At 73.8% G+C, this 57,360-nt stretch carries 49 protein-coding genes and 2 pseudogenes (1 of these 51 only partly in view); 21 read left to right on the top strand and 30 right to left on the bottom strand.

Annotated features, from left to right (window positions below):
- Positions 1 to 159: 159 nt before the first annotated feature.
- Positions 160 to 2,382 carry an alpha-N-acetylglucosaminidase gene (locus tag IE108_RS27280; protein WP_064726048.1) on the bottom strand — a complete coding sequence of 741 codons (2,223 nt, stop codon included), beginning with the start codon at positions 2,380 to 2,382 and terminating at the stop codon, positions 160 to 162.
- Between the two features lie 79 nt (positions 2,383 to 2,461).
- A complete protein-coding gene (locus IE108_RS27285) occupies positions 2,462 to 2,806 on the bottom strand; it encodes an STAS domain-containing protein (RefSeq protein ID WP_064726047.1) in 345 nt (114 codons plus the stop codon).
- Positions 2,807 to 3,070: 264 nt separating this feature from the next.
- Here IE108_RS27285 and IE108_RS27290 point away from each other — a divergent pair, with 264 nt between their 5' ends.
- Positions 3,071 to 3,217, top strand: a complete 147-nt coding sequence (locus IE108_RS27290) for a hypothetical protein (RefSeq protein ID WP_189397777.1) — start codon at positions 3,071 to 3,073, stop codon at positions 3,215 to 3,217.
- 26 nt (positions 3,218 to 3,243) lie between these two features.
- Here the strand turns inward: IE108_RS27290 and IE108_RS27295 are convergent, their stop codons facing one another.
- From IE108_RS27295 to IE108_RS27310, 4 genes and pseudogenes are all read right to left on the bottom strand, one after another.
- Positions 3,244 to 3,693 (bottom strand): DoxX family protein, encoded by a 450-nt coding sequence (locus IE108_RS27295; protein ID WP_064726046.1) that lies wholly within the window; start codon positions 3,691 to 3,693, stop codon positions 3,244 to 3,246.
- Between the two features lie 141 nt (positions 3,694 to 3,834).
- Positions 3,835 to 4,689 (bottom strand): annotated as a pseudogene (locus IE108_RS27300) (glycoside hydrolase family 16 protein); the annotation flags it as partial.
- Positions 4,690 to 4,793: 104 nt separating this feature from the next.
- Positions 4,794 to 5,987 carry a glycoside hydrolase family 64 protein gene (locus IE108_RS27305; RefSeq protein ID WP_064726044.1) on the bottom strand — a complete coding sequence of 398 codons (1,194 nt, stop codon included), beginning with the start codon at positions 5,985 to 5,987 and terminating at the stop codon, positions 4,794 to 4,796.
- 245 nt (positions 5,988 to 6,232) lie between these two features.
- A complete protein-coding gene (locus IE108_RS27310; protein ID WP_064726043.1) occupies positions 6,233 to 6,703 on the bottom strand; it encodes a hypothetical protein in 471 nt (156 codons plus the stop codon).
- Positions 6,704 to 7,063: 360 nt separating this feature from the next.
- On the opposite strand from IE108_RS27310, the gene IE108_RS27315 reads away from it, so the two are divergent.
- The 4 genes from IE108_RS27315 (at position 7,064) to IE108_RS27330 (ending at position 11,088) form a co-directional block, all read left to right on the top strand.
- Positions 7,064 to 7,939, top strand: coding sequence for a Sco1979 family transcriptional regulator (locus IE108_RS27315; protein ID WP_064726042.1), 876 nt, complete (start codon positions 7,064 to 7,066; stop codon positions 7,937 to 7,939).
- Positions 7,940 to 8,188 (top strand): DUF397 domain-containing protein, encoded by a 249-nt coding sequence (locus IE108_RS27320; protein ID WP_079163392.1) that lies wholly within the window; start codon positions 7,940 to 7,942, stop codon positions 8,186 to 8,188.
- A gap of 68 nt (positions 8,189 to 8,256) precedes the next feature.
- Entirely contained in the window at positions 8,257 to 9,072 is an 816-nt protein-coding gene (locus tag IE108_RS27325; RefSeq protein ID WP_064726041.1) for an SAM-dependent methyltransferase, read from the top strand.
- Positions 9,073 to 9,198: 126 nt separating this feature from the next.
- Positions 9,199 to 11,088: a glycoside hydrolase family 9 protein gene (locus IE108_RS27330; RefSeq protein ID WP_064726040.1), complete on the top strand. Its 1,890-nt coding sequence runs from the start codon at positions 9,199 to 9,201 to the stop codon at positions 11,086 to 11,088.
- 15 nt (positions 11,089 to 11,103) lie between these two features.
- Here the strand turns inward: IE108_RS27330 and IE108_RS27335 are convergent, their stop codons facing one another.
- Positions 11,104 to 11,676 (bottom strand): TetR/AcrR family transcriptional regulator, encoded by a 573-nt coding sequence (locus tag IE108_RS27335; RefSeq protein WP_064726039.1) that lies wholly within the window; start codon positions 11,674 to 11,676, stop codon positions 11,104 to 11,106.
- Between the two features lie 76 nt (positions 11,677 to 11,752).
- Entirely contained in the window at positions 11,753 to 12,133 is a 381-nt protein-coding gene (locus tag IE108_RS27340) for a MerR family transcriptional regulator (RefSeq protein WP_064726038.1), read from the bottom strand.
- Between the two features lie 116 nt (positions 12,134 to 12,249).
- On the opposite strand from IE108_RS27340, the gene IE108_RS27345 reads away from it, so the two are divergent.
- The 4 genes from IE108_RS27345 (at position 12,250) to IE108_RS27360 (ending at position 16,418) form a co-directional block, all read left to right on the top strand.
- Entirely contained in the window at positions 12,250 to 13,323 is a 1,074-nt protein-coding gene (locus IE108_RS27345) for an alkene reductase (RefSeq protein WP_064726037.1), read from the top strand.
- A 123-nt stretch (positions 13,324 to 13,446) separates the two neighbouring features.
- Complete coding sequence (locus IE108_RS27350; protein WP_064726036.1) at positions 13,447 to 14,139, top strand: hypothetical protein; 693 nt, start codon at positions 13,447 to 13,449, stop codon at positions 14,137 to 14,139.
- Positions 14,140 to 14,354: 215 nt separating this feature from the next.
- Positions 14,355 to 15,023, top strand: a complete 669-nt coding sequence (locus IE108_RS27355) for a sigma-70 family RNA polymerase sigma factor (protein WP_064726035.1) — start codon at positions 14,355 to 14,357, stop codon at positions 15,021 to 15,023.
- A 69-nt stretch (positions 15,024 to 15,092) separates the two neighbouring features.
- A complete protein-coding gene (locus tag IE108_RS27360) occupies positions 15,093 to 16,418 on the top strand; it encodes a phosphatase PAP2 family protein (RefSeq protein ID WP_064726034.1) in 1,326 nt (441 codons plus the stop codon).
- Positions 16,419 to 16,507: 89 nt separating this feature from the next.
- Here IE108_RS27360 and IE108_RS27365 read toward each other — a convergent pair whose 3' ends face one another.
- Entirely contained in the window at positions 16,508 to 18,028 is a 1,521-nt protein-coding gene (locus IE108_RS27365; RefSeq protein WP_064726033.1) for a catalase, read from the bottom strand.
- Between the two features lie 299 nt (positions 18,029 to 18,327).
- Positions 18,328 to 18,803: pseudogene (locus tag IE108_RS27370) on the bottom strand (type 2 periplasmic-binding domain-containing protein); the annotation flags it as partial.
- Positions 18,804 to 18,988: 185 nt separating this feature from the next.
- On the opposite strand from IE108_RS27370, the gene rox reads away from it, so the two are divergent.
- Together rox and mgrA are read left to right on the top strand one after the other, a co-directional pair.
- The gene (rox, locus tag IE108_RS27375) at positions 18,989 to 20,416 is read left to right on the top strand and encodes a rifampin monooxygenase (protein ID WP_064726032.1); all 1,428 of its coding nucleotides are present in this window, start codon (positions 18,989 to 18,991) and stop codon (positions 20,414 to 20,416) included.
- Positions 20,417 to 20,460: 44 nt separating this feature from the next.
- Positions 20,461 to 21,507 (top strand): L-glyceraldehyde 3-phosphate reductase, encoded by a 1,047-nt coding sequence (gene mgrA, locus IE108_RS27380; protein WP_064726031.1) that lies wholly within the window; start codon positions 20,461 to 20,463, stop codon positions 21,505 to 21,507.
- 39 nt (positions 21,508 to 21,546) lie between these two features.
- Here mgrA and IE108_RS27385 read toward each other — a convergent pair whose 3' ends face one another.
- Both IE108_RS27385 and IE108_RS27390 read right to left on the bottom strand, forming a co-directional pair.
- Positions 21,547 to 22,728: an anhydro-N-acetylmuramic acid kinase gene (locus IE108_RS27385; RefSeq protein ID WP_064726030.1), complete on the bottom strand. Its 1,182-nt coding sequence runs from the start codon at positions 22,726 to 22,728 to the stop codon at positions 21,547 to 21,549.
- 73 nt (positions 22,729 to 22,801) lie between these two features.
- A complete protein-coding gene (locus IE108_RS27390; protein ID WP_064726029.1) occupies positions 22,802 to 24,373 on the bottom strand; it encodes a sodium:solute symporter in 1,572 nt (523 codons plus the stop codon).
- Positions 24,374 to 24,547: 174 nt separating this feature from the next.
- Here IE108_RS27390 and IE108_RS27395 point away from each other — a divergent pair, with 174 nt between their 5' ends.
- Positions 24,548 to 25,483: a MurR/RpiR family transcriptional regulator gene (locus IE108_RS27395; RefSeq protein WP_064726028.1), complete on the top strand. Its 936-nt coding sequence runs from the start codon at positions 24,548 to 24,550 to the stop codon at positions 25,481 to 25,483.
- Between the two features lie 12 nt (positions 25,484 to 25,495).
- Here IE108_RS27395 and IE108_RS27400 read toward each other — a convergent pair whose 3' ends face one another.
- The 7 genes from IE108_RS27400 to IE108_RS27430 all read right to left on the bottom strand — a co-directional run bounded on the left by IE108_RS27400 (position 25,496) and on the right by IE108_RS27430 (position 36,812).
- Positions 25,496 to 27,340 carry a Na+/H+ antiporter NhaA gene (locus IE108_RS27400; protein WP_064726027.1) on the bottom strand — a complete coding sequence of 615 codons (1,845 nt, stop codon included), beginning with the start codon at positions 27,338 to 27,340 and terminating at the stop codon, positions 25,496 to 25,498.
- A 22-nt stretch (positions 27,341 to 27,362) separates the two neighbouring features.
- A complete protein-coding gene (locus tag IE108_RS27405; protein ID WP_064726026.1) occupies positions 27,363 to 28,568 on the bottom strand; it encodes an alanine--tRNA ligase-related protein in 1,206 nt (401 codons plus the stop codon).
- Between the two features lie 272 nt (positions 28,569 to 28,840).
- Entirely contained in the window at positions 28,841 to 29,455 is a 615-nt protein-coding gene (locus IE108_RS27410) for a dihydrofolate reductase family protein (RefSeq protein ID WP_064726025.1), read from the bottom strand.
- Between the two features lie 30 nt (positions 29,456 to 29,485).
- Entirely contained in the window at positions 29,486 to 31,438 is a 1,953-nt protein-coding gene (locus IE108_RS27415) for a hypothetical protein (protein WP_308433810.1), read from the bottom strand.
- Between the two features lie 187 nt (positions 31,439 to 31,625).
- Positions 31,626 to 34,763: a discoidin domain-containing protein gene (locus tag IE108_RS27420; protein WP_064726023.1), complete on the bottom strand. Its 3,138-nt coding sequence runs from the start codon at positions 34,761 to 34,763 to the stop codon at positions 31,626 to 31,628.
- A gap of 84 nt (positions 34,764 to 34,847) precedes the next feature.
- The gene (locus IE108_RS27425) at positions 34,848 to 35,744 is read right to left on the bottom strand and encodes a GNAT family N-acetyltransferase (RefSeq protein WP_064726022.1); all 897 of its coding nucleotides are present in this window, start codon (positions 35,742 to 35,744) and stop codon (positions 34,848 to 34,850) included.
- A 195-nt stretch (positions 35,745 to 35,939) separates the two neighbouring features.
- Entirely contained in the window at positions 35,940 to 36,812 is an 873-nt protein-coding gene (locus tag IE108_RS27430; RefSeq protein WP_064726021.1) for an alpha/beta fold hydrolase, read from the bottom strand.
- A 93-nt stretch (positions 36,813 to 36,905) separates the two neighbouring features.
- Between IE108_RS27430 and IE108_RS27435 the strand changes: the two genes are divergently transcribed.
- Positions 36,906 to 37,424 carry a CGNR zinc finger domain-containing protein gene (locus IE108_RS27435; protein WP_226485647.1) on the top strand — a complete coding sequence of 173 codons (519 nt, stop codon included), beginning with the start codon at positions 36,906 to 36,908 and terminating at the stop codon, positions 37,422 to 37,424.
- 24 nt (positions 37,425 to 37,448) lie between these two features.
- Here IE108_RS27435 and IE108_RS27440 read toward each other — a convergent pair whose 3' ends face one another.
- The 4 genes from IE108_RS27440 to IE108_RS27455 form a co-directional block, all read right to left on the bottom strand.
- The gene (locus tag IE108_RS27440; protein WP_079163391.1) at positions 37,449 to 37,844 is read right to left on the bottom strand and encodes an EGFR-like transmembrane domain-containing protein; all 396 of its coding nucleotides are present in this window, start codon (positions 37,842 to 37,844) and stop codon (positions 37,449 to 37,451) included.
- A gap of 62 nt (positions 37,845 to 37,906) precedes the next feature.
- Positions 37,907 to 38,308: a hypothetical protein gene (locus IE108_RS27445; protein ID WP_159394587.1), complete on the bottom strand. Its 402-nt coding sequence runs from the start codon at positions 38,306 to 38,308 to the stop codon at positions 37,907 to 37,909.
- A 32-nt stretch (positions 38,309 to 38,340) separates the two neighbouring features.
- The gene (locus IE108_RS27450; RefSeq protein ID WP_064731598.1) at positions 38,341 to 39,165 is read right to left on the bottom strand and encodes a DUF4397 domain-containing protein; all 825 of its coding nucleotides are present in this window, start codon (positions 39,163 to 39,165) and stop codon (positions 38,341 to 38,343) included.
- 78 nt (positions 39,166 to 39,243) lie between these two features.
- Entirely contained in the window at positions 39,244 to 39,888 is a 645-nt protein-coding gene (locus IE108_RS27455) for a sigma-70 family RNA polymerase sigma factor (RefSeq protein ID WP_064726017.1), read from the bottom strand.
- Between the two features lie 161 nt (positions 39,889 to 40,049).
- On the opposite strand from IE108_RS27455, the gene IE108_RS27460 reads away from it, so the two are divergent.
- The 6 genes from IE108_RS27460 to IE108_RS27485 all read left to right on the top strand — a co-directional run bounded on the left by IE108_RS27460 (position 40,050) and on the right by IE108_RS27485 (position 46,857).
- Positions 40,050 to 41,045, top strand: coding sequence for a MerR family transcriptional regulator (locus IE108_RS27460; protein WP_064726016.1), 996 nt, complete (start codon positions 40,050 to 40,052; stop codon positions 41,043 to 41,045).
- A gap of 115 nt (positions 41,046 to 41,160) precedes the next feature.
- Positions 41,161 to 42,408: an NAD(P)/FAD-dependent oxidoreductase gene (locus IE108_RS27465; RefSeq protein ID WP_064726015.1), complete on the top strand. Its 1,248-nt coding sequence runs from the start codon at positions 41,161 to 41,163 to the stop codon at positions 42,406 to 42,408.
- Positions 42,409 to 42,570: 162 nt separating this feature from the next.
- Entirely contained in the window at positions 42,571 to 43,281 is a 711-nt protein-coding gene (locus IE108_RS27470; RefSeq protein ID WP_064726014.1) for an SDR family NAD(P)-dependent oxidoreductase, read from the top strand.
- Entirely contained in the window at positions 43,278 to 44,525 is a 1,248-nt protein-coding gene (locus tag IE108_RS27475; RefSeq protein WP_064726013.1) for a lycopene cyclase family protein, read from the top strand. Before IE108_RS27470 ends, IE108_RS27475 begins: the two co-directional genes overlap by 4 nt.
- The gene (locus IE108_RS27480) at positions 44,522 to 45,256 is read left to right on the top strand and encodes a methyltransferase domain-containing protein (RefSeq protein ID WP_064726012.1); all 735 of its coding nucleotides are present in this window, start codon (positions 44,522 to 44,524) and stop codon (positions 45,254 to 45,256) included. The genes IE108_RS27475 and IE108_RS27480 overlap by 4 nt, the downstream gene beginning before the upstream one ends.
- A gap of 47 nt (positions 45,257 to 45,303) precedes the next feature.
- The gene (locus IE108_RS27485) at positions 45,304 to 46,857 is read left to right on the top strand and encodes an FAD-dependent oxidoreductase (protein ID WP_064731596.1); all 1,554 of its coding nucleotides are present in this window, start codon (positions 45,304 to 45,306) and stop codon (positions 46,855 to 46,857) included.
- On the opposite strand, the gene IE108_RS27490 is transcribed toward IE108_RS27485, so the two are convergent.
- The 5 genes from IE108_RS27490 to IE108_RS27510 form a co-directional block, all read right to left on the bottom strand.
- The gene (locus tag IE108_RS27490; RefSeq protein WP_064726011.1) at positions 46,806 to 47,813 is read right to left on the bottom strand and encodes a DUF5914 domain-containing protein; all 1,008 of its coding nucleotides are present in this window, start codon (positions 47,811 to 47,813) and stop codon (positions 46,806 to 46,808) included. The two genes, IE108_RS27485 and IE108_RS27490, sit on opposite strands and share 52 nt — an antisense overlap.
- Positions 47,810 to 48,805, bottom strand: a complete 996-nt coding sequence (locus tag IE108_RS27495; protein WP_064726010.1) for a phytoene/squalene synthase family protein — start codon at positions 48,803 to 48,805, stop codon at positions 47,810 to 47,812. The genes IE108_RS27490 and IE108_RS27495 overlap by 4 nt, the downstream gene beginning before the upstream one ends.
- Positions 48,792 to 50,369 carry a phytoene desaturase family protein gene (gene crtI / locus IE108_RS27500; protein WP_229852425.1) on the bottom strand — a complete coding sequence of 526 codons (1,578 nt, stop codon included), beginning with the start codon at positions 50,367 to 50,369 and terminating at the stop codon, positions 48,792 to 48,794. Before crtI ends, IE108_RS27495 begins: the two co-directional genes overlap by 14 nt.
- The gene (locus IE108_RS27505; RefSeq protein WP_064731597.1) at positions 50,366 to 51,511 is read right to left on the bottom strand and encodes a polyprenyl synthetase family protein; all 1,146 of its coding nucleotides are present in this window, start codon (positions 51,509 to 51,511) and stop codon (positions 50,366 to 50,368) included. Before IE108_RS27505 ends, crtI begins: the two co-directional genes overlap by 4 nt.
- Before the next feature lie 88 nt (positions 51,512 to 51,599).
- A complete protein-coding gene (locus tag IE108_RS27510) occupies positions 51,600 to 53,096 on the bottom strand; it encodes a cryptochrome/photolyase family protein (RefSeq protein ID WP_064731595.1) in 1,497 nt (498 codons plus the stop codon).
- Positions 53,097 to 53,278: 182 nt separating this feature from the next.
- Here IE108_RS27510 and IE108_RS27515 point away from each other — a divergent pair, with 182 nt between their 5' ends.
- Positions 53,279 to 53,845, top strand: a complete 567-nt coding sequence (locus IE108_RS27515) for a DUF4383 domain-containing protein (protein ID WP_064726009.1) — start codon at positions 53,279 to 53,281, stop codon at positions 53,843 to 53,845.
- Positions 53,846 to 53,896: 51 nt separating this feature from the next.
- On the opposite strand, the gene IE108_RS27520 is transcribed toward IE108_RS27515, so the two are convergent.
- Positions 53,897 to 55,132: a glycoside hydrolase family 26 protein gene (locus IE108_RS27520; protein ID WP_064726008.1), complete on the bottom strand. Its 1,236-nt coding sequence runs from the start codon at positions 55,130 to 55,132 to the stop codon at positions 53,897 to 53,899.
- Positions 55,114 to 56,385, bottom strand: a complete 1,272-nt coding sequence (locus IE108_RS27525; RefSeq protein WP_229852427.1) for a glycoside hydrolase family 26 protein — start codon at positions 56,383 to 56,385, stop codon at positions 55,114 to 55,116. Before IE108_RS27525 ends, IE108_RS27520 begins: the two co-directional genes overlap by 19 nt.
- 267 nt (positions 56,386 to 56,652) lie before the next feature.
- On the opposite strand from IE108_RS27525, the gene IE108_RS27530 reads away from it, so the two are divergent.
- Positions 56,653 to 57,360, top strand: partial view of an extracellular solute-binding protein gene (locus IE108_RS27530; protein WP_064726007.1) — the 5' portion only. 573 nt of this gene lie beyond the right edge of the window; only the first 708 of its 1,281 coding nucleotides appear in the window; its start codon is at positions 56,653 to 56,655; the stop codon falls past the right edge of the window.

The following is a 57,360-nucleotide window of genomic DNA, read 5'->3' on the forward strand; positions in this document are numbered from 1 at the left end:
GCGGTGGTCGTCGTCAGGGCCAGGACCAGACCGCTCAGCACGGCCACGACGGCACCCGCACGTCTGGCCGAGCGTCTGCCGTCCGGTTCCGTGAGCACGGTGAAGCGCATGCGCGGTCCTTCCCTCGAAGCTCGGTGCGGGACTGTTCGTGCCGTACGGTCAGCCGGTGGCGCCGGGCAGGGCGTCGAGGACCGCGGTGGCCGCGGTCACCGGATCGCCCGAGGGACGGACGGGGTAGGGGTCGCGCTCCTGGTTCCAGGCGTTCTCCAGCGTGAACCAGTCGATGGCGGCGGGCGGCCGGCCGGTGGCCAGCGCCGTGTCGAGCGAGTCGAGGTACGTCGCCCACCGCACCGCGTAGAAGTCGCGGACGAGCCCGGACCACTCACGGTTGGCGTAGTCCCGCAGCCCTCCGGTGTCGCTGCCGGAGCGGTGGCCCCAGGTGGTGAGGATCGAGCGGGCGTCGAACTCGGCCGCGGCCCGCTCGGCGGGCGTCCGGCCCCATGACGTGGCGTCCTCCAGCCAGGGGCCGAGCAGGAACCTGGTGTCGGTGGCCAGCAGCCGGTCCAGCAGCGCCAGGTCGGTGTTCCACTCCGCGGCCAGCGCACGGAAACGGGGTAGGTCGGCGCTGTCGTAGGCGGCCTTGATCCGCGGCAGGAGGGACCGGCTGCGGTTCGCCAGCGCCTGACGGGCGACGTCCACCAGGTCGAAGCGGTAGGCGTCGGTCGCCCGCAGTTCCGGCGCCACCTTCAGCAACTCGGCCAGCGCCAGGCGCACGGTGTCCGGGTCGTAGCGCATCGCCCCGGGGCTCCAGCTGGCCGCCGAGGTGGCCGTCAGCCGGGGCCGGGCGGTGAACAGGCTGTCCTGCGACTCGCTCCAGGTGCCGGAGGGCGTGCTGTAGGGGCCGGTGCGCAGCAGCTCCCAGGCGCGGGCCGCGTGCGGATCGGGGCCGCCGTAGCGGCGGGAGGCGTAGGCGGCGAACCAGGCCCTCTGGTCCAGCGGACCCGTCCGCCAGGCCAGCTCGGTGAACAGCTCGTAGGCGGCCGGGTTGCCGCCGGTGCCCTCCGGCAGGTAGGCGATGCCCGCGAGCGCGCTGCCGGGCTTGGTGCGCCACCGGTCGAAGCGCTCGGCCCAGACCGCGGTGTTGGCGCCGACGGTGGTGTGGCCGCCGAAGTTGGGGATGGTGCCGAACGCGTAGGGCGTGCCGTGCCAGGTGGTTTCCCGGTCGAGTCCGTCGTAGCGGTCGGACAGGCCGTCGACGATGAGCAGCCTGCTCCTGTCGACCGCGTCGATGATCGCGGCCGGGGGGTTGTTCTGCCAGCCGATGAGGGTCCAGACGGCGCCCGGGCGGGCGGTCTGGAGCGCGTCCATCACGGCTCGCGCGGCGTCGGCGACGGGCACGTCGCCGGGCCTGCCGCCCTCGTGCAGCAGATCCATCTTGAACATCGACGTGTCGCCGAACAGCTGCCGCTGGTGGCGGTAGAAGGAGGCGGCGACCCGGCGGAAGACCTCGCTGCGCGGATCCAGCCAGTCGGGCCGGTCGAAGCCCACCCACTGGCCCTGCGGCACGACCGGCCCGGCGGGGTTGCGGTCGGTGAAGCCCGGCGGAACCGTGCCGAAGTATCCCGGCAGCACCGGGGTCATCCCGAGTTGGCGCAGCCGGTCGGCGATCCGGCGGCCCAGATCGGCCCGGTCCCGCAGCAGGCGTTCGGAGACCGGGCCGGCGAAGCCGGACATGTTCTGCATCAGCCACCACGGCTGGTGTGCGGGGCCCGGGATCCAGGACCTCAGCTCCCGCCCGGAGTAGCCGAACTCCTGGAAGGTCTCGTGGTAGACGGCGTCGGCGCCCATCTGGACCAAGACCTCGTTCACCCCGTGCAGGGCGAGCAGGTCGATCTGGTTCTCGTAGGCCGCCCAGTCGCGGTAGGCGCCGGAGTACCCGTCGTCGGTGTCGTTGAGGGCGAAGCGGTGCGGCACCGACGCCTGCCGGTGGACGGTCCCGTCCGGCCCGGGCAGCGTGCGGGGCAGTCTCCCGGTACTGCGGCCCGGCCATCCGAGGTCCACTCCGGCCGTGTGCTTGAGGTACCAGTTCACGCCGCTGAGGATGACGGCCGGGCTGGTGCCGCGGACGCGCACGCGGCCGGGGCGGCCGGAGACGTCGAACCAGTCGCCGGAGTCGGGGCGGGCGGCCGGCACCAGGGAGAACTGCGAGGCGTGACGGGGGAGGAGGCGGGCCAGCGCCGCCCTGGCGGGGCCGGTGGAGAAGGCGGCCCGCTCCGGCGGGGAGGACGCGGCCGCGGAGGGGAAGCCGGGGGTGAGAGCCGTGGTGAGAAGGAGGAGGGCGGTGGCCGCGTGGACGGCGGCCCAGGGTCTGAGGCCTCTCACAGGTCACCTCTGTGGGGGTTGTCGAGGGGGTGTTGGTGAATATGGAGGCGGGGGAGCCCAGCGTCAAGGACGCATCCGGTCATGACGTGCGTCTCGCCTGGTACACCGAGTCGTAGATGGGGAAGACGTGGCGCAGCCCGGTCAGCGCGAAGAGCTGCTTCGTGTGCGGGTCGGTGATGACGAGTTTCAGCTCGCCGCGGACCGACTGGACGCGCTTGAGGGCGCCGACCAGGACGCCCAGCCCCATGGAGTCGATGAAGCTCACACCGCGCAGGTCGATCACGAACCGCCGGAGCCCGTCCGCGAGCCGCTCGATCATGTGCTGTTTGATCGACGGCACGGTGTACACGTCCACCTCACCGCGGATCTCCACGACGGTCCAGCCGTCCACGTCGCTGAAGTCGATCTCGATCGGAGGTTCCATACGTACCCAACGGCGATGCCGTGGGCAGAGGTTGCGCCGCACATTCGTTCTGCATATGCATGAACGGTTGGCCAGAGGATCACCGGAAGTGCAGGTCTGGGGCCCGGAGTGCCTGCGGGACGGGGTGCGTCCTCACCCTTTGTCCGTGTGTTCGAATATCGCCCGCCGTGACGGCCGCACGGCCCCGCCGTGCGCGTTCCGCCATTCGGGGTCATCCTGGTAGCCGGGCCACGAAGCCCACAGACCGACCTACCGGGAGGTCCTGTGATTCTGCTCGCGCTTCTCCTACCGGTCGTGATGATGGCCTTCCTCTTCGCCGCCGACGCGCTCGAAGACCTGATCTTCCCGCCCCCGACGGTTCCGGAGGAGGAAACCTCCGGAACCGTCGGGGCCACGACCACCTCGCCCTGAGCCGGACGACCACGGCCGGAAAGCGGTCAGGACACCCGGCCGCGGACCCGCCGCGGGGCGCCCGGCACGGTTCCGGGGCGGCGCTCCCGCCCCGCGAGTGACAGGGCGCCCGGCCCGAAGAAGACCAGCAGCAGGAATCCCCAGCAGAACAGGGCCGGGGCCAGTCCGCCGTTCTGCAGCGGGAAGAGTCCCTCCTTCTGGTGCTCGGTGAAGTACGCGAAGGCCATGATTCCCGACGCGAGGAACGCGGCGCCCCGCGTGAGGGCCCCGACCAGGACGAGGGCGCCGGCCACCAGCTCGATCACCCCGGCGTACCAGAACGGCCACTCGCCCACGGGACTGGCCGGCCGGTCGAGCAGCCCGAAGACCGTCGCCGCGCCCTCGCTGGTGAACAGCAGGCCCAGGACGATGCGGAACAGGCCCAGGACCAGGGGCTGCCGGGCGGCCAGCCGGTCGTTCAGGCGTGCGGTGCTCATCGGTGCGCTCTCCTCGGGTCGTCCGGCGTACGGCCGCGCACGACACGGCCGCAGGGAGTACGAGACCTCTCCCGTACTCCCTACGTGCGCGCGAGGCGATCCGCTCAACGCTGGCCCCGACCCGTCGGGACGGCGTCCTCAGTCGCTGGTGGTCACCTTCACCTCGTCGACCACCAGCTGCTGCGGGAAGGTGGTCGAGCCGTCGGGGTCACCGGGCCAGTAGCCGCCGACCGCGAGGTTCAGGATGAGGAAGAACGGCTTGTCGAAGACCCACTGGTTGCCGTTCAGGTCGGCCGGTGTGCGCGTCTGGTAGACGTTGCCGTCGACCGACCAGGTGATCTTGTCCGGGGCCCAGTCCACCGCGAAGGTGTGGAAGGCGTCCGCGAAGGCCTCGCCGTTCGGCAGGGTGTAACCCGCGCCGATGCCGCCCGAGCCGGAGTAGCCGGGGCCGTGGAGGGTGCCGTGGACGGTGGAGGGCTCGAAGCCGACGTTCTCCATGATGTCGATCTCGCCGGAGTTGGGCCAGCCGACCTGGCCGATGTCCTGGCCCAGCATCCAGAACGCGGGCCAGATGCCCTGCCCGCGCGGGATCTTCATCCGGGCCTCGACGCGGCCGTAGGTGGCGGTGAACTTGCCCGAGGTGTTGAGCCGGGCCGAGGTGTACTCGCACGACCCGTACCAGCACTGGTAGTTGCCCGGGTTCTCGCGGCGGGCCTCGATCACCAGGTTGCCCTGGCCGTCGAGCTTCGCGTTGTCGGTGCCGGGCGTGTAGTACTGCCGCTCGTGGTTGTCGACGTTGTCGCCGGTCTCCAGCTGCCACTTGGCGGAGTCGACGCCGGACCCGGCGGGTCCGTCGAAGGTGTCGGAGAACGTCACGGCCGCGGCGGCCGTCTCCGCCGGGCGGTCCGCGTGCGCGGGCGCGACCGCGGCGGCGGCCACCAGGCCGACCGACAGGGTGGTGAGCAGGCAGCTGCGGAGCAGACGTGGGGAGTTCATGTCTCTCCCTTCGTGGGCCCGCTCCCACGACGCGGGAGCGGGCACGGGGGTGGGGGGATGGTGGTGCGGGGAGGGGCTGTCCGGGCGCGGGTGGGGCCGGCCGGTCAGCCGAAGGACTCCAGCGTGATCGCGGCGTCCTTGGGGTCGCCGTCGTGCACCAGCGACTCGTGGTTGCCGACGTCGTCGAAGGCGAACGCGTACGCCTGGCCGTCCTGCATCTGCGCGTGGATCAGGCGGGCGTAGTGGTTGGTGACGCCGTCCTGGTAGAAGCCCGAGGCGTCGGCGTCCGGCTGCTCGGAGTTGGTCAGCAGCGTCGACCGGTTGTACGCGGCGCACAGTGTCCGCGAGATGGGCCCGCGCACCTGGTCGTTGGGCGCGTCGAGCTTGTTGTAGCAGCCGAAGACGGAGTCGGAGTCCGGCTTCTCGAAGGAGGTCACCACGGCGCCGGAGCCGTCGGTGAAGTCCATCCGGTCGCCGTTGACCTTGCCGAAGTACTTCGTGTCCGGCTGCTCCTTGAACGGCGTGACCGTCAGCGTGTCGGAGGCGTACTTGCTCCAGACGCGGTCGATGTAGTCGTCCATCACCCCGGCGGGCAGGTCGCCGGAGCCGATGCCGTGACCGGGGGCCAGTACGCGCAGCGGAGTGCCGTCGGCGCGGTTCTGGACCAGGCCCTCCCAGCCGCCGCCCTGCTGGGTGAGGCCGTCGGCCACGGCCTTGTAGCCGCCGGGCTTCAGTGTCCCGGTGTGCTTGGCCGACCCGTCGCCGGCGGTGAGGCCGACGGAGTACGGGGCCGAGAACATGTCGACCTGGGTGGAGTTGATCCACAGCCCGGAGTCGTTGAGCGTGTACTCCGTCCAGTTGAACAGGGTGTCGTGGTTGGGGTCGGCCGCGTTCTGCACGGCGGGCTGCACGAGACCGCCCTCGGCCAGGCGGAAGTCCAGCTTCTTGCCGTAGGAGAAGTAGACGCGGCCGGAGAACTTCGGGAGCTGAACGGTCTTTGACCCGCCGTTTGCGGGACCGGCGAACGACGCGTCGGGGGCCGGGACCGGCGGGGCACCGCCGGCCGGCCAGGCGTGGAAGGCGCCGCTCTCGTCGGCGTATCCCTGCTTGCCGGAGGCCAGTTCGGTGCCGATCACGTACACGTAGACCTGCTCGCCGCTGCCCGAGTCGTTCTTGAGGGTGAGCGGGATCGTGTCCGGTACGGCCGAGGCCGGTTCGGCCGGCCCTATGACGACGGCGACGGCGCCGATGGACGCCGCGACGGCCAGGGACGCCGTCAGCTTGCGTGGGGAAAGCACACGGTCCTCCTTGGTGTGGGGGACTTGCAACGTTGTAGGCCTTCCCTGCACATGTCAACAAGTTGAACGAGATGAATCGGAAGAAGGCGCTCCAGCTTCGGGAAGTGAAGCGGACAAAGCCCGCGAACCCGCAAGTGCCGTACGCAAGCGGGCTGTTGTGATACCGGATGTTGACACGCCCGGTCCGCGGTCACGATCCTGTACGCGCTTCCACTCGGGCCGCGGCGGGTGGCGGCCCGCGCCCGTCAGGGGGTCAGGGACCAGCGCGGCGTGACGCCGGTGAGCCGGCAGACGAGGAAGTAGAGCGGTATGGGCGCGGTGTACGGCGAGTCGCCGTCGGGTCCGTGCACCAGGTGCGGACCGGCGGGGCGGGGGTCGCCCCCGGTCCGGGTCCAGGAGGGGTCGCCGCTCACGTAGAGGGCGCTGTGCGGCCACGCGACCCCGATGTCGGAGCCGGCGGGCACGATCCACCACCAGCGGTCCTGATCGGCGAAGACGCAGCCCGCGCGCGGCAGGCAGGCCAGGATGCGCTCGCCGTGGTCGGGTGTGGTGCCGACCGCGTCGTGCCCGAGGCCGGTGCGCAGTCCGGCGGGCAGGGTCAGCGGGGCCGGACCGGAGAGGTGCCGCCGGGGCGGCCGCAGGGGGCCGGATGCGCATGCGCGGTCACGGGCGAAGGCCGTGGACGGACGTGGATCACGAGTGTGCTGCAGGTCCATGGGGGGTGTCCTTTGGCCGGGCGGGGAGCTGGAGGAACCGTGCGGGCCGGCGCGTACCGGTCCTCCACATCGACGCGCGGTCGGGCTGCCGACGCGCGCGCAACCGACGGATCACCAGGAGAACGTTGTCATGCGAGATCGTCCCAGGGGGTGGGGGATGCGTCTTCAACAGGACGGTCCTGGAACCGGTTGAGGTGAACGAATGGGGTCGGTTCAACCACTGTGTCATCCGGTCGCAACCCTGCGCAACCGGCAAGTTGAAAATTGCAGTGGGGTGGATGCATGCTCCTCCGGCACGCAGGCCGCCGTGGCAGACTGCGCATCCGGGGCCGGGCGCGCAGCCGCGAAGAAGGAGTTGGTGTGACCTCGGAGACCGATTGGGGCGGTGCCCCCTCCGTGCTGCGCATGATCCTCGGCAGGCAGCTGGAGGAGTTGCGCACCCGGGCCGGTCTGTCCTTCGAACAGGCCGCCGAGTCCATCGGGGTGAGCCATTCCACGATCCGGCGCATGGAGGCGGCGAAGGTGGCCCGCCTGCGGCTGCCGGACGTGGAGAAGCTGCTCCAGTTCTACGGCGTCCGCGACCAGCAGGAGATCGACACCTTCCTGAAGTCGGCCCGGGAGGCGAACAAGCGGGGCTGGTGGCACACCTACCGGGACGTGATGCCGGACTGGTTCGCCGCCTACCTCAGCCTGGAGCAGGCGGCCCTGCACATCCGCGCCTACGAGCCCGAGTTCGTGCACGGACTGCTCCAGACCCCGGCCTACGCCCGCGCCCTGCTGAGCGCCGGCAACCCGCACGCCTCCTCGGACGCCACCGAACGCCGGGTCGCACTGCGCATGCGGCGCCAGGAGATCCTCACCCGGCCCGCGCCGCCCCGGCTCTGGGTCGTCATGGACGAAACGGTTCTGCGCTGGCCCGTGGGCGGCTCCGAGGTGATGCGGGAGCAGGTGGACCACCTGATCGAGGTGGGCCGGCTGCCCAACGTGACGCTCCAGATCATGCCGTTCGCCGGGGGGCCGCACCCCGCGATGCGGGCGGGCGCCTTCCACGTCTTCCGCTTCCGGGCCCCCGAACTCCCCGACATCGTCTATCTCAGCGGCCTCGTGGGCGCCGTCTACCTGGACAAGGGCGACGACGTGGTGGTCTACCGCGAGGCGCTGGACCGGCTCGGCGCCCAGGCCGTGCCGGCCCGCAGCACCGAGGAACTCCTCGGCGCGCTACGCAAGGAGCTGTGAATGGACCACGAGCCACAGCACCGCACGGACCTGGCGACGCCGTCCGCGCGACCGGTGCCGCACGGGTGGGCCAAGCCGTGGAGCGACGACGCGGGCGGTGCCTGCGTCGAGGTGCGGAGGCTGAGCGACGGGCGTATCGCGTTGCGCCAGTCCTCGGACCCGGACGGCCCGGCACTCGTCTTCACGCCCCACGAGATGACGAGCTTCCTGGACGGTGTGAAGGCGGGACAGGCCGACTTCCTCTACTGAGCACGTTGGTTGACGTAGGTTCCACCGAGGGATCACTGGACCGCACGACCGATGGAGAGGGGCGAACGTTGTCCGACAGCGGATGGCCGGCCGACCGGATCGACACCGAGCACGCGCACTCGGCCCGGATCTACGACTACATCCTGGGAGGCAAGGACTACTACCCGGCCGACCGGGAGGCGGGCGACGCGATGGCCGCGGAGTGGCCCGCGCTGCCCGTGCACATGCGCGCCAACCGGGACTGGATGAACCGCGCGGTGCGCTGGCTCGCGGAGGAGGCGGGCATACGCCAGTTCCTCGACATCGGCACCGGCATCCCGACCTCGCCCAACCTGCACGAGATCGCGCAGTCGGTGGCGCCCGAGTCGCGCGTCGTCTACGTGGACAACGACCCGATCGTCCTCACCCTCTCCCAGGGCCTGCTGTCGAGCACGCCCGAGGGCCGGACGACGTACATCGAGGCGGACTTCCAGCACCCGGAGGACGTCCTGGAGTCCGCCGAGTTCCGCAAGACGCTCGACCTCGGCAGGCCGGTCGCGCTCACCGTGATCGCGATCGTGCACTTCGTCCTCGACGAGGACGACGCGGTCGGTATCGTCCGCCGCCTGCTGGAGCCCCTGCCGTCGGGCAGCTACCTGGCGATGACCATCGGCACCGCGGAGTTCGCCCCCGACGAGGTCGGCCGGGTCGCGCGGGAGTACGCGGCCCGCGACATGCCGATGCGGCTGCGGACCATCGACGAGGCGCACCAGTTCTTCGAGGGGCTGGAACTGGTCGAACCCGGCATCGTGCAGGTGCACAAGTGGCATCCGGACGGGGCGGGGGAGCAGGGCATCCGCGACGAGGACATCGCGATGTACGGCGCGGTGGCCCGCAAGCCGTAACCGGCTCGGCGCAGGAGCGGGGCCGCGGATGCCGCGGCGCACCGGGCGCGGCCCCGCTCCACCGCCGGGTTCCGGACTGCGGCCCTCCGCCCACGCGCCGCGGCGGGGTCGACCAGACTGTCCGGCATGAACCACTGCTCCTCCCGTCCGGCCCGCGCCGTCGCCCTGGCGGTCGCCTCGGTGCTGGCGGGCTGCTGCCTGACCGCCTGTTCGGGCGGCGGGGACCCCGCGCCCCCGGCCGCCCTGCGGGTCAACCAGGTCGGGTACGCCACCGGCGGGAAGAAGTTCGCGTACGTCATGGGGGACGCGGACGCGACGGCCGGCCTCGGCTACGAGGTCCTGGACGAGGCGGGGCACACGGCCCGGCGCGGCGATCTCGGCCCCTCGTCCGGCGGCTGGAACGAGACGTACGACGCCGTGCGCACGATCGACCTCTCCTCCCTCGACCGCCCCGGCACCTACCGGCTGCGCCTGGTCGGGGCGGACACCGGCCCGCCGGTCCGCTTCCGGGTCGCCCCGGCACCGGAGCTGCTCGACCCGCTGCGCGCGGACTCGGTGCGCTTCTTCCGCACCCAGCGGGACGGCCGCGACGTCCTGGCCGACTCGACCGGCCGGGAGCCCTCCCACCTCACCGATGAGCGGGCCCGGGTCCACGAGGTGCCGGGGGAGGGGCCGGAGTCCGCACCGCGCCCCGTGGCGGACGCCGGTCCGGTGGACGTCTCGGGGGGCTGGTTCGACGCCGGCGACTTCCTCAAGTTCACGCACACGGCGTCCTACGTCGTCGCCCAGATGCTGACCACCGTCCGCGACGCGCCGCCGGTGCCCGGACTGCGCGACGAGGCCCTGCACGGCCTGCGCTGGCTGGACCGCATGTGGGACCCGTCGTCCGGCACCCTCTACGCCCAGGTGGGCCTCGGCTCCGGCGGCAGGGGAACGCGCGGCGACCACGACGTCTGGCGGCTGCCCGAGGAGGACGACCGGCTCGACGCCGGGCCGGGCGACGCCGACCACCTGGTCAAGTACCGGCCGGTCTTCCGCGCCGGCGAGCCCGGGGAGCCCCTCAGCCCCAACCTCGCCGGGCGCGTGAGCGCGGCCTTCGCCCTCGCCGCGCAGACCGCGGCCGACCGGGACCCGGAGCAGGCCCGCGGCTGGCTGGCCAAGGCCGCCGCCGTGTACGCGCGCGCCGACACCCACCCGCGCGGCGAGCTGGTGACGACCGTGCCCGGCGACTACTACCAGGAGGACTCCTGGCGGGACGACATGGAGTGGGCCGCGGTCGAACTCTCCCGCGCCGCGGGCGCGCTGAACGACGCGCGCCGCGACGAGTGGCGCGACGAGGCGCTCACCTGGGCCCGCGCGGCGCTGCGCGAGGAGCCGGGCGGCACCCTGGGGGTCGCGGACGTCGGCGCCCTGGCCCATGCCGGCGTGCTCTCCTCGGCGGACCCGGACGAGGGCCTGGCCGCCGCCCTGAAGGCGGAACTGCGGCGCCAGGTGGAGGCCGGTCGGCGGCGCGCCGCCGGGGACCCCTTCGGATCCGGCGTCGAGCCGGGCGAATTCGACGCCGCACCGCGCACGTTCGGACTGATCGCGACCGCCCAACTGTACGCCCGCGCCACCGGCGACCACCGGTACGACGGCTTCGCGGCCCGCCAACTGGCGTGGGTCCTCGGGGCCAACGCCTGGGGCACCGGCTTCGTCGTCGGCGCCGGCGACCTCTTTCCGCACTGCCTCCACCACCAGGTCGCCAACCTGGCCATGAGCCGCACCGGCCGGGGCGACGTGCTGCGCGGAGCCGTCGTCAACGGGCCCAACGCGGCCCGCCTGCTCGGTGACCGGGACGCCCTCGGCGGGGCCCGCCCCTGCTCCTACGCGCCGAAGGGCGCACCGTGGTCGGAGTTCGACGGACACGGCGCCGCCTACGCCGACGACGTCCGCGCCTGGCAGACCGTCGAACCCGCGGACGACTTCACCGCCACGGCGCTGTACGCGCTCTCCCTCACCGCCGGCGGGAGCTGACGCGGGCGGTACGGCTCAGGAGCGCGCCGGCCAGGTGCGCAGCAGGGAGTCCAGCGCGTCGAGGATCGCCGTCCAGCTCTCCTGCGCGTCGGGAGCGCTGTGCCGGAAGCCGCCGGCGCCCTCCAGGCCGACGAACCCGCTGAAGACGCTGCCCAGCAGGCGTACGGCGTGCGTCTGCTGGGGCTCGGGCAGGTCGTACCCGCGCAGGACGGCCCGCGACAGCTGAGCGTGCCGCGCGCCGGCACTGGACGCCGCCGCCTCGGGGTCCAGGCGGTACCGCGCGGCGGCGAAGCGGCCGGGGTGCTGGAGCGCGTAGTCCCGGTACGCGTCGGCGAACGCGGTCAGCGCGTCCTTGCCCGCCCGTCCGGCCACCGCCTCGGAGGCGCGGTCCGCCAGTTCCTCGAGGGCGAGCAGCGCGATCCCCGTCTTCAGGTCGTGGGCGTTCCGCACGTGCGAGTAGAGGCTCGCCGTCCGCACACCGAGACGCCGGGCCAGCTCCGTCGGTGTGGCCTGCTCGAACCCGATCTCGTCGGCCAGTTCGGCCCCGGCCCTGACCAGGGTCTCCGTCGTCAGTCCCGCCCGCGCCACACTCGTCCTCCACGTCACCTGCCCAGCAACCGTAGAAGATTATGTGTGTGCCTAACTGGGTTAGGCAACCTGTGGATCAGCGGTGCGCCGCCGGCGCCCAGCGGGTCCTCCGGTCCTCCTGTGCGGCGGCCATCAGGGCGTTGAGCGAGTCCCGGGTGCTCATGAGGTCCGCGATGTGCGCGGACAGGCGGTCCCGCTCCTGCGCCATGCGCTCCAGGGCGGCGTCGGAGTGGTCCTCGCTGGGCGAGTCGACGCACGGCAGCAGTTCGGCGATGGTGCGGCTGGACAGGCCCGCCGCGTAGAGCCGCTGGAGGAACCTGACCCGCTCGACCTCGGCGTCCGTGTAGTGGCGCTGGCCGCTCGGGCTGCGGGTGCTGGTCAGCAGCCCCTGGTCCTCGTAGTACCGGACGGAGCGGACGCTGACCCCGGCCCGTGACGCCACCTCGCCGATGCGCATGCCGTTCTCCTTCCCTGTGATCCGCGTCACAGAACCTTGCCTCTGACGTCAGTGTCAGCTTTTAGCGTAGCCGTCGAACCCGGCATCCGGGCCCCGCACGACCAAGGAGTTCCGACGTGACGTCCCTCTTCGACAGCTACCGGCTCGGTGAACTGACGCTGCCCAACCGGACGGTGATGGCGCCCATGACACGGGTCCGCGCGGCGGCCGGCGGGCTCGCCACGCCGTCGATGGCGACCTACTACGCCCAGCGGGCCACGGCCGGACTGATCGTCTCCGAAGGAGTGCAGCCCAGCCTGATCGGGCAGTCCAACCCGGGCACCCCCGGACTGCACACGGACGAACAGGTCGCCGCCTGGCGGCAGGTGACCGGCGCCGTGCACGCCAACGGGGGACGGATCTTCGCCCAGATCATGCACGGCGGACGCGTCTCGCACCCCGACACCACCGGCCTGCGCCCCGTCGGACCCTCGGCGGTGGCAGCCGTCGGAGACGTGTTCACCCCCTCCGGCCCCAGGCCCGTCCCGGTCCCGCGCGCCCTGGAGAGGGCCGAAGTGCCCGAACACGCCCACTCCTACGCGGCCGCCGCCCGCCGAGCGGTCGACGCGGGCTTCGACGGGGTCGAACTCCACGGCGCCAACGGCTACCTGATCTCGCAGTTCCTCTCCTCCAACGCCAACCTCCGCACCGACCGCTACGGAGGTCCGGTGGCCAACCGCATCCGCTTCGCCGTCGAGGCTGCGGCCGCGACCGCCGAGGCCGTCGGCGCCCACCGGACCGGCATCCGCCTCTCCCCGGCCGGGACCTTCTGGGGCGTCGAGGAGGCCGACGTGCCCGAGCTGTACGCCGCGCTGCTGACCGAGCTGGCGCGCCTCGGCCTGGCCTACGTCCACCTCGAGGCCACCGCCGAGGAGGAGGTGCTGGTCGGGCTGCGCCGCGCCTGGCCGGGCACGCTCGTCATGAACCCCGCGCTGCCGATGGGGCCGAAGCAGGCCGGGCGCGACGAGGCCGACCACTGGCTCGGGCTCGGCGCGGACCTCATCAGCTTCGGCCGCGGCTTCCTCGCCAACCCCGACCTGGTCGAACGGCTGCGGACGGGGCTCCCGATCGCGCCGGCCGACGAGCGCACCTACTACCAGGGCGGCGACGCCGGCTACCTGACCTACCCGGCCCATCAGCACACGGCCTGACGACCGGCGACCCCCGGACCGCCGGTGTGTGAGGTGAATCACACGCCGGCGGGCGGTTGCCGGGCATCGAAGTTTCGTATCCCTCTGATGACGGCGGGGCTGCGAATGCGAGGATGAGCCGCCATGACTGCTGGGTGGTGCTGCCGCGCGACGCGGGCCGCGGTGTTCGCGGCCGTCTGCGTGCTGCTCGCCGTCCTCGGCCACGTTCTGATGTCGGACGCCTCCGTCCCCTGGTGGTCCCTCGTCGCCGCGCTGGGCGCGACCGGCGGCGCGGCCTGGTGCCTGGCCGGCCGTGAGCGCGGCGTCCTCGCGGTCTCGTCGGTCGTGATGGTGGCCCAGACCGCACTGCACCAGTGGTTCTCCTACGCCCAGCGGCTCACGGTGCCGCCCGCGGGCGGCACCAACGGCGCCTCCGACGCCGGTCATACCGCCGCCGTGGCCCACCTGGGTCACGCCATGCACCCCGCCGCACACGGCGGCTCCGCCGCGCCGCCCACGGGCGCCGTGGACTCGATGACCGGCTTCGCACAGGTCATGGAGGCGATGTCCGCCTCGGGCATGCTCGCCGCCCATCTGCTGGCCGCGCTGCTGAGCGGACTGTGGCTGGCGTACGGCGAGCGCGCGGCCTTCCGTGTCCTGCGGGCCGTCGCCGGCCTGCTGGCCGCACCGCTGCGGCTGCTCCTCGCGCTCCCGGTGCCACCGCACCGGCCGCGTGTCGCCCCGCGCCGCGCGGGCGACGCGCTGCGGCCGCCACGGCTGCTCCTCGTTCACGCGATCACTTCCCGGGGTCCGCCCGCGGGGCCCGCTGTCGTCTGAGACAGCCGGTTCCCCCGACCGTGCCGGGCGCTTCCGCGCCGTGCCGGCCGGGGTGTCCGGACGTACGCCGCCCCGCGGCGCCGTCCGCCACTCCCACCCCGTCACCGGGCCCCGCCGCGCCCCGCGCCGCCGGGTCCGGACGCCGGACGTCCGCGCGCGCCCGATCTCCTGTGACGCGTCGCGCCCGAGGCTCCGGCCCACGCGAAGGACAGCATGTGACCAGTCCTGCCCCCTCCGCCGTCCGCGACCGGACGGCACCCGCCGCGAGAGCCCGTCGGGCGCGGACGACCGCCGACGAGTCGGCGACCCTCTGGGCGCTGGCCGCCCGCACCGGCGACCCACGGGCGGCGGAGAACCTCGTCCGCGCCTTCCAGCGGGACGTCCGCCGCTTCGTGACCCACCTCGGCGCCGACCCCCAGTACGCCGACGACCTCGCCCAGGACACGTTCCTGCGCGCGCTCGGCAGCCTGCACCGCTTCGAGGGCCGCTCCTCGGCCCGCACCTGGCTGCTGGCCATCGCCCGCCGCGCCGTGATCGACAGCTACCGGTACGCGTCCGCCCGGCCCCGGCTGCTGGCCACCGACGACTGGGAGACCGCCGTCGAGTGCGCCCAGGAACACGGACTGCCGGGGTTCGACGACGGCGTCGCCCTCGGCGAACTGCTGGACGCGCTGCCCGACGAGCGGCGCGAGGCGTTCGTCCTGACCCAACTCGCCGGTGTCCCCTACGCGGAGGCCGCCGAACTCATCGGCTGCCCGGTCGGCACGGTCCGCTCCCGGGTGGCCCGCGCCCGCCAGACGCTGATCCGGTCCCTCAGCGAGGCGGAACGCACCGGTCCGCCGGACGCACAACGGGCGATCAGCTCCCGCACAGCCTGCCGTTAGCATGTTCGAACTCGTGACGATCGCCATGAGTGACCCGTTTGTCCGACCACTAGCACCCAGGCCACATAATTGAAAACCACACCAACACGAATATCCGGGCGAACGACGCTCTGGGCCGCGGCGGCGACGGCGACCCTCGCGTTCCTCGTCGCGCTGGAGTTCGCCGCGCGCCACTACGGCGAGCCGGGGCCGATCACCCAGCAGGCCCGCGAGGTGGTCCTCGCTCCCGACTCGGGGCCGCTGCTGTACGCGGGGCTCGCCCTGACGATGGTGGTCCTCACCTGGCGGCAGCGGTTCCTCGCGGCCGGCGCGGCGATCGGCGTCGACCTGGTGTTCTGGGCGGTGCGCTGGGTGGCCGGCGCCGACATGAACTTCGGCAACGGCGCGCTGTGGGTGGTGCTGGGATGCGCGGTCCTCGCGCTCACGCGCCGCACCGGCCGGGAGCGGGCGCTGCTGCTGAAGGGCGCCGGGCTGGGACTGCTGCTAGTGGCCGGGCACAAGACGGGCGACACCTGGCTGCTCATCACGTCGGAGACCCGCCCGACGGTCCTCGACCCCTATCTGGCGACCGCCGACCACGCGCTCGGTGATCCCTCCTGGGTCGTCGGCCGGCTGGTGAACGCCACCTCGCCCGTCGGCGACGGCATCCTGCACGTGGTCTACGGCCAGCTCCCGCTGGCGGCGGCCCTGGTCGGCCTCTACCAGCTGCGCCACGTGGCCGCCGAGCGCCGGTTCCCCAGCCACCACCTCGTGCGCACCTTCCTGGTGATCGGCCTCCTCGGGCCCGCCGTCTACATGCTCTTCCCGGTGGTCGGGCCGGTCTACGCCTACGGTGCCGAGGGCGGCCGGTGGGCGGTGGCCCACCTGTGGCCGGACACCCTGCCGTCGATCGCGGCCCCGCACGCGGTGCCGTTCGACGAGATCACCCCGCGCAACTGCATGCCCAGTCTGCACACGGCGTGGGCCACGACGCTCTTCGTGCACTCGCGCAAGGGATCGCGGCCGATGCGGTACGCCGGGACGTTCTGGCTGGTCGCCACCCTCACCGCGACGCTGGGCTTCGGCTACCACTACGGCGTGGACCTCATCGCCGGGGTGGTGTTCGCGCTCACCGTCGAGGCGGCGATGCGCGCGTCGGCCCGCGGCTGGGACCGCTCGGCCACCCTGCTGGTCGTCCACGGGTCGGCGGTGTTCGCGCTGCTGCTGCTCTCCTACCGTCTGCTCCCGGAGCACCTGGCCGCGCACCCCTGGCTGAGCGGACCGCTGCTGCTCCTCGCCATGGCCTCCGTGATCCTCGGCTATCTGCGGACCACCAGGCGGTGGGACCCGAAGCCCCGGCCGCCCCGGCAGCCGGAGCCGCCGCGGGCCGCGGAGCCGCAGCCCGAACTGGTCTGACCGCGGCGCCCGGAGGGGGAGCGGAAACACGCAAGCGGGGCGCGCGCGGTCGGCACGCGCCCCGCTTGCGTCCCGTGCGGGATCCGGCGTCAGGCCTTTTCCTGCATGGACCGGCGGGCCGGGTTGCCCTGCTCGTCGGCCTTGGGGTCCTTCTCGTCGGCCTTGGCCCGCACGCCCTTGGCGATGCGGTCGCCGATGTTCTTGTCGATGTTCGTCCAGTACTCGAAGGCCCGCTGGAGGACGGGTTCGGTCACCCCGTTGAGGAGGTGGCCGACCACGTTGTCCACCAGCCGGTCGCGGGCCGCGTCGTCCATGACCTCGCGCACCAGCGTCCCCGCCTGGCCCCAGTCGTCGTCCTCGGGATGGCTGACGTAGGCGCTGCGGGTGATGGCCCCGTCCGTCTCCCAGCTGGGCGGCGTGCCGAACCTCGCGGTGTCCGCGGCGGGGCCGCCCTTGGAGTTGGGCGCGTAGACCGGGTCGGTGGTCTTGCGGAACGCCATCGCCCCGTCCTTGGAGTACGTGTGGACGTCGACGACCGGGGCGTTCACCGGCAGCTGCTGGTAGTTGGCGCCGATGCGGTAGCGGTGGGCGTCGGCGTAGGAGAAGAGCCGGGCCAGCAGCATCCGGTCCGGGCTCGGGCCGATGCCGGGGACCAGGTTGTTGGGCTGGAAGGCGGCCTGCTCGATCTCCGCGTGGTTGTCGGTGGGGTTGCGGTCCAGCGTCATGCGGCCGACCGGGATCAGCGGGTAGTCGCCGTGCGGCCACACCTTCGTCAGGTCGAAGGGGTTGAACCGGTAGCCCGCGGCCTCCTCGTACGGCATGACCTGCACGTACAGGGTCCAGCTGGGGAACTCGCCGTCACGGATGTGCTCGAACAGGTCGCGCGTGTGGTAGTCCGTGTCGGCGGCCGCCATCTGGTCGGCCTCGTGCTGCGTGAAGAACTCGACGCCCTGGTCGGTCTTGAAGGTGTACTTCACCCAGAACCGCTCGCCGGCCTCGTTGATCCACATGTAGGTGTGGGAGGTGTAGCCGTTCATGTGGCGCCAGGTCCGCGGGATGCCGCGGTCGCCCATGAGCCAGGTGACCTGGTGCGCGGACTCGGGGGACAGGGTCCAGAAGTCCCACTGCATGTCGTGGTCGCGCAGGTTGTTGTCGGCCCTGCGTTTCTGCGAACGGATGAAGTGCTGGAACTTCATCGGGTCCTTGATGAAGAACACCGGCGTGTTGTTGCCGACCATGTCGTAGTTGCCCTGGCTGGTGTAGAACTTCACCGCGAAGCCGCGCGGGTCGCGCCAGGTGTCCGGGCTCCCGCGCTCGCCCGCCACGGTCGAGAAGCGGATGACCAGGTCGGTGCGCGTCCCCGGCTGGAAGACGGCCGCCTTGGTGTAGGCGCTCACGTCGTGCGTCACCTCGAAGTGGCCGAAGGCGCCGCTGCCCTTGGCGTGCGGCTGGCGTTCGGGGATGCGCTCCCGGTTGAACTGCGCCATCTGCTCGATGAGGTAGGCGTCCTGGAGGAGTACCGGTCCTCCCGGTCCCGCGGTGAGCGAGTGTTCGTCGCTTTCCGCCGGCGCGCCGGAGTCCGTCGTGGTGGCAGGCGTGATGTCCGTCATGAGACTGCCTTTCGTCGTGGAGTGGGTGGTGCCCAGGCGCCGCGCGGAACGCGCGCCGAGGACGCGTGCCCCCTGGCGGCCACACCAATCCGGTCCGGGTACGACCGGACGGGGGCCTCGCGCCTGTGGCGCCGCTCGTGGGACGAGCCAGGACCCGGACAGGGGGCATCGCCGCTCCCGCTCCCGGGCCGTGTGCCGGCGCCGGGACGCGCCGCGTGCTCACTCATCCGTCCAGGCCTTCCGGAGTGCCGTCGTCCGTATCAGTCTCCGCCGCCGCCGAAGGGGCGCAAGCGGAGACGTCAGGGCGAACGCGTGCCCACGGACGGCACCCTCAATCGCGCCGTTGCGCCCCTTTCGTGCCGAGAGCCGTCCGGCGCCTCCCGGCCCCGTACTCCGGTGCCCTCCCAGGACACCCGCAGCACCCGGCGTACGGCGCCCCGCAGCCAGTGGTGGGCGCCGTCGGAGGTGCGCCGGGGATGCCAGGCCATGCCGATGGCGACCGGCGGCAAAGGCAGCGGGATGTCGAGGAGCCGCAGGCCCATGACCGCGGCCTGCTCCATGAGCGGCGAGAGCGCGGCACCCGGCTCGGCGAGCGGGACCGGGGCGACGGCGTCGCTGCGGGCGGCGAGCGCCACGGCGGCGAGGTGGCCGGGCAGGACGACCGCCACCCGGCGGCTCAGCCGTGCTCGGCTAGGGCGGCGTGGACCGGCCCGCCGAAGCGCCCGCGGCGGCTGACGGCGACGTGCCCGGCGGCGGCGGACCGCCGCGGCGTCAGCCCCGGCGCGTGGTCCCCGGGGCAGCGAAAAGGCAGCCGGGACGCTCCCCGCCTGCCTCTTTCAACCTATAGCGCATGGGGGGCCTTGCGGCAAGGGCCTGTCCGTGGCGCAGAATCGTCGCCCTCGGCCGCTGCCCGCGTGAGGCAGCCGGCCCGATCCGTCGCATTCGCACCATGGGGGACTCATGATCGACGTACTCGTCGTCGGCGCCGGACCGACCGGCACGATGCTGGCCGGCGAACTGCGCCTGCACGGCGTACAGGTACGCGTCCTGGAACGGGACACCGAGCCGACCCCGGTGGTCCGCGCGCTTGGACTGCACGTGCGCAGCATCGAGGTGATGGACCAGCGCGGGCTGCTGGAGCGGTTCCTCGAACACGGCCGGCGGTACCCGGCGGGCGGCTTCTTCGCCGGGATCGACAAGCCCGCGCCCGTCGAGCTGGACACCGCCCACGCCTACGTCCTCGGCATTCCGCAGCCCGTCACCGACCGCCTGCTGACCGAGCGCGCCCTCGAACTCGGCGCCGCGGTCGAGCGGGGCCGCGAACTGGTCGGCCTCGACCAGGACGACCACGGGGTGACCGCGGAGCTGGCGGACGGCACACGGCTGCGCGCCCGCCACCTCGTCGGCTGCGACGGCGGCCGCAGCACCGTCCGCCGCCTGCTCGGCGTCCCCTTCCCCGGGGAGCCCTCCGGCACGGACACGCTCATCGGCGAGATGCGCGTGGGCGCGGAACCCGAGACGGTGGCCGCGGTCGTCGCCGAGGTCCGGGAGACCCAGAAGCGGTTCGGCGCCGGCCCCCTCGGCGACGGGTACTACCGCGTCGGCGTACCCGCGGCGGACGTGGCCGGCGACCGGTCCGCGCCGCCCACTCTGGAGGAGTTCCGGCGGCAGCTGGAGGCGTGGGCGGGCACCGACTTCGGCGTGCACTCGCCGCGCTGGCTGTCCCGCTTCGGCGACGCCACGCGGCTGGCCGAGCGCTACCGCACCGGCCGCGTCCTGCTCGCCGGCGACGCGGCCCACATCCACCCGCCCGTCGGCGGCCAGGGCCTGAACCTCGGCGTCCAGGACGCCTTCAACCTCGGCTGGAAACTGGCCGCCGAGGTGAACGGCTGGGCCCCCGAGGGGCTGCTGGACAGCTACCACGCGGAGCGGCACCCGGTGGCGGCCGACGTGCTGAACAACACCCGCGCGCAGATGGAACTGCTCTCCACCGCACCCGGCCCCCGCGCGGTCCGCCGCCTGCTCGCGGAACTGGTGCAGTTCGAGGACGTCAGCCGCCACCTGACCGAGAAGGTCACCGCGCTGAACATCCGCTACGACTTCGGCGCCGGCCACGAACTGCTCGGGCGCAGGATGCGCGACGTCCCCCTGCGGCAGGGCCGCCTGTACGAGCTGACGCGCACCGGCCGCGGACTGCTCCTGGACGGCACCGGCCGGCTGTCCGTCTCCGGCTGGTCGGACCGCGTCGATCACGTCGTCGACGCCGGTGCGAAACTGGAGGTGCCCGCGATGCTGCTGCGGCCGGACGGCCACGTGGCATGGGTCGGCGAGGACCAGCAGGACCTGTTCGACCGGCTGCCCCGGTGGTTCGGGGCCGCCACCGGCTGACCCTCCCGCCACCGCCCGCCCCCGACCACCACCGGAGAACCGCCATGAACCACGTCGCCGCCCCCGACCGCTACGACGGCACCATGCGCTACCGGCGCACCGGCCGTTCCGGGCTCGACCTGCCCGTCCTGTCGCTCGGCTACTGGCACAACTTCGGCGACGACAAGCCGTTCGAGTCGCAGCGGGAGATCGCCCTGCGCGCCTTCGACCTCGGCATCACCCACCACGACCTGGCCAACAACTACGGCCCGCCCTATGGATCCGCCGAGATCAACTTCGGCCGGATCATGCGCCAGGACCTGGCGCCGTACCGGGACGAGATGATCATCTCCACCAAGGCCGGGTACGACATGTGGCCCGGCCCCTACGGCCAGGGCGGCGGCTCCCGCAAGTACGTGCTCGCCTCCCTCGACCAGTCCCTGAAGCGCACGGGCCTGGACTACGTCGACATCTTCTACTCCCACCGGCTGGACGCCTCCACGCCGCTGGAGGAGACGATGACGGCCCTGGACACGGCGGTCCGGCAGGGCAAGGCGCTCTACGTCGGCATCTCCTCCTACGACGCCGAACGCTCCCGGGAGGCCGCGGCGATCCTCCGCGACCTGGGCACGCCGCTGCTGATCCACCAGCCCTCGTACAACATGCTCAACCGGTGGATCGAGACCGAGGGCCTGCTCGACGCCGCGGCCGACGAGGGCTTCGGCGTGATCGGGTTCACCGCGCTCGCCCAGGGCCTGCTGACGGGGCGCTACCTCGACGGCGTCCCCGAGGGGTCCCGGGCCACTCAGGGCAAGTCCTTCGCGACCGACTGGCTGAACGAGGACACCCTCCAGCGGCTGCGGGCGCTCAACGACATCGCCGCCCGCCGCGACCAGACCCTGGCCCAGATGGCGCTGGCCTGGGCGCTGCGCGACCCGCGCGTCACCTCGCTGGTGATCGGTGCCTCCCGCCCCGCCCAGCTGGAGCAGAACGTGGCGGCCCTGGACAACCTCGCCTTCACCGCCGACGAACTCGCCGAGATCGACAAGTACGCGGTGGCCGACGGCAGCGTCGACCTGTGGCGGCAGGCCCGCACCGGCGAGATGGGCTGAGGCCGATGGGCTGAGGCCCGGCCCGCCGGCGCGCGGGGGTCACCGCACCGGTTCTCCCGTGACGCGGAGCAGCCGGGGCGGTCCGGCGGCGGGCTCGGGCAGGCGCAGCGGCGACCTGCCCGGGGTGATGCTGCCGAGGAGCGCCGCCCGGTGCGCGCCCGTGCCCGACGGGATCGCGCCGGGCAGGCCGTGCACGGTGAGGAAGCCCAGCAGCGCGAAGGCCAGGGCCTCCTTGGCGTCGGACGGCAGCCCGAGCGCGTCGCTCGCCTCCAGCGGTACGCCGGGCAGCTCCTCGGCGAGCATGCCCATCAGCACCGGGTTGTGCGCCCCGCCGCCGGAGACCGCGAGGCTCGTGACGCCGTGCGCCCGGCAGGCGTCGGCCACGGTGACCGCGGTGAGCCGTGCCAGCGTCGCCAGCACGTCGTCCGGCTCGGGCACCGGCGCCGCGTCCAGCGCCCGCAGCAGGTAGGGCAGGTGGAACAGCTCCTTGCCGGTGCTCTTCGGGGCCGGCCCGCGGTAGTACGGGTCGTTCAGCAGCTCCCGCAGCAGCGCCGGGTCGGTCCGGCCGGCCCCGGCCCGCCGCCCGTCCTCGTCGTATCCGAGGGCGCCGCCGGTGAAGTGCCGCACGGCGGCGTCCATGAGCGCGTTGGCGGGCCCCGTGTCGAAGGCCAGCGGTGCGGCGCCGGGGGCGACGACGGTGAGGTTGGCGATGCCGCCCAGGTTGAGGGCGGCCGGGGTGCCGGGCAGCGCGGCGAGCGCGAGGGCGTCGGTCATCGCCACCAGCGGAGCGCCCTGGCCGCCGGCCGCGACGTCCCTGGACCGCAGGTCGGAGACGACGGGCAGACCGGTGGCCTCGGCGATCCAGGCGGGCTGCCCGAGCTGCAGGGTGCCGCGGACGGTTCCGTCCTCGACCCAGTGGTAGACGGTCTGCCCGTGCGAGACCACCAGGTCGGCCTCCCCGCCGCACAGTTCGCGCAGCGCCCGTACGGCCACGTCGGCGAAGGCCCGGCCGATCCCGGTGTCGAGCACGGCGACGGCGCGGGCGGTCGTCTCCGACGGCGGCAGGAACCCCTCGATCAGCTCGCGAAGTTCGCCGGGGTAGGGCACGGAGAGGTGCCCGAGGGGCCGCATCACCAGGACGTCGCCCCGCAGGACGAGATCCGCGGCGGCGGCCTCGACGGCGTCGTAGGAGGTGCCCGACATCAGGCCGATCACACGCAAGTCGTCTCCAGGGGAGTGAGGCGGGTAGCGGGCGGCCCCGGCGTGAGCGCGCCCGCCAGGCGGCTGACCGCGCTCAGTTGCGGCCGGCCGTCGCGGTCAGCTGGTCGGGTCCAGTGCCCGGCTCGGCGCCGTCCGCGGAGCCGCCGCCGGCCGCGGGCGCCCGGTGGAACAGGCTCAGGACGCCACCGACGGCCAGGGTGATCACCACGCCGATGGGCACGAGCCACTGGGCCGCGATCGGCTGGGACACCGTCGTCCCGCCCGTCGTGACGTCGATCTTGACCACCCGCACGATGTAGGTCATCACCCCGATGGTCACCAGGAAGGCCACGACCGAGTCGACCTCGTTGGCGCGGGTCACCAGCCGCCCGAGCAGGAACGCGCCGAGCAGTGCGCCGTAGGTGTAGCCGGCGATGGTCAGGCCGGTGAGGTAGACGTTGCCGGTGCTCGTGCTGAACGCGCAGGCGAAGACGGCCATCAGCGTCGCCCACACCAGCGTCGTCCAGCGGGCGAGTCGCAGCAGCGCGTCCTCGGACGGGGTGCTGCGGAAGAAACTGTGGATGATGTCGGCGACCGTCGAGTTCGACATCGAGTTCAGCGCCGAGGAGAGCGAGCCCATCGCGGCGCCCAGGATGCCGGCCACGAGCAGACCGGAGACGACGACGGGCAACCCGTTCAGGATGAACTCCGGGTAGAGGTTGTCGGAGCTGGACAGGCCCAGCTCGGAGAACGACTTGCCCTGGTTGTACGACCACAGCAGCGCGCCGACGAGCGAGAACGCGGCGAACTGGATGACGACGAAGACACCCGAGGCGATCATGGCCTTCTGGCCCTCGCGCAGCGTCCGGGTGGCCAGCACGCGCTGGACGATCAGCTGGTCGGAGCCGTGGCTGGCCATGGCGAAGATAGCGCCGCCGATGATGGCGGTGGGCAGGGCGAACGGGCTGGTCAGGATGTGCGCCAGGTTGAAGTCGGTGTCGAAGAGCGTGAACCGCCCGGCGTCCCAGGCACGCGCGTAGCCGGCCCCGCCCACGTGCGCGGAGAGCACCGCGACGGCGAGGATCGCTCCGCCGAGGTACAGGCCCATCTGGATGGCGTCGGTCCAGATGACCGCCTTGATGCCGCCCAGGTAGGTGTACACGACGGTGATCAGCGTGAGCACGATGATGATCACCCGGTAGCTCGCGTGCACGCCGAACTCGTCGAGCAGCAGCTTGATCGGGATGGCGGAGGCGAACAGCCGGACGCCCTCGGCGAGGAGCCGGGTGAAGACGAAGGTCACCGACGCGAGCCCCTGCAGCTTCAGCCCGAACCGGTCGCCCAGGTACTGGTAGGCGCTGACGAACCCGCCGCGCTTGTAGAGCGGGATCAGCACGGTGGCCACGACGACGCGTCCGATGACGTAGCCGAGGGCGAGTTCGACGTTGCCGAAGCCCTGGCCGCTGTAGGCGCCGCCGGGGACGCTGATCACCGTGAGGACGCTGGTCTCGGTGGCGACGACGGAGAAGGACACCGTCCACCACGGCATGTGGCCCTCGCCGACGAAGTAGTCCTTCGCCGATTTCTGCTTGCCGGCCTTCCGGAGGCCGATCCAGGCGATCCCGATCAGATAGACCACGATCACCACGAGGTCGAGCTGGCGCACACGTGCTCCTAGACACTGGCCGGTGGGGTCGCCGGCGTGGGGAGAGGGCCGTCCGAGTATGGGAATGCCGAACTCCGGATGTCAATAAGTAACGGCGCTTCAGGGTGTACGTAAATTTTTGACCAACCCGGGTGGCCCCATTAGCCTGTCCCCACCACACCCAGGAGGGGCGCCATGGTCCGCCAGTCCTCGTCCGGCGTGCCGGAGCGGTCCGCCCAGGACGCCGCGCCCGCCGACGTCCTCGCGCGCGTCCGCGCCGCCCGCCCATCCCTGGCCCCCTCCGAACGCCGGGTCGCCGACGCCGTCCTGGCCGCCCCCGGGCAGGTCGCGGAGCTGTCCATCGGCGCACTTGCGGAGCGGGCGGACACCTCGGCCGCCACGGTGATGCGGTTCTGCCGCACGATCGGCACCGGCAACTACCCCCAGCTGCGCCTCGCGCTGGCCGCCGCCGCCGCGCGCGAGCACGCCCTCGGGGGTGAGCGGGCGGAGCACGGCGGCACCGACATCAGCCCGACGGACTCGCTGGACCGCATAGTCAGCAAGATCATCTACAACGAGGTCCGCGCCCTGGAGGACTCCGGCGCCGGACTCGACGTGGAGGCGCTGGGCCGTGCGGTCGACGCCGTGGCGAAGGCCCGCAGGGTCGACATCTTCGGCGTCGGCGCGAGTGCCTTCGTCGGCCAGGACCTGCACCAGAAGCTGCACCGCATAGGCCGCATGGCCTTCATCTGGAGCGACCGGCACGCGGCACTCACCGCGGCGGCGCTGCTGGGGCCCGGCGACGTGGCGCTGGCCGTCTCCCACTCCGGCGAGACCGAGGACACCACCGAGCCCCTCCAGGCCGCCGCCGAACGCGGCGCCACCACCATCGCCCTGACCAACGACCCCGGCTCCACGCTCGCCACCGGCGCCGACCTGGTGCTGACCACCTGCGCCCGCGAGACCCCGTTCCGCTCCGGTGCGACCGTCAGCCGCATCGCCCAGCTCGCCGTGGTCGACTGCCTCTTCGTCGGCGTCGCCCAGCGCTCCTACGACGCGTCGACCACCGCCCTGGAGAAGACCTACGGAGCCGTCCAGCGCCGGCGCCGCCCCGCCCGCCGCGACACCTGACCGGCCGTCACCTCACCCGCCGGCCAGGGCCCGCCGCCGGGCCTGCTCGACCGCCCGCTTCAGGGCGCCGATGTCGTAGGCGCCGTGGTGGCGCCTGCCGTTCACGAAGAACGTGGGTGTGCCCGACACGCCGCTCAGGTCGGCCGAGTCCACGTCCTCGGCGATCCTGCGGGCGCCCCGGCGCCGCTTCAGGTCCTCGCGGAACACCTCCATGTCCAGGCCCAGTTCGCGCGCGTGCCGCAGCAGGTCCCGCTCGCCCAGCTCGTCCTGGCGGTCGAGCAGCAGGTCGTGCATGTCCCAGAACCTGCCCTGCCGGGCCGCCGCCTCCGCCGCCTCGGCCGCCGCCTGGGCCTGCGGATGCACGTCGGTGAGCGGCAGGTGCCGCCAGACGTAGCGGACGTCCGTCTCGCTGCCCAGCAGGTCCCGCACCACGCCCTCGGCCCGGCCGCAGTACGGGCACTCGAAGTCGCCGTACTCGACGAGGGTCACGGCGGCGTCGGCGGGACCGCGCACGTGGTCGTGGCGCTCGTCGACGGACACCCCCAGGTCGGTCAGGGGCTCGGAGGTGCCGAGCAGGGCCCGCGCCCGCCGCGCCGCCGGCAGGAGCCCGATCACGGCGGAGACCCCCCAGCTGACCGCGAACGAGCCGAGCAGCGTGGCGAGGATGCCGATGCGCGCCTGGTTCAGTTCCTCCCCCTCGAAGGCCAGCGCGGCGATCAGCAGCGACACGGTGAACGCCGCGCCCGCGATCGACCCGGCCGCGGTGACCGAGCCCCAGCCCACGTTGGGCCGCAGCCGCCCGCCCGACAGCAGCCGCGCGCCCGCCATGGAACCCAGCACGCCGACGATCTTGCCCAGCACGCAGCCGCACAGGATGCCCAGCGTGATGGGCGAGGTGAACGCGTCGGCCAGCCGAGCCCCGCTCAGTTCGATCCCGGCGTTGGCCAGGGCGAAGAGCGGCACGATGCCGAAGCTCACCCAGGGCAGGAACCGCTGCTCCAGCCGTTCGTTGGGCGAGATCGCCGAGGCCAGTCCGCGGGCCGCCGACCGCTGGAGTTCCGGGGTCGGCTGCTCCCGGAAGAGCCGGAAGAGACGGCTCGCCCGCTCCAGGTCCCCGCGGGGCGCCGGATAGGCGATGACCAGCGCCCCGACCGCAAGGCCCGTCACGACCGGATCGATCCCGGCCTCGTGGAGCGCCACCCACACCCCCACGGCCAGCAGCGCGCAGAGCAGACCGCGGCCGGCGTCCGCCAGGCGCAGCACGACGACGATGGCCAGCAGCGCGCCCAGGGCGATCAGCAGGGCGGGGACATGGATCTCGTCGCTGTAGAACACGGCGATGACGACCAGCGCCACCAGGTCGTCGACCACCGAGATGGACAGCATGAACGCGCGCAGCGAGGCCGGCAGCCGATGGCGCAGGACGGCCAGGATGCCGAGCGCGAACGCGGTGTCGGTCGACATGGCCGTGCCCCAGCCGTGCACCGAGTCGTGCCCCGCGTTGATCACGACGTAGATCACGGCCGGGACGACCATGCTGCCGAGGCCCGCCACCGCGCTGAGCACCACCCACCGCCGGTCCCGCAGTTCCCCCATGTCGAACTCGCGCCGCGCCTCCAGCCCCACGACGAAGAAGAACAGGCTCATCAGACCGGCGTTGATCCACTCGTGGACGGTCAGCGACAGGTGGCGGGTGTCGAAGCCGATCGTGAAGTGGGCCTGCCACACGGCCTCGTAGGAGTGGAGGTCGATGTTGGCCCAGAGCAGGGCCGCGACGACGGCGGCGAGGAGCAGGGCCGCGCTGCCGGTCTCCGTCTGCACGAAGGTGCGCCAGCGCGCCCCGCCCCTGGTGGTCATCTCCTGGGCTGCCTCGTGGGGCTCAGTCTCGCTCACGCGGGCGATTATGACCGCCCGGGACCGGTTCCTCGCGCAGGCTCGTCACCAGGTCGCGCGGCAGCCCGTGGGTGTCGTGGAGGTAGCGCAGGTCGTCCTCTCCCAGCGGGCCGCGGAAGCGGGGGCGCGAGAGCACCCCGCGGCCGCGTTCCAGCAGCCCGCGGAACCGGCGCTCCTCGTCCAGCAGCTTTCGCCGTACGGCTTCGGGGTCCTCCTCCTGCCGGAAGTGGTCCAGCGTGTGGGCGACCAGGTCCCGGGGGAGGTCGCCGAGGCCGCGGGCCGGATGGTCGCGCCACAGGACCGTGAGGGCGCGGCGCACCAGGCGGCGCAGCACGTATCCGCGTCCGGTGCTGGCCGGGCGGACACCGTCGCCGATGACGACGACGGCGGAGCGCAGGTGGTCGACGACCAGCCGCAGGGAGGGTTCGTCCAGGGGCCACAGGGGCGGCACGAGCCGCCGCCACGGGTCGAAGACGTCGCACTCGAACACCGACGGCCGGCCCTGGAGCAGCGAGGAGAGGCGCTCCAGGCCGAGGCCGGTGTCGATGTTGCGCTGCGGAAGCGGCACGAGGCTGCCGTCGTCCAGGCGGCGGTGACGCATCATCACGTGGTTCCACACCTCCACCCAGCGGTCGTCCCGGGTGGGTGTCGAGCGGGGTGGGCCGTCACCGGTCCACAGGAAGATCTCCGAATCGGGGCCGCAGGGGCCGACCGGCCCGTTGGACCACCAGTTGTCCTCCCCCGTCAGCTCCACCGGCACGCCCCGTTCCTCCCACAGCCGCAGCGAGTCGGTGTCCGGCCCCACCTCGTCACCGCCCCCGTACACGGTGGCGTGCAGCACGCCCGGATCGACGCCGAGGCCCTCGACGAGGAACCGGTGGGCCCAGTCGAGGCTCAGCGATCCCTCGTAGTCGCCCAGGGACCAGGTGCCGAGCATCTCGAAGACCGTCAGGTGGGTGCGGTCGCCCACCTCGTCCAGGTCCGTGGTGCGCAGGCAGCGCTGGACGTTGACCAGCCGCCGGCCGAGAGGATGCGGGCGGCCCTCCAGGTAGGGGGTGAGCGGGTGCATGCCGGAGGTGGTGAAGAGCACGGTGTCGCCGGGCGGGGGCAGCAGGGTCGAGCCGGTGACGCGGTGGTGCCCGCGTTCCTCGTAGTACTCGACGAACGTGCGGACGATCTGCTCGGTGTCCATGGGGTGGCTCCTTCGCGTGAGGGCGGGAGGCACCGGAGAACGGGACCGGCGAGCGGGGCGGCGAGGCAGGGCCGGAACGCCACAGAACCACCGGCGGGCCGTTTCCGGTCGCCGGTGGAGAGGGGGGGGAGAAGGTCAGGCGGCGGCGGCCGGCGAGCTGGTCGCTCGCGCGGTCGCGCTGGTGCTTCGGCCGATGACGTTCATGCGGACGAACGTAACGCGTGACGCCGCCGGGTGCACGCGAATATCCGGTGAGGGCCGGGCGGCGGGCGTCAGAGCACGTCGTACGTCAGATGGGTCGCCGTCGACGTCGGGGTCACGCTCCGCTGGACCAGTCCCTGCGGCGCCCGGCCGGGGAACAGCGGCGTTCCGCCGCCCAGCACGACGGGTGCCAGGTGCAGCGCCAGGATGTCGACCAGGCCGGCGTCCAGCGCCGAACCGATCAGGGCGCCGCCGCCCATGAGGACGACGTCGAGGTCCCGGCCGGCGGCCGCCGACGCCGCCTCGGCCCGCTCGCGCGCCACGGCGACCGCATCGGCCACGCCGGTGGTGACGAAGGTCCAGTCGAGGTCGGTGAGGCGCACCGCCTCGGGCGGGGTGCCGGTCACGACGACGAACGAGGGCTTGCCGACCTCGCCCGCGCCGTAGCCGGTCGTGTCGTCCCAGCCGCCCGGGCCGTCCACGATGTCGAAGAGGCGGCGGCCCAGGACGACCGCACCCGAGCGGGCGGTTCCCTCGCGCAGGAGCCGCCGGTCCTCGGGGTCGTCCGAGAACGCCCAGGTGTGCAGGGCCTCGCCGCCGGTGCCCAGCCCGTTGTCCGGCCCGGGGTCGGGGCCGGTGACGAAGCCGTCGAGGGAGACCGAGATGTCCGCGATGATCCGAGTCATGTCAGTGGGGACCGGCGCCGCCCGCGAAACTCATCGGTCGCCGTCGCCGTCGCCGTCGCCGTCGCCGTCGCCGGTCAGGGCGGGCAGATCCTCCCCGGTCCGCAGCCGGCCCTTCACCTCGGGCTCGGAATCCCTGGGCGCCCGCACGGCCAGCGTCCGCTCGTCGCTTTCGGCCTCGACCCGGCCCGTGACGCGCAGGCCGGTCACCGCCCGGCTGCCGGCGGCGAGGACGTACCAGTCGCCGTCCGGGGAACGCCAGTGGGTGTCGGCCACCACGTGCTGGCCGAACCTGCTGCACGCGGCCGTCCCCCGCGCCCGTACCACCCGCTGGGCCCCGTCGCCGGTACGCAGGTCCACGGACACCTCGTCGGTGCCGCTCCAGGTGACGGCGCGGGCGCAGGACCACACGGCGCGTCCGGCGTCCCCGGGGAGCCGTTGGTCGGCGAAGTCCCACAGGTTGACGGCGCGCACCGAGGTGTCCCCGTCGAAGAGCGCGCCCGTGCCGCACGCCAGCCGTGACCAGGCCACCAGCGCCGCGCCCCCGGTGGCCTCCCGGGGCTGGCGGGCCGGGGGAGTGCCGGCCCCCGGCAGGGGCGTGTAGGTGAGGTGCGCGGGGGAGAGGCCGCCCCGGTCGGCCACGAGGAACGAGTGGTCCTCGACGATGCGCGAGGACGAGCGCAGTTGCAGCACCGGGCGCCGCTCGCAGGCGCCGCCCGCCGACGCGACCGGTACGGCATCGGTGACGCCCTGCGCCGACACGCCGAGGTCGCGGGCGGCGTCGTCGGGGCGCAGCAGGTCCCGGGTGCCGGCCTCGGCGATCCACGGGGCCAGCAGGTAACGGGCCGCTCCGTCGCGCCGCGCCACGGCGACCGCCGCGGCGGTGGTGACGTCGGCGTCGTCGGCCCGGGCCACGGCCAGGGCGGCGTCCTCGCTTCCCGAGGTCCCCGGCTCCGAGTAGCGGGCCAGCCTCCCGCCGTCGTGGAGGAGCACGACCGCGGTGCCGTCCACCTCGCCGGCGAACAGCAACTGCGGGGAGCGGGGCGGGGGGTCGGTCGGGGTGCCGGGCGCGAAGGAGACGCGCGTCCCCGCACGGGCCGGGCCGGACCAGGACTCCAGGGCCCTGTTCAGCAGCGCGGCGTCGTCGGTGCGGTCGCCGCGGGCGGGCCACGCGGTGAAGTCGACGCGCGAGGTGTCCGCCCAGAGCGAGGGGTCCGTGCGGCGCAGGTCGCTCGCGGCGGGCGTGTAGGAGGAGCGCGCCGCGTCGGAGCCCGCGCCGCCGGACCCGGCGGTGTCCCGGTCCGTGGCGACGAGCGCCGTGGCGGTGACGAGTGCGGCGAGCAGCACGGCGCCCGTCAGCCGGGTCCGCCGCCTGCGGCGAAGCAGGTCCGTCGGCTGGGCGTGCACGGTGCAGGCGTCGAACTCGCTGTGCGCCGCAGCCGGCAGCACGCTCGCCGCCGTCGTGCCGTTGCCCAGGTCGAGCCGGTCGGCGGCGCGCAGGGCGCCGGCCGGGTCGTCCACGCCGGCGGACCGCAGCACCTCCAGCACCTGAGGCTCCGGCAGCCCGTCCACGTGCCGCAGGACGAAGGCGCCCCGGGTGGCCGGTTCCGCGCCGGCCAGCACCCGGCCGAGGGCCATGTCGTCGGCGTTGCCCGACCGGGGGAACAGCCTCAGCCCCAGCACGATCGGCATCCGGCGCGGCGGCCACACGGCGGCCGCCCGGCCCGTCCAGGTGCCCGCGCGCCGCCCGTCCCGGAGCGCCGCCCGCAGCACCGCGGCCCGCAGATCGTTCCCGATGAGGGAGGCGACCGGCTCGGCCCCGCCGCGTGGAGCGGGCACCCCGGGCGCCGGCCGTGCTCCGCCGGCCTTGGGCAGGGCCCGCTGGGCGAGGGCGTGGGCCCTGATCACCCGGCGGTGTCTGCCCGCCGAGGCCGGCAGTACCAGGTACGCGAGGCGTACCAGGCCGCCGTACTGCTCGACCAGCACGGACTCGGCCCTCTGGACATGCCTCCGGGCCGGGCGACTTGTAGCACGGAACCGACTGACGGGCATAAGCGGTGCCCTCCACGACCGAGGATCTGCTGTTGCTGATCTCTCAAACGAGTGAATCGCGTGATGGTCACACGACGGTCGTGGTCCGGCTTCACCCGGCCGGGTGGCGCGGCGGCCCCCCTCAGTTCACGGAGAGCCGCACCAGCCCCTCGTGCGGGTGGGGCGTGCCCTGCACCGCCACCGCGACGTAGCGGGCGGAGCCCTCGTACGCGAGTACGCGCACGCGCCCGTGGCCGGACGGCGCGCCCACCCGCCGGTAGCGCACGCCGTCGGTGGAGAACTCCACCTGGGCGGCCGGGGCGTGGCCGCTCGTCCACTCCGTCTCGACCCGGCGTATCGCCGTGCTCGCGCCGAGGTCCACCACCATGCGGCCGTCGCGGCCGGGGCGCCACGACGTGTCCGGGGCACCGTCCACGGCCGCGGCCGGGCCGGACATCCCCGGCGGCAGCGGATCCGTCGGGAAGGTGTTGCGGCCCAGGGCGTGGTCGTCGTACGGGTAGGCCCGCGCGCCGCGCAGGGCGACGCGGACCTCGTGCCCGCCCCGCACGCTCACGACGGTGGAGCGCCCCTGCGCCTCGACGCGGACCCGGCAACGGGGCCCGGACAGCCGCAGGGTCGCCCCGTCGTCCACCCGGACCCGCAGCCCCGGCGGCAGACTCCGCCCCGAGAGCGGGACGAGCGTGAACCGGGGCGGGAGCAGCAGCGCGGACGCCGCCTCCAGGCGTGCCGCGTAGCCGAGGCCCTGCCGGGTCACCGTCTGCTCGCCCTCGTAGACGTGCCGGCGCCGGCCCTCCTGCGGCACCTCGACGCGGGTGGCGACCGCGTCGGCCGACAGGTTGAACAGGCTCAGGTGCCCGTCCACGACGGCCGCGCGGACCCGGGGGTCCTCGGCGGCGGGGGCCGGGCGGCCCGCCAGCGCGCGCAGTTCGCCTGCGGAGGCTCCGCAGTGCCCCTCGACCACGAGTGCTTCCCGCGCCCCTTCGGCCGGCATGATCGTGTCGCCGTAGACGGCCACCGCGTGTCCGTCGCCGCCGCCGCGGACGACCAGCCCGGCCCGGCCGTCGACGTCGAGCCAGCCGCCCTCGCTGCGCAGCGCGGGGGCCGGCCCGGTGGCCAGGTCCGTCCACCGCTCGCCGTCGGACGAGCCCTGGATCAGGTAGGCGCGTCCGGCGGCCGCCTCCCAGCGCAGGGTGACCCGGTCGACCGCGCGGTCGGCACCGAGGTCCACCGCCCACCAGCTGTCCGCGCGCTTCCTGTCCTCGCGGGAGACCGCCCAGCGGGTCGCCGCGTCCCCGTCCGCCGCCATGCCGGCCGTCATGCCCGCCGACTGGGAGGAGGCCGTCGCCCTGCCGCCGCGCGCGAGGTCGTCGGACCCCGCACCGGAGCGGACCTCGACCGCGTACAGCGAGTACCCGTACGCCGGGTCGGGGCGGACGCCCAGCATCCTGACGTGGCGCACCGTCGCGGAGGCGAAGGCCAGTTCGTCGACGCGGCCCTTCGCCTCGGGCGAGGCGTCCTGGGCGCGGACCGTGGCCGAACCCTCCGCGAACCCGTAGGCGCGGCTGCCGTCGAGCCCCGCCACGCCGGGCATGGTGAGGTTGTGGACCTCCAGCCGGGAGCCGCCCGCGAGCGTGCCGTCGGCGGCGTAGACGACCCCGCCCGAGGGGAGCGTCGCGTACCCCGCGAAGCCGTCCCCGAGGCGCAGCACCGTGGCGCTGCCGTCGAACCCGTCGCGCGGGGCGGTGTGCACCCGCACGTTGCGGCCGGTGACCTCGGCGGACGTCGAGGGCAGAAACACGGGGGTGGCGCCGCTGAGCCGGAACAGCCAGTCGTCGTGCCCGGGCTGCCAGCCGAACTTGACGAAGCCGGGCTTCGTCACCACGCCCGCCCAGGCGGCCGCGGACTGGTGGGAGACCAGACCGGGCCCGGTCCCGAAGTCGGTGACCCCGGCCGCGTGGGCGAAGAACTCCTCCCGCGACAACGGGCGCACCTCGCGGCCCGGCGTCGGCCACACGTGCAGCAGATAGCTGATCGCCAGCTCCGCGCGCGCCTCCGGCTCGTACTTGGGCTCGCCCGAGAACTTCGCCAGCCGGTACTCCGGCGGGTACTTCTGGTACGCCTCCAGGCGCTCGGCCAGGTCCGCCTCCGCGCGGGCGGCGGCCCGGTCGCCGGCCACCCGGGCGAGGAAGGCCAGCGGGATCACGTCCCTGCCGTAGAGGTGCTCCCGGTCGTTCACCATGGGCATCAGCGGTTCGCCCGCGTCCGACATGACGCCCAGCAGCGTGCGCCACAGCGGCCCCGCGTTGGGCTGCCGGGTCAGGACCTCGGGCAGCGGTTCGCCGGCGGCGAGGAAGTGCGCGGCGTTGCGGCCGGAGGTGCGCCACATCTCCGCCTGGTAGTGCGGCCCGAACGAGCCGTGGTTCTCCACGATGAACGTGTCGTACGTGTTGTGCGCGGTGTTGCGGGAGACCGGGACGCCGTCCACGCGCGCCGGGTTGGCCAGGTCGGCGGCGGGCAGTCCGCCCTCGTTGCGCGACCAGGTCCCGTAGTCGGCGGCCCAGTCGGCGCGGCGCCGGTCGTCGGGCGCCCAGGCCAGCGCCGGGGCCAGGGTCTGCGCGTACAGGCCCATCTCCTCCAGCTTGGTGTCGCCGACGTGGCCGCCCGCGAGGCCGTTGGGCGTCCAGTCCCCGGAGGCCGGGTCGTCGCCGGTGCCCAGGGAGTGGGTGTACGCCGCCTGTTCACGGGTGATGGTGTCCACGGCGGCGCGGGTGGCGTCGTCCAGCTCGTCCCAGAGCAGGCGCGCCGCGAGGATGAAGTACGACTGGAAGGTGGTGTCGAAGAACAGGGTGCGGCCCCACTGGGTGCCGCCGGTGAGCCGGTTGGAGGCGGCGAAGTGCCGCAGGGTCGCCAGGGTCCGGCGCCTGAGCGTCTCCCGGTCGACGCCGGCCTCGTCCTCGTCGTAGGTCCCGTGGGTCAGCAGCACGGCGTGACCGAGGACGACCGCGAAGCCGAAGTACTGGTCCGTGTAGGCGCCCTTGGCCTCGTCCCACTGGGTCTCGGACCAGCGGGTGTGCCGGAGCAGGACGCGGTGGTAGGTGGCCGCGACCTCGTCCGGCGGTTCGACGGGACGGGCGCCGCCCGAGGCGGGAGCGGCGGCGGAGGGCGCGCTCAGCACCGGCTGGAGCGCGGCCGCGGCGCCGGTCGCGCCGAGGAGTTGGAGCAGGAGCCTGCGGCCGACAGGGAGGGAAACGGGGCCCATCATGGTCCTTACTTCGCCGGGCGACAACGTTGTCAACGGGGTCATCCTCGAACGGCTCCGACAGGCGTGTCAATGGTCGTGCGCTCACCCGTCCCCGCGGGCGGGGAGCCCGGCCGCGTGCGGAAGGGCGAGGTCGTACCGGGTGAAGTCGGCGTACGGCAGGTAACCCAGGCGCCGGTAGAGGGCGTTGCTCGTGAGGTTGGCGGGGTCGGTGAACAGGACGACGTCGGTCGCGCCGGCGTTCAGCGCGGCCCGGGTCACCGCGACGGTCACGGCGCCGGCGTAGCCCCGGCCGCGCAGCCGCGCCGGGGTGTAGACGGGGTCGATCCGGACCTGGCCGCCCACCAGCGGGTTGGCGCCCGCCATGGAGACGGGGGTGCCGTCCGGGTCCTCCCAGTAGGTGTAGCTCTTCTCGGCGAAGCGGGTGCCGGTCCAGGTGCCGGCGGTTATGGCGACGCTCTCCCCGACGTCCGCCGCGAACTCGCGGCACCAGCCCATGAGGTGCTCGTGCTCCCGCTCCTCGACCGGCCGTCCCCGGCCCGCCGGAACCGGCTCCGGCGGGGTCAGCGTGCCGAGGCGGTGGAGCCGGCCGCGCCAGCCGTGGACGGCTGCGGCGCCGGTGTGGCGCTGCCAGGCCTCGGCGAATCCGGTGGCGGTGTCGTGGTCGGCGAGCACGCCGGCGACGGTGCGCCCGAGGCCGGTGAGGCGGCCGGCGAGGACGTCGGCCTGCTCGGGGGAGAGGGGGGTGAGGACGACGCGGTGGGACGGCAGGCGGTAGAGGGCCGCGCGGACCTCGCCCGCCGCCTCCAGCAGACCGAACAGGACGACGCCTGTGCCGAACGCGGCCGTGCCCCGGGTGCGCATCTTCTCCAGGGTCGTCAGTTGCGTGGTGTGCAGGGCGGGCCGTGAGCGCAGGAAGTCCCCGGCGCGGGCGAGGAACTCGTCGAGGTCTTCGGTGAAGTGCCAGTCGTCCGGTCGCATGCTTCATGATCTCCCACGACGAAGCGACGGCCGGGTGTGGGGGGAGCGCTTGAGGCGCGGTCGCGTTAGCGCGGTGGCCCGGCCTTCGCTCTGCCGTGGGAGCGATGGCCGGGGCCGTGACCGCGCGGGGCGGGCGCACGCGGGAGTCGCACGGTGAGGCGCGGCCGCTGTCGGTGTGAGTGCCGCCGACCCGGGTCAGGCCGTCGGCAGGTGCTTGGCGAGGAACGTGCGGATCAGTGCGGCGACCTCGTCGCCGGCGCTCTCCAGGAGGAAGTGGCCGCCTTCCATCACGTGGATCTCGGCGTGGTCGGTGTCGCGGGCGAAGGCACGGGCGCCGTCGGGACCGAAGAAGGGGTCGTCCCTGCCCCACGTGGCGAGCACGGGTACCTGCCTGCCGCGCAGCCAGGCGTGCAGTGCCGGGTACAGCGGCGGGTTGGTCGCGTAGTCCAGGAACAGCTTCAGCTGCACCTCGGCGTTGCCGGGCCGTGAGATGTGGGCGTGGTCGAGGGTCCAGGTGTCCGGGGTGAGGACGCTGACGTCCTGGACGCCGGTCGTGTACTGGTCACGGATCGCTTCGAGCGTGAACGCTCCGCGCAGCGCGGCCTCGTTCTCCGGGGACTGCTCGCGCTGGTAGGCCCAGATCGGCCGCCAGGTGTCCGCGACGAAGCCCTCCTCGTAGCCGTTGCCGTTCTGGGTGATCACCGCGACGACCGCGTCGGGGTCGCGCAGCGCGAGCCGCCAGCCGATCGGGGCGCCGTAGTCCTGCACCACGATCGCGTACCGGCCCACCCCGAGCTGGGTGAGCAGCCCGGCGGTCAGGTCGGTCAGGGCGTCGAAGCCGTAGTCGAAATCCTCGGTGCCCGGGGCGTCCGAGAGTCCGAACCCGAGGTGGTCGGGGGCGATGACCCGGTACCCCTCCAGCTGTGGGATCAGGTTGCGGAACATGAACGAACTCGTCGGGAAGCCGTGCAGCAGCACGACGGTCGGCAGGTCCGCGGAGCCGGTCTCCCGGTAGAAGATCCGCCGGCCGTCGACGGTCGCGTACCGGTGATGAACTGTGGCACTCATCGTTCTAACCTCCTTGGGGCGCTTAAGGTGGTTACACGGTAAGCACGTCAGATGTAACCTGTCAAAGGTCGAATGGAGGTTAGTTTCGTGATCGTGTCCCAGACGTCCGACGAAGGGCTGCTACTGGCCCTGCTGAACACGACGCCCACGGTCGAGGGCGTACGTGTGGACCGCCTCGCCGATCCGGAGGACGCGCGTGCCTGGGTGCGGGAGCACACCGGCGGCGACATTCAGGAAGACGTGGCACTCCTGCGCGCCACCCGCGACACGCTCAAGGCGCTGGTCGACGGCGAGGCGGAGCCCACCGCCCTCGCCCCTGCTCTGGACGGCGTCTCCTACCGCGCCGCGATCGGCGACACCGGGATCGACTGGGAACTGGCGGCCCCCGCGGAGCACGCCCTGGCCGCCCGCGCGGCCGTGGCCTGGGACGCGCTCCGGCACAGCGCACCCGGCCGGGTCCGGCGGTGCGGGAACACGGAGGAATGCAGCCTCTTCCTCATCGACCATTCCAAGAGCAACAGCGCCCGCTGGTGCTCCATGGCAGGCTGCGGCAACCGCATGAAGGCGCGCCGCCACTACGAGCGACGCAAGAGGACGCGGTCGGAACCCTGACCGCGCCGCCGGTCGCCGAACGCCTCAGCCGGTCGCCAGAGCCTTGGTCGCGGCGTCCAGTTCCTCGGGCATGACCGCGATCAGGACCTGGCCCTCGGGGGACTCGCACTCCACGATCGCGGAGCGGGGATTGACGGCCATCGCTTCGCGAGGCGAGGGCGGGCGTAGGCCGGTCTGTCGGAGACCTGTGGGCAGCACGGTCGTCCTCCTGCCCCAAGCGGCTTCCCAGGCCAGGGGGCCGGCGCCGTCGATGAGCAGGCGTCCCGCCTTCCAGCGGGAGCCCTGGGCGGGCCGCTTGAGCATGCACGGGAGCCCGACCGGTTCGCCGGCGGTCGTCGCGGTCGACCGGTGCTGCCGCTTGCGGCGCATCAGCCATCCGACGAAAGCCGCGACGATCGCGAGAAACGCCAGTTCGATCACCCTCGTATTCAAGCAGCCGGAGAGGGGGCTCGCCGCATCGCTGCCTGACCCTGCCCGTGCGCTCAGCGGCTGCGCCGGCGTCGGTACCGGGCGACCGCGACACCCGCCGCGAGTACGAGCGCCAGCGTCAGCGCTCCGCGCGCAGGGGACCGGCCGCGCGTGTGGTCACGCGCGGCCGGGATCGGGGGCGGGGGGCCGTCGCCGTGGTCCGGGGGCGGGGTGGCGGGTTCGGCCGCCTCTTCGGCCAGGCCCTGTGCGATGCTCTGCCACACCCGGGCCGGCGGGGGCGTCGGGAGATCCGGCTCCTCCACTCCCCGTGCCGCCATGACGACACGGGTCATGAGGTGCAGTTCCTCCCGGCAGCGCCCGCACGCGGCGACGTGCTGGAGGGCGCCGGCGTCGTCGTGGGCGGCGTCGTTGCCGAGTGCCAGTTCCACCAGACGTGCGGGGTCGACATGCGGCACCGTTGCCCTCCTGCCGGTGTGACGGGGACGGTTCACCCACGGTGCTCCGCGGACCTGCGCATCACCATGACGCCGGTCAGGGTGACCATGCCCGTCGCGGCGGCCCAGGCCAGCCACTCCTGCGAGGAGTTCGGGGCGAGGCCGGCGGCGTTGCCGCTCGATGAGGCGCGGGTGGTGTCGAGCGTCTGGGTCGCCAGTGCCAGGTTCTTGTCGTTGGCGCTGCCCCAGGCGTAGGCGACGGTGCTCGTGCCGTTCCCGAGGTTCAGGTCGGCCGGGCCGATCGCCACGGTGTCGGTGCCGGCGAGCACCACGTCGGCGGAGACCGTGCCGGCGTCGACCACCGCGCTGTCCTGCTTCGGGTTCTCCAGCCCCTTGAACAGCGGCTGCCCGCCCGCGCGGACGTCCACCGCCGGTGCGGCGGCGACATGGCGGACCGTCAGCCGGGACTGGCCGTCGCCGACCGCGGAGACGTCGTTGACGAACGACGTCAGCTGGGGTGTGCCGTCGGCGGAGAGGTGCGCGGCGATGGTGGCGTTCGCCCCGGCCGGGACCTCGACCTGCTTCTCGATGGCGGGGGTGCCGTCGGGGCCCTGGCCCGCCTCGAAGACCTGGATGTCGTAGGTGCCGGCCTTCAGGGACTGCGGGTCGGTCACCGTGCCGGGCTTGAAGTCGCTCAGCAGCTCGTCACCGTTGGCGTACACGTCGACGGTGAGTCCGGGGACGCCGTGGAAGACGGACACCATGCCCGAGTCGTCACCACCGCCCGCGGGTGCGGACACGGCGGGTGCGGTGGCGGCGAAGGCCAGGGCGCAGGCTCCGGCCGACGCGCCGAGGAAGAGCGGGATTCGGGAAGCCATGAGGATCATCCCTTCGTCGAGAGTGGCGCCCGTCGGGGCGGTCTCGTTGATGGCTCGTACCTGATTCGGGCACGGGCGTCACGACGGATGCGCCGTGCGGGGCGGATTCTGTTCGCGGGCCGCCGCGGCGGTCTCGTCGGCACGGCCCCGCTCGATCCCCTCCCGCAGCCGGAGCAGACCGCGGCGCGTGTGGCTCTTGACCGTGCCCAGCGGCGTCCCGGTGCGCTCGGCGATCTGCGCCTGGGTCAGGTCCTCGTAGAAGGCCATGCACAGCACCTCGCGCTGGCCCCGGGGCAGCCGCGACAGCGCGTCGACCAGCAGCACCCGGTCCAGGACCTCGTCCACCCCCGCCTCCTGGCGCTGCCCGCCGGCGTCGTGGGCCGCGGACTCGACCAGGGCGAGGCGGCGCGTCCTGGCCGCAAGGGCGTCGACGATCTTGCGGCGCGTGATGCCCACCAGCCAGCCGCCGAGCGGCCCCCGCTCCGGGCGGTAGCCGGCCCGCCCGCGCCAGGCGCCGATGAACACCTGCTGCGTCACGTCCTCCGCCTCGTGGGGGTCGCCGAGCGAGCGGCTGGCCAGGGTGTGGACGAGGGAGCCCCAGCGCCGGTACACGGCCGCGAACGCGACCTCGTCGGACGCGCACAGACCGCGGGCCAGCTCCGCCTCCGTCAGGTCCTCCCGCGGGCCTGCGGTGACGTCGGAGTGTCGCGCTTTCGTGCTCATGACCTGTTCCTCCTGCCGTCTGCGCGGACCGAGGCCGGGAGCCACCCCCGCGGCGGGATCCGGACGGCGTGGGGTTCGTTGGCAGCAGCCCTTGGACAACAGTGTTGTGAGGGCAAACGACGCACACAACATGCGTCGTTTGTGCGTCGTAAGATGGAGGTATGGGCCTGAACAGGGACGATGAAGCGGACACCGAGGCGGACGCCCGGGACGCCGGCGGGCTGACCACCGGCGAGGTCGCGCGGCGCCTGGGCGTCGCGCCGACCACCGTCCGGTCCTGGGACCGCCGCTACGGCCTGGGACCCGCCGCGCACACCGGCGGCCGGCACCGCCGCTGGACCGGCGGCGACCTCGCCCGGCTGGAACGCATGTGCGCGCTGACGGCGACCGGCCTCCCGCCCGCGGAGGCGGCCCGCCTCGCCCTCGGCGAGACCGCCCCGGCCCCGCCCCCGAGGCCCGCCCCGCCGGCGCCCCCGGCCACCGCGGAACGCAGCCGCGCCGGCAGCGGGCTCCGCCTCGGCGACGTGCGCCAGGAGTGCAAGGGCATCGCCCGCTCGGCCCTGCGGCTCGACGCCGTCGCCCTCGACAAGCAACTGGAGGACGCGATCGCGGAGCACGGACTGGTCGCGGCCTGGACGGAGGTGATCATGCCGACGCTCCAGGCCGTCGGACGCAAGTGGGAGAGCGCGGGCGAGCGGTACGTCGAGGTCGAGCACTTCCTGTCCTGGCACGTCTCCGGCGCCCTGCGCCGGCACGCGCCGCCCGTGGCCGCGGACCGGCCCGGCGCCACCACGGTGCTCGCGTGCGTGCCCGCCGAGAACCACACGCTGCCCTTGGAGGTCCTGTCCGCCGCGCTGGCCGAACGCGGCCTGCCGGTACGCATGTTCGGCGGCGCGCTGCCCGTCGAGTCGCTCGTGGCGGCCGTACGCAGGACCGGGCCGGCCGCGGTGGGGCTGTGGGCGCAGTCCCGCACCACGGCCAGCCGCCCGCTCGCCCAGCACGTCTCGGCGATCGAGTGGGGTGTGCGCGGCGCCCGCAGGAAGCCCGTCGTCCTCACGCTCGGCCCCGGCTGGGCCGGGCAGACCTCTCCCGGGCTGCCGCACCCGCCGGGACTGTCGGAGGCCGTCGCGGTGGTGGAGCAGGTCGTACACAGGTGACAGCGCTCCTCCTGTCGGGTACCCGGCGGCGGTGCCGCCTGGCCTCGCCGGGCGGAACGTGCTCGGGTGGATCCGGTCTCCCGACGGGCGGAGGCCGCTGTCGAAGGAGGGGCGCATGACGACACGGCACCAGGGGACCGCGGACACGGTCGTCGTCGGAGCGGGCCTGGCGGGTCTCGCCTGCGCGCTGGACCTGTGCCGCGCCGGACGGCGGGTCGCGCTCCTCGAGGCGTCCGACGGCGTCGGCGGCCGGATGCGCACGGACCGGCGCGACGGCTTCCTGCTGGACCGGGGATTCCAGGTGTTCAACACCTCCTACCCCCAGGTCAAACGGCGCCTGGACCTGCGTGCCCTGCGCCTGGCCCCGTTCACCCCGGGCATCCTCGCGCACACCCCGGAGGGCCCCGTCCGCCTCGCCGACCCGACCCGCCGCCCCCGCGACGCCGGGACGCTGCTGCCCGGAAGGGCGCTGGACGCCCGCGACCTGGCCGCCCTCGCCGCGCTCACCGCCCGGGACGCGCTGCTCCCGGCCGGACTGGTCAAACGGGGCCGGGACCGGTCCACCGCCGACGCCCTCTCCCGCGCCGGCGTGTCCGACGCGGTCGTCGGCGACATCCTGCGGCCCTTCCTGTCGGGGGTCTTCCTGGAGGACCGGCTGGAGACCTCCGCCCGCTTCTTCCACCTGGTCTGGCGCAGCATGGTCAGGGGGACCCTCTGCCTCCCGGCCGGCGGCATCGGCGCCGTCCCCGCCCAGCTGGCCGACGGCCTGCCCGACGCGGTCCTCCGGCTGGAGACGCCCGTCACGGAGGTCACCGGCTCCGGGGTACTGCTCGCGGACGGCCGGGAACTGTCCGCCCCGTCCGTGGTGGTGGCGACGGACGCCGCCACGGCGGCCCGCCTGCTGCCGGGCGGCGACCTCCCGGAGACCCGCACCGTCACCACCTACTACCACGCCGCGCCCCGCACCCCGCTGGCCGAACCCACGCTGGTCGTCGACGGCACCGGCGAGGTGCTGAACACCTGCGTCCCGAGCGAGGTCACCCCCACCTACGCGCCCCCGGGCACCGCGCTGGTCTCCACCTCCGTACTGGGCCCCGACCGCCCCGGAGCGGACGCCGACGTACTGCGCCGCCTGGCCGACCTCTACGGCACCGACACCGGCGACTGGACCACGGTCGCCACGTACACGGTCCGCGACGCGCTCCCCGCGATGCTGCCGCCCTGGCCGACGAGCCGTACGACGCGCCGGTCCGCGGGCCGCTACGTCTGCGGCGACCACCGCGCGACCGGCAGCGTGCAGGGCGCGCTCGCCTCGGGCACCCGGGCCGCGCGCGAAGTGCTCGCCGACGGGGACGGCGGCTGACCCCACCGGATCACATCCGCCGCATCCACCACGGGCCGGTGGGCGGAATACGCGGAGACGCGGAACCCGCGGCATCCGCCGAGAACACGGATGCGCGGAGTACGCGAAGGACACGGACGACGGGCGCGACGGCCGCCGCGCCCCTGCGATCGGGAGTGGACAGTGAACCTGGACGGTGCGCGCGTGCTGGTGGCCGGTGCCACCGGCGTCCTCGGCGGTGCCCTCACCGCCGAACTCCGGGGCAGGGGAGCGCGACCGGTCCTGGCGGGACGCGACCCCGCGCGGCTGGCGGCGGCCGCCCGCGCCCACGAGGACGCGCCCACCGTCACGTTCGACGCCTACGACCCGGCGTCCTGCGCCCGCGCCGTCCACGACTCCGCGACGGCGTTGGGCGGGCTCGACGCCGTCGTCACCGCCTTCGGCACGGTCGCCTTCGGCCCGGCCGCGGAGACCGGCGACGAGATCGCCGAGCACCTGGCGGCCGTCAACCTCCTCGCGCCCACCGCCTTCTTCCGCGCCGCCTTCACCGTCCTCCGCCCGGGCTCCGCGGTCGCCGCCCTCACCGGGGTCGTCGCCCGCCGCCCCCAGGCCGGGATGGCCGACTACAGCGCCTCCAAGGCCGCCCTGAGCGCCTGGCTCGACGCGGCCCGCCGCGAGGTGCGCGCCGGCGGCATCCGCGTCCTGGAGATCCGGCCGGGCCACCTCGACACGGGCTTCGCGGACCGGCCCGTCGCCGGTACCGCCCCGCCGATGCCGCCCGGCGGCGACCCCCGGCGCGTCGTCGCGGCCGTCGCCGACGCGCTGGAGTCCGACGCCGAACTGGTCCTCACCGACCAGGACGGCACCCCCGTCGTCGAACGGCGCACCAGGTGAACCGGCCCGCCCCCGACACGACGTCGGACGTGGTCGTCGTCGGCGGCGGTGCGGCCGGACTCAGCCTCGCGCTCCGCCTCACGGCGCCCGGCTCCCCGACGGTCACCCTCGTCGAGGCCCCGGACGGCCCCCTGCGTCCCCCCGAACGCACCTGGTGCTACTGGGACCAGGTCGCCCGCGGCCCCCATGACGCCGAGTACACCGCCGACTTCGAGGAGGCGGTCACCGCGTCCTGGTCCCGGCTGCGCGTCCACGGCCGCGACGGCGACGCGATCACCGTCGACCCCGCGCCCCTGCGCTACCGCATGGTCCGGTCGGCGGACTTCGAACGGCTGGCGCACGCGCGGCTGGCCCGTACCCCCGGCGTACGGGTCCTGCGCGCGACGGCGGACACGGTGCGCAACTCCGCCGACGGCACCGCGGAAGTACGCTGCACCACGCCGGACGGCGACACGCGCCTGCTCCGCGCACGCCACGTGTTCGACTCCCGCCCCCGGCGCGTCCTGCCCCCCGCCCGGACGCGGCTCGCACAGCACTTCCGCGGCTGGTTCGTCCGCACCGACGGCTCCCGCTTCGACCCCCGCGTCGCCGACCTCATGGACTTCCGCGTCCCGCAGCCGCCCCACGGCCTCGCCTTCGGCTACGTCCTGCCGCTGGCGCCGGACCGCGCGCTCGTCGAGTACACCGAGTTCTCCCGGACCCCGCTGACCACCGACGCCTACGAGACGGCGCTCGCCCAGTACACCCACGACGTCCTGAAACTGGGCGCGTTCACCGTGGAAGCGGCCGAGCAGGGGGTCATCCCCATGACCGACGCGCGCTTCGCCCGCCGGGTGGGCCCCGCCGTCCACCGGATCGGAACCGCGGGCGGCGCCACCCGCCCCGCGACCGGGTACACCTTCGCCGCCGTGCAACGCCAGAGCCGGGCGATCGCCGAGGCCCTGCACCGGGGCCGGGTCCTCGTGCCCCCCGCGCACGGCCGCCGGGCGCTCGCCATGGACGCGGTGCTGCTCCGGGCCCTGGACACCGGCCGCATCGACGGACCCGACTTCTTCACCGGCCTCTTCCGGCGGGTCCCGCCGCACCGGCTGCTGCGCTTCCTCGACGGCGAGACCGCCCCCTGGGAGGACTGGGGCATCGGCCTGCGCACCCCCGTCGGCCCGATGCTCCGCACCGCCCTCGAACTCCCCTTCCTGCCCCGACGCCCGCACGGCACCCCACGAACCGGAGAAGGCCACCGATGACGCTCCTGCGCGACCACGACCTGGCACGCGCCTTCGACCACGCCTCGCACACCTACGACCGCCTCACGGCCCTCAACCCCGGCTACCGCACCGACCTCCTGCGCTCCGCACGCCGTCTCCAACTGCCCGGCGGCGGAGCCGGCCTGCACGTCCTGGACCTCGGCTGCGGCACCGGCGCCTCGACCCGGGCCCTGCTGCGGGCCGCGCCCCGCGCCCGGATCACCGCCGTCGACGCCTCCGCGGGGATGCTGCGCCGCGCCCTGGCCAAACCCTGGCCGGCCCGGGTGCGCTTCCGGCACCTGACGGCCGAGGAGGTGGTCACGACCGGCGAGGGACCCTACGACGCGGTCTTCGCCGCCTACCTGTTCCGCAACGTCACCGACCCCGACGGCGTCCTCGCCGCCCTCCGCACCCTGCTGCGGCCGGGCGGCCGGCTCGCCGTCCACGAGTACAGCCTCAGCGGCTCCGCCGCCCACCACGCCCTGTGGACGGCCGTCTGCCGGGGCCTGATCATCCCCGCGGGCAGCATCACCGGCGACGGAGCCCTGTACCGGCACCTCTGGCACAGCGTCGTCCGCTTCGACACCGCCCCCGCCTTCACGGCCCGCCTGGCCGACGCCGGGTTCACCGGCGTACGCGCGGCGCCCGTCGCCGGCTGGCAGACCGGCATCGTGCACACCTTCCTGGCCCGCAACGGTGCCGCCGGCCCGCAGGGGGAGGAGGCCCGGTGAACGGACGGACGGCGGCCCGGCGCGGACGCGACCGCAAGGCCGAGATCATGATGCCCGCACCCGGCCGGGACCGCTTCACCCCCGGTGACGCCCCCGCCGTGGCGGTCGTCGGCGGCGGGATCGCCGGTCTGGCGGCGGCCACCCTGCTCGCCGAACGCGGCGCCCGCGTGACCCTCTACGAACGGGAGCGGACGCTCGGCGGCCGCCTCGCGGGCCGGCCCACCCGGCTCGCCGACGGATCCGGCGCCACCATGACCCGCGGCTTCCACGCCTTCTTCCGCCAGTACTACAACCTGCGCGGCCTGCTGCGGCGGACCGACCCCGGACTCGACCGGCTGCGCCCGCTGCCCGACTACCCGCTGCGCCACAGCGGCGGCCTGACCGACAGCTTCGCCCGCGTCCCGCGCACCCCGCCCCTCAGCGCGCTCGGCTTCGTCGCCCTGAGCCCCACCTTCGGCTGGCGCGACCTCGCCGCCATGGACGCCGCGGCCGCCCTGCCGCTCCTCGACGTGCGCGTGCCCGAGGTCTACGACCGCTTCGACACCACGAGCGCCACGGACTTCCTCGAACGCGTCCGCTTCCCCGAGGCCGCCCACCACCTGGCCTTCGAGGTGTTCTCCCGCAGCTTCTTCGCCGACCCGCGCGAACTGTCCGCCGCCGAACTGCTGCTGATGTTCCACATCTACTTCCTCGGCTCCTCCGAGGGCCTGCTCTTCGACGTGCCGGACGAGCCCTTCCCCCAGGCCCTGTGGGACCCGCTCGGCGACTACCTCCAGCGCCTCGGGGCCGAGCTGCGCACCGGCACACCCGTGCGCGGCGTCCACCCGGACGGCGACGGGGGAGTGGAGCTGCGGTGCGACGACGCCCTGGACCGGTACGACGCGGCCGTCCTCGCCCTCGACCCCGGCGCCCTGCGCGGCCTGTCCGCCGCCTCCCCCGGGCTCGGCACGCCCGCCTGGCGGGACGACATCGCCGCCCTCGGCACCGCCCCGCCCTTCCTCGTCTCCCGGTACTGGCTCGACCGGCCGGTCCGCGCCGACCGCGCCGGGTTCCTGGGCACCAGCGGCTACGACGGACTGGACAACATCAGCGTGCTGGAGCGCTACGAGGGAGAGGCGGCGCGCTGGGCCGCCAGGACCGGCGGCTCGGTGGTCGAACTGCACGCCTACGCCGTCCCCGCCGACGCGCACCCCGAGACCGTGCAGCGCCGCCTCCTCGACAGCCTCCGCCGGGTCTACCCCGAGACCGGGCCGGCCCGGATCGTGGACGTCCGGCACGAATGGCGCGCGGACTGCCCCCTGTTCACGGTCGGCTCCCACTCCCGGCGCCCCACCGTCGTCACCCCCCACCCGAACGTGACCCTGGCCGGCGACGCCATCCGCTGCGACCTGCCCGTGGCCCTCATGGAACGCGCCGCCACCACCGGGTTCCTGGCCGCCGGAGTGCTCCTCGCGGGCTGGGGGGTGCGGGGACAGGTCCTGTGGACGGTGCCCCGGGCCGGCCGGTCACCCGTACTGCGGGCACTCGGCCGGGCCGGGGACCGCCGCGCTCAGCCCGGGAACCGGCCGGTGCTGCGCAACTCCCAGCGCCGCTCCGCATAGGCGAGGTCGTCGCGCCACAACCGCCCGGCCGTCCGGCGCATCAGCGGCCGCAGCACCGGCGCGGCGGCCCGCGCCAGCGCGAAGCCGCGCCGGTCGGAGGCCGCGACGACCGCCTCGACGACGGCGGTCCGCGGACGCGCCGCGCCCTCGGCGGTCAGCGGCGTGGCATGGGTCTCCACGACGGACGTCGCCCCCTCGCCCTCCGTGATCCGCATGACGACCGTGCGCGGCTCCGGCGCGGTGAACTCCGCCCGCACCGGCACCACCAGACGTCCCGTCACCCGGAAGGAGACGTCGACGACGAACACGTCGTCCTCCTCACCGACCGGCGGCCGGGCGACCGTCAGGTCCACGAACGAGTACGGGTGGAACCAGGAGCCGTGCCACGGATCGAGCCGGTTGGCCACCACGTCCTGCGGCTCGCACCGCCCGACGCCCGTGAAGACGGCGTCCACACCGCCGCCCGGCGCGGGCCGCTCGGGGACGACCGGCCGCTCCGTCGGCTCCTCCCCGCCCACCGCGTCCAGCCGGACCCAGACCAGGATCCCGTCGTCGTGGACCGGGTACGGCTCCCATCCGGCGAACGGCCCGCCGTCCAGGGCCAGTCCGTGCCAGTGGCACACCAGCGTCCCGCACACCACCCGGCTGTCGCGCAGGGGTGCGCCCAGGTGCGGGCACGCACCCGGACCGGCGCGCAACTCACCCTCGTCCGACCGCCACAGCACCACCTCGGTTCCGGCCACCGTCCGGCCGCGAGGCCGGCCGCCCGCGCCCACCTCACGCGAGGAGCCGACGACGAACCAGTTGCCCGAGGGGCGCGCCGAGGCCCGCTTGAGGGCGTCGTCGATCAGCGCCGGGCGCGCCTCCCGCCAAGTCGGCGTCTGCGTGGCCCAGTCGTGCCGGCCGCGCCGCCGCAGGGGCGGGGTCCAGCCCGCCCGGTCCGCTCGGTCACTCACTGCACGGGTCCTTTCGTCCGGGATGCCGCCCCGCTCGTTCGCCCTGCCGGCCGCGCCGCCCGCGCACGCCGCCGCGCGGCCACCACGCCCGCGACCCCGGCGGCGGCCGTCAGCGCACGGCGGCCCCGGGACACCACGGCACGGCGGTGCACCACGGTGTAGTCCTGCTGCGCGATCGCGTCCAGAATCCCGCCGTAGAGGGTGAACGCCGCGCGGATGCAGGGCCGCACCCGCGGGTCGAGCATGGCGATGCCCGGCTCCGCCGCCCGGTACACCTCCCGCGTCATCGCCTCGGCGGCGACCAGGGCCGCGCGGATCCTCGGGTCCCGGCGGCCGGTGCGGCGGCTCCACTCCAGCAGCGGCCGGTCCACGCCGTGCGCGGCCAGGAGGTCGGCCGGCAGGTACACGCGGCCCCGGTCGAGGTCCTCGCCCACGTCCCGCAGGAAGTTGGTGAGCTGGAACGCCACCCCGAGGTCCGCGGCGTGCGGTGCCGCCTCCTCGCGGGGGACGACCGTACCCAGCACCGGCAGCATCTGGAGGCCGATCACGGCGGCCGAGCCGTGCATGTAGGCGCGCAGGTCGGCGTAGGTCGGATAGTCCGTCACGTGCAGGTCGCTGCGCATCGACACGAGGAAGTCGGCGAACAGCGAGTGCTCGATGCCGTGCCGTTCGGCGGTGTCCGCGACCGCCCGGACCACGGGCTCGGCGCCCTCGCCGCCCCGCAGCCCGTGCGCCAGGTCGCTCTCCAGGACCCGCAGCTTCCGGTCGCGCTCCTCGGGGGTCCGGTGCCGGTCCAGGTCGTCGACGATGTCGTCGGCCCAGCGGGCGAAGCCGTACAGCGCGTGCACACAGGCACGCCGCTCCAGCGGGAGCAGCCGGGTGGCCAGGAAGTAGGTCTTGCCGTGGCGGGCGTTGAGCCGCCGGCACAGGGTGTACGCGGCGCGCAGGCCGGGATCGGTGATGTGCGCGGCGTCCAGTTCACGACGGGCCATGGGAGCCTTCCGCGGTCGGGGTGGGGGCGGCACGCCCGGCTCGCGGGGCCGGCGGGGCGTGCACGGTGCGGGCGGCGGCGCGGGCCCCGCCGGTGACCCGCGCGGCGGCGAGCTTGCCGCTGATCAGGACGGTCGGCACGCCGACGCCCGGCGTGGTGCCGCAGCCCGCCAGGACGACGTTGTCCACGCCGCGCACCAGGTTGCGCGGCCGGAACGGGCCGGTCTGCGCGAAGGTGTGGGACACCGAGAACGGGCTGCCCGCCGAGTGCCCCTGCGCCGCCCAGTCCAGCGGCGTCACGAGCAGTTCCTCCCGCACACCGGCCGCGAAGCCGTCCAGACCCCGCCGCTCCAGCTCGGCGACGAGACCGTCCCGGTAGCGGGGTCCCAGGTCCCGCCACTCGGCGGCGGAGGGCCCGACGTCGGTGTTCGGGCACGGTGCGAGGACGTAGTGCAGATGCCGGCCCGGCGGCGCGAGCCCGGGGTCGTGCGACGTCGGACGGGTGATGAGCAGGGAGGGGTCGCTCATCAGCCGCCCCGAGCGGGTCAGTTCCTCGAAGGTGGCCTCCCAGGCGCCGCCGAAGGACAGCGTGTGGTGGGCCAGTCCGGGCCACGTCCGGTCGGTCCCGGCGTGCAGCACGACCGCCGAGGGGGAGTGGCGCAGCCGCACCGGTCGCCTCGGCGCCCGGCCCAGCAGCCGGTGCGCGGCGGGCAGTTCGCAGGTCAGCACCACGGCGTCGCACGGGATGCGTTCCCCCGAGGACAGTCTCACCGCGCGCACCCGGCCGGCCGACCTCTCCAGCGAGGTCACCTCGGACGACCAGCGGAAACCGGCGCCCGCGGCGGCGGCCGCGTCGGCCATCCCGCGGGGCAGCGCGTGCATGCCGCCCTTCGGGAACCACACGCCCGCCACGGTGTCCATGTAGGCGATCACCGCGTAGGCGGCCAGGGCGCGGGCCGGCGCCACCCCGGCGTACAGGGCCTGGAAGGAGAAGACCCGTCGCAGCCGGGGGTCGGTGATGAAGCGTCCGATCCGCCGGTCCAGCCGCCCGAAGCCGCCCAGCGCCGCGAGCCGCGCCAGGTCCGGGTGCAGCAGCTGGAAGGGCGAGTCGAAGTTCGTGTCGATGAACCGACCCATCTGCGCCCGGTACAGCCGCTCCAGCCACCGCCGCAGGTCCCGGTAGCCGGCCGCCTCGGTGGGCCCGGCGAACCGCCGCACCTCGGCCTCCATCGCCTCACCGTCCGTGTGGACGTCGAGGCCGGTGCCGTCGGCGAAGCGCGCCCGGTACGCCGGGTGCAGCGGCATCAGTTCGACGTGGCGGTCGAGCCGGTCGCCGACGGCGGCGAACGCCTCGTCGGCCAGGTGCGGCATGGTCAGCACGGTCGGCCCCGTGTCGATCTCGTAGCCGCCGAGGCTCACCCGCCCCGCCCGGCCGCCCGGCCCGTCGTCCCGTTCGACGACCGTCACCCGGCGGCCCGCGCCCAGCAGGTGCAGCGCGCAGGCGAGCCCCGAGAGTCCCGCTCCCACCACGACCACGTGGTCCGTGGGCCCCGTCACCGTCCTCACGCGGCCTCCCCGGCCGTACGCCCCGCCGCCACCCCGGAGGCCCGCTCGACCAGCGCGGTGAACTCCCGCAGCACGGACGCCTCCGCGCCGGTCCGGGCGAAATGCCGCAGGCCGGCCGCGGCCAGCTCGGTGACGGTCGACTCGACGACGGCCCGGGCCCCGGTGCGCTCCAGCGCGTCGCGCATCCGGCACACCATGTCGTCCGTTCCAGTCCCCGTGCCGGGGGCCAACGCGGCCGCCGCCTCCTCGTCGCCGCGCGCCTCGGCGGTCCTGAGACCGACGGCGAGCAGGCAGGTCGGCTTGCGGGTGCGCAGGTCCTCGTCGGCCGGCTTGCCCGTCACCGCCGGGTCGCCGAACGCGCCGAGCAGGTCGTCGCGGAGCTGGAAGGCGAGCCCCGCACACCGTCCGGCGGACCGCAGCGCGTCCAGCGTCCGCGCGTCGGCGCCGGCGAGCACCGCGCCCAGCGCCAGCGGGCGTTCCACCGTGTAGAGGGCGCTCTTGAGGGTGGCGACGCGCATCGCCTCCTCGACGCCCGAGGCGCCGGTGGCCTGGGCGTGCAGGTCCCGGTACTGGCCGGCGACCATCTCACCGCGCATGTCCTGCCATTCGCGGTGCAGCCGGACCCCGTGCGGGGAACCGAGCGCCGTCTCGGTCAGGAGGTCGTCGGCCCAGGCCAGGGCGAGGTCGCCGGCGAGGACGGCGGCGGACGCGCCGAAGGTCTCGGCGGCACCGCTCATCCCGGCGGCCCGGTGCATGCGCGCGAGGTCGACGTGGACGGCCGGCGCGCCGCGGCGCAGGGGCGACCCGTCCATCACGTCGTCGTGGACCAGCGCGCAGGTCTGGACGAGTTCGAGGGCGGCCCCGGTGCGGAGCACGGCCACGGGGTCACCCGGCCCGCCGGCCGCCCGCCAGCCGCACCACGCGAACGCCGTGCGCAGCCGTTTGCCGCCGCGCCGCACGAAGGCCGCGACGCGCTCGGCGACGTCACGTGCGTAGACGGGATCGACCTCGCGGGCCTGGCGCAGCCTCGCCTCGAGGACGGCGTCGAGTTCCGCCTCGGCGGCCCGGACGGCGTCGCGGACCGTGAGCGGGCCGTCGGCCGGTCTGACCGGCTCGGCCACCGTGGGCGGCGGTCCCAGCATGCACAACCTCTTCTCGCTCTCGGTCACCTGCACACCTGTGCTTCCGCCGGCCGGGCCCGAACGGATGCGCCCGGATCCGGCCCGGAGTTCACGGCGGCGCGTCGCCGCGGTCCCGTTCCCGGCGGCGCACCTCGGCCAGGTCGGTGAGCCGGTCCAGCTGCCGCACCGGGCGGGCCGTGCGGTGGTTGTGGCCGAGCCGCTCCCGGTGCCGGTCGAGGAAGGCCCAGTACCCGGCGGTGTAGGGGCAGGCGTGCTCGCCGGTCCGGTCGCCCGGCCGGTAGCGGCACGGCCCGCACAGGTCGCTCATCCGGTGCACGTAGGCGCCGCCCGACGTGTAGGGCTTCGTCGTCATCCGGCCGCCGTCGGCGTACTGGCTCATGCCGACGACGTTGGGCACCATGACCCAGTCGTAGCCGTCCACGAAGCAGCGGTGGAACCAGTCGGTGACGGCGGCGGGGTCCCAGCCCCGCTGCAGGGCGTGGCTGCCGAGGATCATCAGCCGGGGGATGTGGTGGGTCCACCCGGTGTCCCGGACCTGGGCCAGCACCGTGTGCAGACAGCGCGCGTCCACGGCGTCCGCGTCCAGGTCGTTCCACCAGCCGGGGAGCGGGGCGGTGTGGCGCAGCGCGTTGGAGCGCCGGTACTCCTCGCCGAAGTACCAGTACAGCTGCCACACGTACTCGCGCCATCCGGCGACCTGCCGGACGAACCCCTCCACGCTGGCGATCGGCGCCCGGCCGGCCCGCCACTCCTTCTCCGCGCGCTCGACGCACTCCGCGGGGTCGAGCAGGCCGAGGTTGAGCGAGGACGACAGCAGGCTGTGGCTCATCACGGGGTCGGCGGCGAGCATGGCGTCCTCGTAGGGCCCGAAGCCGCCGAGCCGGTGGGCGAGGAAGCGTCCCAGCGCGGCGCGCGCCTCGGTGCGGGTGGCGGGGAACCGGCGGGGCCCGTCCCGCCCGACGAAGGAGACGTCGCCGTCCTTCTCCCACCGGTCGAGGTCGTGGCGGACCTCGTCGTCGATCTCGCCCTCGCGAGGCCGGTAGGGCGCGGGCACGGGAAGGGTCTCGGCGTCGCGCGGGGGCGGCTGCCGGTTGTCGTGGTCGAAGTTCCAGCGCCCGCCCGCCGGGCCGTCGCCGTCCATCAGCAGCTCGTGCCGTCTGCGCACCCAGTGGTAGAAGTCCTCCTGCCGCAGCCGCTTGCCGCCGTGCCCGTCCGCCCAGGCGGCGAAGTCGTCCGTCGGCACCATGAAGCCGCGCGCCGGCCCCACCGTGACCCGCGGCAGGGAGCGCACCAGCCGGACGGCGGCGTACGAGGTCGGGTGGTGGACGGTGACCGGCCGGTCCCGCGCGGCCCGGTCCAGGCCCTCCCGGTAGGTGTCCGCCCGTACATAGGTCACCCGGTCGCCCAGCTCGGCCGCGCGGTGCCGCATCGCGGAGAGCACCAGGTGCGCCTTGGCCCGGTGGAACCGGCGCCGCCGGAAGACCGAGCGCGCCTCGATCATCAGCAGCGGTGTGTCCCGGCCGGGGCCGTGTTCGCCCGGCGCCAGGAAGTGCGGCCCGAGCTGGTCGCCGAAGAGCCAGTGCACGGTGCTTCCCATGACCGCTTCCTCCCGGCGCTCACCACGATTCCGTCCCTGTACGAGATCATGGGGGCAACGGCGCGACCGCGCCCGTCGCGGCGGGAGCCTCCGGCGAGCCCTCTGGGCCACTCGGGTGAACTGCGCGCCGGGCACGCATCCGCCCCGGGCCCGGCGGGCGAAACAGGGACATGAAGCTACGAGACGAACTGCCCGTCGACCACCACCTCGCGAGCGTCTACCGCTACGGGGCCGGCTTCTGCGGTCTCGTCCTGCTGGCCTTCGCCGCCCTCGGTTTCGCCGACGCGCTCAGCCCCTTCGACACGGCGGGCGACACGATCGCCGGCATGACCACGAACGTCGCCCTGAGCGTCATCTCGACCGTGGTGGGGCTGGCGCTGCTCGGCGGGGCGGTGATCGGCGGCAACTTCGCGTCCACCCTCAACATCGTGGTGGGCGGGCTCTTCTTCCTGAGCGGCTTCGCCCACGTGTTCGTGCTGGACCGCCCGGCCAACATCCTGGGCTTCGGCATGAGCAACGTGATCTTCAGCTTCGTCATGGGGCTCTTCATCGCCACCTTCGGCATGTACGGCCGGGTCTCCAGCAAGCTCTCGCACGACAACCCGTACTGGGCGGCGAGACACCCCGAGCAGGCGGCCCGGGAGAAGACCGGCGCGCGGACGGCGCCGGCCGGCACCGCGGAGACCGCCGGGGCACTGCCCGCGGCGGCGAAGCCGGTGCGCCGCGGCCGGCGGTGAGGCGCCGAGGGGCGGGCGGACCGGAGCCCGGCCGCCCGCCGTGCCGTGCGATCACCGGCAGCGAGCGGTGAACCCGTTCGCCGCCAGGCCCTGGCAGAACGACGCCTTTGCCGCCCCGTACCGGGAGAGCCGCCCGTCGACGAACCAGGTCGTGTCCGGCGGGAAGTCGAAGCTCCCGTCGTCGATGCCGTCCCAGCCGTAGCGGAAGTCGAGATTGATGTAGGCGACGGAGCGGATCACCCCGGACAGATCGTGCGTGCCGGGCAGGTTGGGGATCGGCCCCCGGTAGTTCATGAGGGAGAACAGGCGCTTCACCCACAGGTCGCCGGCCTGCTGCTCCAGGCCGTCGGTGGACGAGCCGTCGGCGGTGAAGTTCATCAGTCCCGCCTCGGAGAGCACGACCCGCTTCCCGTGGTCCCGGGCGAACTTCAGCAGCTTGAGCACGTTGGCGTCGTGGTCGAAGTTCCGCCACACGGCGGCCGGGTTGCCGTGCGCGTCGGTGCCGATGTACGCGTTGCGGCACTGCTTGGCCGCCACGTCGTAGTTCTGCGGCGGGGTGCCGTTGTAGAGGGGGCCCCGGTCGTAGAGGGGCAGGCACAGCTCGTGGGCGAAGACGGAGACGCCCATCCAGTCGACGGCGGCGTCACCCGGGTACATCGCCTCGAACTCGCCGCGCACCGGATGGAACACGTACTCCAGGTTGTGCGCGCCGGACCGGCTGTCCAGGTAGCCCGCCAGACGGTTGAAGGCGTTCTTGTACGAGGAGCAGCTCGCGTCGGTGCAGTGGTAGAAGCTGCTCACCTCGTAGTCGAGGCGCAGCTTGAACCGGGCCCGGGGATGGGCCTCGGTGAAGGCCAGCAGGCGGTCGAGGGACGCCGTGTGCCCGCCGGCGGCCAGTTCGGCGGTCACCGCCCGGGACCGTGCCGCCTTGGCGTTCTCGTCGCCGCCCTCGAAGCCGGGCGGGTTGTCCTTCCAGCTGATGCCCACCTGAACGGTCTTGCCCTGCTCGGCGAGGAGGGTGGCGTACGCGCGGTGGGCGGGGTTCACCCAGTCGCCCGCGCGCAGCTCGTAGTAGACGGAGCCGCCGTCGGCGTTCTGCCCGAAGGTGTGGAAGTCGTCCCAGGCGCCCCTGGTGGACTGGCCGAGGAGCAGCTCGGGAGCGGCGGCCGCGCCGGCGGTGGAGTCGGCGGCCCGGGCAGTGTCCGGGCCGGCCGGCAGGAACAGGAGGAGCGCGAAAGCGGCGGCGGTCAGGGACCGCAGGACGGTCCTCAGCCGTTGTGCGACCACGTCGGCCTCCTGATCTCGTCGAGGAAACGGGCGAGCACGGTGGGGTCGGCCTGCACGCGCGAGTCGCCCCAGTTGCCGTTGGCGCACCCGGGGCCGCCGGCCTGGGCGCCGCCGGCGCACTGCCACTGGGTCTGGGCGTCCCAGTTCGTGTTGATGTAGGCCGCCGCCCGGATCACGTCCTTGTTCCGGTCCAGCCAGTCGAAGTAACCGGCGTGCCAGCCGTCCCAGATCGCCTGGCCGCCTGTCGGCGCCGGGTTGTTGCGGAAGATGCAGCTCGTGGTCCCGGCACCGGTGCGGGAGCCCTGCGGCGCGGCCTCGGACACCATGGCGGGCTTGCCGTGTGCCCTGGCGAAGTCCAGGATCCGGTCCTGGAGGCCGACCGGATCGGTGTCGTACGATCCGCAGCCCCACTGGGTGCGCACCGAGCGGGAGTTGTAGAACGAGGACAGGCCGACCCAGTCGACGTACCGGTCACCGGGGTACCAGTCGTCCAGGTGGCCGGGGTCGGTGACGACGTAGTTCCACTCGGGATGGTCCGGGTGGGTGTTCACCGGCCACGCGGCGCTCTGCCACACCGTGGCGACCCGGGTGGCGCCGAGGGCGTCGATCCGGCCCTTGATGTAGCGGAAGGCCTCCTTGTAGAACTCGGAGTTGTAGCAGTTCCAGGGGCCGTCGAACTCGTAGCCTATGCGCAGCAGGACGTCCCGGTCGTAGCTCTTGAACCGGTTGATCATCTCGTCGACCTTGGCGCGGTACCGGGTGACGAGGTTCGGGTTCCCCGCCGTGACGTCGGCGTCGTCCCGGCCGATGACGGCGCGCAGCGGCTGGTTGGTGCAGCCGGAGGTGGCGTCCGAGAGGTACAGGCCGACGGCGACGGCCGCGTCCGGGTAGTCGCGCATGGTCCGGGCGAAGTCGACGGTCCCCGCGCCCCAGTCGGCCGGTCCGTTCATCCCGGCCAGGGCCTCCGGGGAGCCGCCCAGGACCAGGTTGGTGTAGAGCGTCACGCCACCGGGAGCGGGCGCCGCGAGCGCCGGGTCGTCCAGTACGTCGCGGCGGTAGTCGCCGAGCGTGTCGCTGTCCTGGCCCATCACGAGCATGACCTTGCCGTCGGCCGGCACGGCGCGGCCCCCGGCGGCCGCGGCCGGGTCGGCCGGGGGTGCCGGATCCGCCGCGGCCGTCGAGGACAGCCCGGTCAGGGCGAGCAGCACGGCGGAGGCGACTCCCGCGCCCAGCGCCCGTCTCATGTGTGTCATGTGTGTCTCCGGTTCGTAGGTTCGTAGGGTCACGGCGCTCGCATGGTGCTGGGGCCGCCGGGCCGGGTCAACCGATCGCGAAATTTTCGTAGATTCGAGCAGCTCGGAGGCCCGGCGCCACGAAACTTCGCCGAACCCCGGGCCGGATGGTCTGAGTTCGCAGGTGGACGAGTGCCGACCTAAAGTTTTCGCGAAACCCTTGACATTGTTTTCGGAGGCGGCGACTTTGTTTGCCACCCACCCACGCCCCTGTCCCGGAGGACCGCCATGGGCCCTACGCGTGCCCGCAGAACCGCCGCCGCGCTCGCCGCCGCCACCGCACTCCTCGCCCTCTGCGCGTGCGGTTCGGGCTCCGACGCCGCCGACGGCCGGCTCACCCTGACCGTCGCCACGTTCAGCGACTTCGGCTACAAGCCGCTGATCGAGGAGTACGAGCGCACCCACCCCGGCATCGACGTCAAGGAGCGCATCTCCCAGTTCGACCAGCACCACAACCAGCTCTCCACCCAGATCGCGTCCGGCAGCGGCGCCGCCGACGTGGTGGCGATCGAGGAGGGCTACCTGCCCAAGTTCCGCGCGGTGAAGGACAAGTTCACCAACCTCGCCGACCACGGCGCCCTGGACCGCGAGGACGAGTACCTGGACTGGAAGTGGGAGCAGGGCACGCTCGGCACTCCCGGGTTCGTCATGGGCTACGGCACCGACGTCGGCAGCCTCGCCATCTGCTACCGCAAGGACCTGTTCGAGAAGGCCGGCCTGCCCACGGACCGCGCGGAGGTCGGCAAGCTCTGGCCCACCTGGGACGCCTACTTCGCCACCGGCGAGAGGTTCCGGTCCCGGGTCGGCGACAAGGCCTGGTTCGACAGTTCGGGCAACATCTTCACCGCCATGATGAACCAGACCGAGTACGGCTTCTTCGACGCCCGCGACCAGTACGTGGGCGACACGAACCCCAAGGTGCGCGAGTTCTTCATG

The sequence above is a fragment of the Streptomyces parvulus genome (assembly GCF_014648855.1).
GTDB classification, from domain to species: domain Bacteria; phylum Actinomycetota; class Actinomycetes; order Streptomycetales; family Streptomycetaceae; genus Streptomyces; species Streptomyces parvulus.

Excerpts from the sequence above, each read along its gene's own strand:
- IE108_RS27395 (WP_064726028.1), top strand. The coding sequence starts at position 24,548 with ATGGTCCGCCAGTCCTCGTCCGGCGTGCCGGAGCGGTCCGCCCAGGAC.
- IE108_RS27525 (WP_229852427.1), bottom strand. The coding sequence starts at position 56,385 with ATGACACACATGAGACGGGCGCTGGGCGCGGGAGTCGCCTCCGCCGTG.
- rox (WP_064726032.1), top strand. The coding sequence starts at position 18,989 with ATGATCGACGTACTCGTCGTCGGCGCCGGACCGACCGGCACGATGCTG.
- IE108_RS27460 (WP_064726016.1), top strand. The coding sequence starts at position 40,050 with ATGGGCCTGAACAGGGACGATGAAGCGGACACCGAGGCGGACGCCCGG.
- IE108_RS27425 (WP_064726022.1), bottom strand. The coding sequence starts at position 35,744 with ATGCGACCGGACGACTGGCACTTCACCGAAGACCTCGACGAGTTCCTC.
- IE108_RS27420 (WP_064726023.1), bottom strand. The coding sequence starts at position 34,763 with ATGGGCCCCGTTTCCCTCCCTGTCGGCCGCAGGCTCCTGCTCCAACTC.
- IE108_RS27285 (WP_064726047.1), bottom strand. The coding sequence starts at position 2,806 with ATGGAACCTCCGATCGAGATCGACTTCAGCGACGTGGACGGCTGGACC.
- IE108_RS27485 (WP_064731596.1), top strand. The coding sequence starts at position 45,304 with ATGATGCCCGCACCCGGCCGGGACCGCTTCACCCCCGGTGACGCCCCC.
- IE108_RS27515 (WP_064726009.1), top strand. The coding sequence starts at position 53,279 with ATGAAGCTACGAGACGAACTGCCCGTCGACCACCACCTCGCGAGCGTC.
- IE108_RS27505 (WP_064731597.1), bottom strand. The coding sequence starts at position 51,511 with ATGCTGGGACCGCCGCCCACGGTGGCCGAGCCGGTCAGACCGGCCGAC.
- IE108_RS27405 (WP_064726026.1), bottom strand. The coding sequence starts at position 28,568 with ATGGACACCGAGCAGATCGTCCGCACGTTCGTCGAGTACTACGAGGAA.
- mgrA (WP_064726031.1), top strand. The coding sequence starts at position 20,461 with ATGAACCACGTCGCCGCCCCCGACCGCTACGACGGCACCATGCGCTAC.
- IE108_RS27295 (WP_064726046.1), bottom strand. The coding sequence starts at position 3,693 with ATGAGCACCGCACGCCTGAACGACCGGCTGGCCGCCCGGCAGCCCCTG.
- IE108_RS27410 (WP_064726025.1), bottom strand. The coding sequence starts at position 29,455 with ATGACTCGGATCATCGCGGACATCTCGGTCTCCCTCGACGGCTTCGTC.
- IE108_RS27465 (WP_064726015.1), top strand. The coding sequence starts at position 41,161 with ATGACGACACGGCACCAGGGGACCGCGGACACGGTCGTCGTCGGAGCG.
- IE108_RS27310 (WP_064726043.1), bottom strand. The coding sequence starts at position 6,703 with ATGGACCTGCAGCACACTCGTGATCCACGTCCGTCCACGGCCTTCGCC.
- IE108_RS27495 (WP_064726010.1), bottom strand. The coding sequence starts at position 48,805 with ATGGCCCGTCGTGAACTGGACGCCGCGCACATCACCGATCCCGGCCTG.
- IE108_RS27350 (WP_064726036.1), top strand. The coding sequence starts at position 13,447 with ATGACTGCTGGGTGGTGCTGCCGCGCGACGCGGGCCGCGGTGTTCGCG.
- IE108_RS27430 (WP_064726021.1), bottom strand. The coding sequence starts at position 36,812 with ATGAGTGCCACAGTTCATCACCGGTACGCGACCGTCGACGGCCGGCGG.
- IE108_RS27340 (WP_064726038.1), bottom strand. The coding sequence starts at position 12,133 with ATGCGCATCGGCGAGGTGGCGTCACGGGCCGGGGTCAGCGTCCGCTCC.
- IE108_RS27450 (WP_064731598.1), bottom strand. The coding sequence starts at position 39,165 with ATGGCTTCCCGAATCCCGCTCTTCCTCGGCGCGTCGGCCGGAGCCTGC.
- IE108_RS27480 (WP_064726012.1), top strand. The coding sequence starts at position 44,522 with ATGACGCTCCTGCGCGACCACGACCTGGCACGCGCCTTCGACCACGCC.
- IE108_RS27320 (WP_079163392.1), top strand. The coding sequence starts at position 7,940 with ATGGACCACGAGCCACAGCACCGCACGGACCTGGCGACGCCGTCCGCG.
- IE108_RS27400 (WP_064726027.1), bottom strand. The coding sequence starts at position 27,340 with ATGACCACCAGGGGCGGGGCGCGCTGGCGCACCTTCGTGCAGACGGAG.
- IE108_RS27330 (WP_064726040.1), top strand. The coding sequence starts at position 9,199 with ATGAACCACTGCTCCTCCCGTCCGGCCCGCGCCGTCGCCCTGGCGGTC.
- IE108_RS27455 (WP_064726017.1), bottom strand. The coding sequence starts at position 39,888 with ATGAGCACGAAAGCGCGACACTCCGACGTCACCGCAGGCCCGCGGGAG.
- IE108_RS27365 (WP_064726033.1), bottom strand. The coding sequence starts at position 18,028 with ATGACGGACATCACGCCTGCCACCACGACGGACTCCGGCGCGCCGGCG.